Below are 57,671 nucleotides of genomic sequence, written 5' to 3' on the forward strand. Positions count from 1 at the left end.
CGCGCGGCCCCCCCCCCCCATGCCGGGGGCGGGGGGTGGGGGCGTCCTCACCGCGCCCGACCTCGGCGTGCCGTGCGCACCTTTAGAAACGAGGTTTTCATTCATCACCTCAAAGCCTTGTCTGGCAACCCTGCTCCGAGTCCGACCCGTAGTCGTTGCCGGAGAAATATAGGCTTCTGAACTGGCTAAACATGACACTTCTTGTCAGGCGGCCGGGCTACGGGACTTCACTGTATAGAGTCCCTGGAAACCTTGACGAAACAAGAATCCTGTTTCAGGATCGGACGCAACCCGATCGCCGGACCGGCGAGGGCACCTGGTGAATCTCACCCCCTTAGACGTCGTCCCCGTCGACTCAGATGTCCCGACACGTGCCCGATTCGACAAGTGTCATCCAGGAAGGGGCGGTTCCATGATCGCCTACAGTCCACCCACCCCCCAAAGCAGCGGAGGCCGTTCATGAGCCTCCTTGACGTACAGGACCTGACCTTGAGGTTCGGCGGTGTACGCGCCCTGGACGGCGTGTCCTTCGCCGTGCAGGAAGGCGCCCTCGTCGCCCTTGTCGGCCCCAACGGTGCCGGGAAGAGCAGCGTGTTCAACTGTGTCAGTGGCCTGTACCGGCCGAATGACGGCAGCATCGAGTTCGCCGGCGAGAACATCCTCACGCTGCCCTCCCACGCGCTCGCCTCCCGCGGGATCGGACGGACCTTCCAGAACCTCGCCCTGTTCCCGCGCCTGACCGTGCTGGAGAACGTGCTGCTCGGCGGCCATACCGGGCACCGCTCCAACGTCCTGGCGTGCGCCCTGCGCTGGCCGGGGGAGAGGCGCCGAGAGCGGGAGGCGCGAGGACGCGCCCTGGAGGTGCTCACCGAGCTCCGGCTCGCCCATCTGGCGGACCAGCCGGCGGCGGGGCTTCCCTTCGGCACGCTGAAGCGCATCGAGATCGCCCGCGCCGTCATGAGCGGCCCGCGCCTGCTGCTGCTGGACGAGCCCGCCGCGGGCCTGACCCACGGCGAGGTCGAGGAACTGGGCACGACGATCCGCTCGCTCCGGGAGACGCACGGGCTCACGGTGCTCCTGGTGGAACACCACATGGGCCTGGTCATGACCATCTCGGAGAAGGTGATCGTGCTCAACCTCGGACAGGTCATCGCCCAGGGGCCGCCCGGAGAGGTGTCGACGGACCCGGCCGTGGTCGCCGCCTACCTGGGAGCCGCCGCATGACCGCCGCACTGGCCGTCACCGGCCTCACCGCGGGCTACGGATCGCTCATCGTGCTGCGGGACCTGACCTTCCATGTGGAACCCGGCGAGATCGTCGTCATCCTGGGGGCGAACGGCGCGGGCAAGACCACCACGCTGCGCGCGCTCAGCGGCGAGATCCCGGCAGAGGGGGCGATCGAACTCGCCGACCGGCAGGTGGGCGGGCTCCGCGCCGACCAGCGGGCCCGGCTCGGCATCGGGCACGTGCCCGAGGGACGTGGCACCTTCGTGGACCTCACCGTCGAGGAGAACCTGCGGCTCGGCGCCTACCACCGGCCGGCGCGGGAGGTGCCCGGCGCGATGGAGCGCTGGTTCGAGGTCTTCCCCCAGCTGGCGGAGCGACGCGGCCAGCTCGCGGGCAGCATGAGCGGAGGCGAGCAGCAGATGCTCGCGGTGGCGCGGGCCCTGATGGGCGCACCGAAGCTGCTGCTGCTGGACGAGCCCTCGATGGGACTGGCGCCGATGCTGGTCGCGGAGCTGTTCCGGAGCCTGGCCGAGATGAACAGGCAGACCGGCACCGCGATGCTCCTCGTCGAGCAGAACGCCGAACTCGCGCTGTCGATCGCCGACCGCGCGTACGTGCTGGAGCACGGCCGGATCGTCTCGACCGGCACCGCCGAGGAACTGCGCGGCGACGACTCCATCCGCCGGGCCTACCTGGGAGTTTGAGACCGCAATGGAACTGCTGATCCAACGCCTGGTCGACGGAACGTCGAACGGGTTTCTCTACGGGGCCGTCGCACTGGCCCTGGTGCTCATCTATCGCTCCACCGGACTGATGAACTTCGCCCAGGGCGAGATGGCGATGTTCAGCACCTTCGTGGTCTGGAAACTGGCGGACCAGACCCTGGGGCTGGGGCTCGCCCTGGTCGTCGCCATCCCGATCGGCATCCTCTTCGCCTTCCTGCTCGGGGCGGTCATCGAACGCGTCGTGATCCGGCCCTTTGAGGGAGGGACCAACAACCACCTCAGGCTGCTGATCGTCACGCTCGGCCTCTTCCTCGCGATCAACGCCCTGGCCGGATACATCTTCAGCACCGACACCGAACGGCTGGAGTCGCCGTTCCCGGACGGAGGACTGAACCTCGGCGGCGTCAACATCAGCTACCTGGAGATCGGCACGGTCGTCGTCTTCCTGCTCGTGGCGCTGCTCATCCGGCAGCTGTTCATGGGCACGAAGCTCGGCCTCGGCCTGCGCGCCGCCGCCATGAACCCCTCCTCAAGCCGCCTGGTCGGGATCGACGTGAGCCGGATGATGATGATCGGCTGGGGGCTGGCGTCGGCGATCGGAGCCCTCGCGGCGGTCCTGGTGGCACCGGTCGTGTTCGTCAGCACGAACATGATGGCCACCCTCCTGCTGTACGGATTCGCCGCGGCCGTGGTGGGCGGCTTCGAGAGCGCGCCCGGTGCCCTGGTGGGCGGCGTGCTGGTGGGCCTCATCCAGTCCCTGTCGGCCGGTTACCTGCCCTTCATCGGTAACCAGCTCCAGCTCGCGACCGCGTTCGCGGTGATCCTTCTCGTCCTGCTGATCCGCCCGCAGGGGTTGTTCGGCCGAGTTCCGGTGGAGCGGGTATGACCACAATGCGAACGACAGTCAGCACGGCGCCCTGGCTCGCCGGCCTGGTCCTTCTCTTCCTGGCCCCGTTCGTCCTGGGAGTCACCGGTATCCGGGGCCTGCTGGAGGTGCTCTTCCTCGCCGTCGCCGTGATGAGCCTCAACCTGCTGACCGGTTTCAACGGGCAGCCGTCGATCGGCCACAGCGCGCTGATGGGCCTCGGCGCGTACACCACGGCGCTGGCGGTGCAGAACTACGGCTGGTCCTACTGGACGGTGCTGCCGCTCGCGATCCTCATCGCCGCGCTGGTGGGCGCGGTGGCGGGCATTCCGGCCCTGCGGATCCGCGGCATGAACCTGGCGCTCGTCACGATGGCGCTGGCCCTGGTGTTCCCCCAGATACCGGTGCGCTTCACCGACTGGACCGGCGGCACCGCCGGGCTGACCGTCGACCGGAACCTGAGCGCCCCCGCCTCGCTGGGCGTCTCCGACGTCGCGTGGCAGTACTGGGTGCTGTTGACGATCACCGCGCTGGTCTTCCTGCTCATCCGCAACGTCATGCACAGCTCGATCGGCCGCTCTCTCATCGCGATCCGCGACCAGCACGTGGCGGCGCACACGGTGGGCGTCAACGTCAAGGCGACGAAGGTGGCCGTGTTCGCCGCCAGCGCCGCGGTGGCCGGCGTGGCCGGATGGATGTTCACGGTCGCCAACCAGTTCGTCAGCCCCGGCGACTTCACCGTCCTGGTGTCGATCAACCTGCTGCTCGGCATGGCCATCGGCGGATCGGGAACCCTGGTGGGCCCGATCCTCGGCGCGGTGTTCCTGCACTACGTCCCCGAACTGCTGGCCGCGGCCGGCGTCAACCCCCAGCTCACGCCCGCGGTGTACGGCGTGCTGCTGATCCTGCTCACCTTCTTCCTGCCCCAGGGCCTCGCCGGAGGCGCCAGGACCGTGATCCAACGGCTCCGCGGGCCGCGTGGCGGCGCCGTCACACCGGAGAAGGAACCCAACTCCCCCCGTCCCGTCGCCGCCTGACTCCGGCCCTCCGCGCACCACCCGAAGGAGAACCGATGACCCACAGATCTCAGGTACGGCTGCTCGCCGTCATGGCCGTGCTCTCCCTTTCCGTCACGGCCTGCGGCGGCAGCGCCGTCTCGGCCGCGGGCGCCGACCGGTCCGCGCCCGCGTCCAGCGGAGCGGCGGCCGGTTGCCCCGACAACGGCACCGAGGGACTGACCGACACCACGATCAAACTCGGCGTGTCGCAACCGATGTCCGGACCACTCGTCGCCGTCGGCGGGGGCTTCGTGGTCGGGATGAACGCCTACTTCAACTACGTCAACAGCAAGGGCGGCATCCAGGGGCCGGACGGTAAGAGGCGCAAGGTCGAACTGATCGCCAAGGACGACCAGTACGTGGCCACCAAGACCAAGGCCAACGTCTCCGCGCTGATCTCCCAGGACAAGGTCTTCGCGATGCTCGGCCTGTTCGGCACGTCCGGGAACCTGGCGGCGCGGCCGTTGCTCGCCAAGGAGTGTGTGCCCTCCCTGTTCCCCACCTCGGGAGCGCCCGAGCTCGGCAACCCGGACTACCCCTGGGGCGGGCCCGCGGGAAGCATCTCCTATCTGCTGGAGGCCAAGGCGACCGGGGAGTACCTGAAGTCGGTCAACCCGAACGCCAAGGTCGCGATCCTGCACCAGGAGGACGACCTCGGCCGCGCCTACCTGCAGGGTTTCAAGAAGGGCATCGCCGGCTCGAACATCGAGATCGTGAAGACGGAGTCCTTCGAGTCCACCGATCCCGACGTCGCCAACCAGATCACCAGCCTGGCCGCGTCCGGCGCCGACACGTTCTACGACATCGCCATCGGCCTGCAGGCGATGCAGGCGCTGAACCACGTGCACGCCAGCGGGTGGAAGCCGCGCATCCTGCAGGCGGCACAGCTCGGCCTGTCACTGCTCAAGAAGCTGCAGCCGGGGGCGGGTGACGGCCTGATCATCTCCACCACCGCCTACGACCCCGACCTGCCGGAGAACGCCGACCTACCGCAGATCAAGCTCTATCTGGAGTGGTTCGAGAAGACACCCGGGCACGAGAAGCAGGTGCCGTCCACGGCCGTCGGCGGCTGGACAGCCGGGATGCTCGCGACGTGGGCGATCGAGCACGCCAAGACCATGGACCGGGTGGGCGTGATGGAGTCGGCGCACAACATGGAGGTGACCGAACCGACCACCTACCTGCCGGGTGTGAAGGTGCGCACCGGCGACGGCGACGACTACCTGATCGAAGGGGTCCGGCAGCAGCGGCTGGACCGTGCCGCGGGCAGGCTGGTCCCCATCGGAGAGGTGCAGGACTTCGACGGCACCACCAGGTACGAGAAGATCACAGGTTGAGGTCCCCGTCATGTTGCTGACCGGATTCGAGGGCAAGGTCGCGCTCGTCACGGGAGCGGCGCGGATGCGATCCATCGGCCGCTCCATCGCCCTCGGCCTGGCCGGGGCGGGCTGCGACGTCGCCGTGACCGGCACCGACCGGCCACCGGAGGCGTTTCCCGAACACGAGCGGAACGCCGGATGGCAGGGGCTGGCCTCGGTCGCGACGGAGATCGCGGCGCTGGGACGGCGGTGCGTGACCATCACGACGGACAGGGCCGCGAACGAGGAGAACGCCGGCCGTGTCCTCGACGAGGCCGTACGAGGGCTCGGCCGGGTCGACATCCTCGTCAACAACGCGGCCGCGTCCCGGGGCGCCGACCGGGTGAGCGTGACGGGGCTGGATCCGGCGGTGTGGGACACCGTGATCGGCACCAACCTCACCGGCTCCTTTCAGCTGAGCCGGGTGGTCGCGCGGCACCTGCTCGCCAGGAAGGAGGGTGGCAGCATCGTCAACATCTCGTCCATCGGCGGCAAGCTGATGGGGGCCAGGACGGCCGCGTACTCCGCCTCGAAGGCGGGACTGCACGCGCTGACCTCGGCGATGGCCCAGGAGCTGGGGCCGGAGGGGATACGCGTCAACGCCGTGTGTCCCGGGATAGTCCGGACCTCCCGGCTCGACGACCTGCCGGACGAGGCCTGGGATCGCATCATCGAGACCACGGTGCCGCTCCGGAGGGCGGGTGATCCCGGTGACGTGGCGAACCTGGTCGTGTTCCTCTGCAGCGACCAGGGCTCGTGGGTGACCGGGCAGGCGTGGAACATCGATGGAGGCCAGCTGACGATCCACTGACGAAGGGGCGGGTGGCCGGTGGCGGGGCGAGGGCCGGCCACCGGCCACTTTGAACCCGGAGTTCTCCCTCTTTGTGAACCAGGCAACAAAGAATTAACCCTGTTCACTCAGTCTGATCAGATCAACCAGTGAAATAGAGCTGTATTCTAGGTCAGTGTCCAGCGGGTCGAGGGGGAACTGCCGGTGATTACTGACGTTTCGGGTCCGGTCGCGCCCGAGCTGCTTCGCCGAGATCAGCGTGAGCGCCGGGAGCGAATCGTGCGCACCGCGCTGCGAAGCCTCGCGAGTAGTGATTACGAACGGGTCAAGGTGTCCGACGTGGCCCGGGACTCGGGTGTGGCGCTGGGCACGCTCTACAGGTACTTCACCTCCAAGGAGCATCTCTTCGCGGCCGCGTTCCGGGAGTGGCAGGAAGGGCTCAAGCGCAAACTCGACAAGTCCGCCCCTGCTGGAGAAACGGAGCGCGAGCGCATCGGTGATGTGCTTCATCGCACGGTTCGCGCGTTTCAGCTGCAGCCCCAGTTCTATCGGGTTCTCATCGTGCTGGAGACGGCGTCCGACCCTTATGTCGCGGACATCTACCACTCGCTCGACGGGATCTTCGTCGACATCGTGAGATCCGGGTTCGCGAGCGAGGAGGCTCTGGACGAGGACCACCAGGCGATTTTCAGCGTCCTCACGGCCGTCCTCAACGGGGAGCTGCGCGCCTGGATCATGGGACGCCGGACCATCGACAACGTGTACAAGGCCATCGACGACGCGATTCGCCTGATCTACGAGTTTCCGGCGGGACGCTGAGGAATTCCGGGCCGGAGAGGGCGTGTGCGGGATTCGGGTAATGTAATCGCTCTTACGCCGACCGGTCGTTGAGCCGAGAATCCCCGGGGTGTGGTTCACGACGAGACTTCCATCGGGTCGTGAAACGCAATCGGCTCACCCTCCGGGAAGCGTCTGATCGCGTGTTCCCGGGTACGCCGCGTCATGGCCTGCCATCTCTAGATCGACGGACTGAGTGGTCTGTCACTTGTGCGTGGCGATCCGTATGGAGACACGGGCGCGGTCATGCCGGTTAAAGAGAAAACAAGGTGAAAGATCGGGGCGGGTTGAGCCGTCGATCGCACCGCGCGATATGACGGGACGCGAGAGGATCGTCGATATCTCGGTGAACCTGTTCGCGGCCAACGATTATGCCGATACCGGCTGCGCCGAAATAGGTGACGAGATCGACCTGGCCGGTGGTGCGCCGTATCACCACTGCATCACCACTGCGGTTCGAAGGACGTCAGGCCGGCCACCGGGCCGCGGGAGAGGCGAACATGACGCTGGATCGCATCACCGGGATCCTCCCGCCCGCCACCCCGGGCGGCAGCGAGCCGGCACCCGGTCCGGAGGCCGAGCCGAAGCGCGGCCGCGGGTTTCCCGCCACGGCGAACGGCTGAGGGGGCTCACCCCGCAGGCCCTGGCGTTTCCGGAATGACCAGCGGATATCGTGTCTGATGTGTCAGAGTCCCGCTCCCCCCTGCCCGCTGTCGATCTTGCCCGTACGGTCGTCTTCGCCGCCTTCATCGCGGTGCTGGGGATCTTTCCCGGAGTCTACGTCGGCGGTTCGAGCGTCCCCATCGTGATCCAGAACGCCGGGCCGTTGCTGGCCGGCAGCATCCTGGGCGCGCGCCGTGGGACCGCGTCCGTCGTGCTGTTCCTCGGGCTGGTTGCGATCGGCCTGCCGCTGCTCTCCGGCGGGCACGGTGGTATCGCCTCGTTCCTCGTGCCGAGCAGTGGATTCCTGGTCGGCTGGGTCCTGTCGGCGCTGGTCGCAGGTCTGATCGTGTCGCGCGCCAAGCGGGTCGGGCTGCCGGTGCTGCTGCTGGCCAACGCGGCCGGGCTGGCCGCCGACTACCTGATCGGCGTCCCGTTCCTCGGCGTGTACATCGGAGACCTGCCGGCAGCCGCGCTGCAGTCGCTGATCTTCGTGCCGGGTGATCTGCTCAAGGTGGTGGCCGCCTCGCTGATCGCCGCCGTGGTGCATCGCGCCCTGCCGGGCCTGTTGGCGAGACCGGCGACGCGGACCGGATGATGCTCGCGATTCCCCGCTCCCGGACGAGGTGGAAGACGGCTCCGTGATCGAGTTCGAGGATGTCGGGCACAGCTACGGCGAACGGGTCGTGCTGTCCGGGGTGAACCTCCGCCTGTCCGAGCGACGGGTGGCCTTCGTCGGCGCGAACGGTTCGGGAAAGTCCACCCTGGCCCGCATGATCAACGGCCTGGTGCTGCCGAGCACCGGCCGGGTGCTGGTCGACGGGCTGGACCCGAGCCGCAAGGGCCGTGAGGTACGGCGGCGCGTCGGGTTCGTCTTCACCAATCCGGACAGCCAGATCGTGATGCCGACCGCGGGCGAGGACGTCGCCTTCTCCCTGCGGCGCAGCGGGCTCTCCGCCGGGGAGCGTGCCGCGCGGGCGGCCGAGATCCTGGCCGAACACGGGCTCGGCGGCTACGCGGACCATCCCGCGCACCAGCTCTCCGGCGGCCAGAAGCAGCTGCTCGCGCTGTGCGGGATGCTCGTGCTCGACCCCGACGTGCTCGTCTGCGACGAGCCGACGACGCTGCTCGACCTGCGGAACAAGAGGCAGTTCTGCACCCTGCTCGCGGGGTTGAGGCAGCGGGTCGTGCTGGTTACCCATGATCTTGACCTGCTCGGCGACTTCGACCGGGTGATCGTGCTCGACGGGGGCCGCGTGGTGGCCGACGACGAGCCGGACCCCGCGCTGCGCCACTACCGGAAGCTCGTCGGCTGATGGTGGGTGGATGGTACGAGCCGGGATCGAGTCCGCTGCACCGGACGCCGGCCGGCTGGAAGTTCCTCGCCCTGCTCGGGCTCGCGGCGGTGGTGTTCGTCCTGCGCTCTCCGGTGTGGCTCGGCGGGATCTGCGCCGTCATGGTCCTGGGGTACGCGCTGGCACGGGTCTCGCCCGGGCGTTGCCTGCGGGTCGCCCGCACGCTCGGGGTGCTGGTGGCGTTCATGTTCGCGCTGCAGTGGTGGCTGCTCGGCCTGGACGCGGCCGTGCTGGTATGCCTGCGAATCGTGGCCGCGCTGACCGCGGCGAATCTGTTCACGATCACCACCAGGGTCGATGACGTGGTGTCCGCCGTCGAGCGCGGGCTGCGGCCGCTGCGGCGGTTCAGGGTGCGTCCGGACCGGATCGGCCTGCTCGTCGGGCTCACCCTGCAGTCGGTGGCCGCGCTGTCCAAGATCGCCGCTGAGGTGCGCGAGGCGGCGAAGGCCCGCGGGGCGCAGCGCTCGGTCATCGCGTTCGCGGTGCCGTTCCTGATCCGTACCCTGCGGCACGCCGACGAGCTGGGTGAGGCCCTCGCCGCGCGCGGCGAGGGCGACCGCTGAGCCGGCGTCAGCCGCCCGCCGGGTCGTACATCCGGTACGCCAGGTTGCAGATCAGCAGGGTGTCAAGGTGGTCCAGGTCGGCTTCGAGCAGCCTGCCGATCTGGGCGAGCCGGTATCGCAGGGTGTTGCGGTGCACGTGCAGAACCTGGGCCGTCGTGTGCTGCCTGGCATCCAGCCGCAGGTAGGTCCGCAGGGTGTGGAGCAGCTCGCCGTTGGTCTTGGCATCGTGGTCGATCAGCGGCTGCAGGAACTCCCGCGCGGCATGCTGCCCGCCCCGGCCGGCGGCCGCGGCCACGATCGAGGTCAGGTCGAAGGCGCGGGCGCGGATCGGGCTCGACTGGTCCGGGGTGATCACGGCACGCGCGGACGCGAAGACCATGCGAACCTCCCCGGCGTCGTGTGCCGGTCCGGCCACGACGATCCGCCGGCTGGGCATCTCCCGCCGGAGAACCTCCAGGATCTTGCCCGTGGCGTCGGCGACGTCGCCCTGGGCGAGCAGCACCAGGGTCTCGCCGCTGCGCACCGAACGCACCATGGGCAGCACCTGCTCCACGGCCAGGCGCAGCCGGAGGGAGTAGCCGGCGGAGAACGCGGGATTCGGATGGGCGACCAGCACGACGAAGGGCACGTCGCTTTCGAACCCCGCCACCCGCAGCGCTCTGATCAGCGTTGTCGTGGGTGTGGTCCAGTCGGTCAGGCCGGCGAGCACCGCGGCCATCCGCGTCGCGCTCGACGGCTCCTCCTGCAACCTCCGCGTCAGGTCGATCGCGACCAGGGTCGCCGCCGAGCCCATGGCCATCCGGACGCTCTCCATGGCCTCGTCGGATCGGCCGACCAGAACGTGGTCGTGCGCGCCGGCCTGGTCGAGGGGGACGGCGAAGTAACCGGTCGTCCCGTTGGTGGCCAGCCCCTCCAGCACCAGGTCGGTCTGCCACTCCCAGTGCGAGGGCCAACTCGCCATCACCTTTCCGTCGATGTCGACGATGGCCGCCTCACCTTTGATCTCCTCGGCGATCTGTTTCAGCAGGGCCGCCAGGGGAGCCCCGTTGGAGATGAATCTCGCCAGTTCGGCGGCGAGATTGGAGGCCCGCCCCATGTCCTTGAACCGGTCGGCGATGATCGCGTCGGCGACGAACTCGCTGATCCGTACGAAGGGCACGTTGTAGGGGACGATCAGCAGCGGCAGGTCCACCGCCGTGGCGCACTCGACCAGCGCGCGCGGCACCTCCTGGTGCGTCAGACCGCAGCCGAAACCGAGGGCCGTGGCCCGCACCGCCTTGAGCCGCTGGGTGAAGGCCCGCCACCCTTCGTAGTCATCCGCGCCGATGAAGGCACCGGTGGTCAGCACCAGCTCGGCCCCGCGCAGGAAGGGGGCGGGGTCGACCAGTTCGGTGGACGCGACCCATCGAACGGTGCGTTGCAGCAGCTCAGGGCTGCTGGGTGTGACCAGTGTCAGCTCCAGGACCGCTTCGGCGATGAGCTGGTCGAGCGTCAGGGCCATGGGGCGGATTCCTCTCTGTGGCGGAGCCTCACGCTGTGCAACTGCACAATACAAGCTCCGCAGCCTTGGCCCGCACGCACGTAGACGGTGAAACCGGCATCCCTGTTGACTGCTTGGCATCCCACCCCTGTACGCGAAGTTCCCGATGTGGAACGAATAAAGGGAGCATTCGTGCGGTTCAAGCATCCCGCCTTCCTGGCGACCTCCGCTGTGGCCATGCTGTCGCTCGCGGCCTGCGGCTCATCCACCCCCACCGGCTCGGCCGACGGCGCCGCGGCCGCCTCGGCGGCCCCCGCCAAGAACTGGGCGCCGGCGAAGGTCGACGTGTGGGCCGACTTCTCCATGGACAGCGAGCGGACCAAGGCGGAGTACACGCCCGTGGGGAAGGCGGAGAAGGCCTGGAACATCTGCGTGTCGGTGCCCCACATGAAGGACGCCTACTGGCTGGGCCTCAACTACGGGGTGGCCGAGCAGGCGCGCGAAGCCGGCGTCAACATGACGATGGTGGAGGCGGGCGGCTACGAGAACCTCGACAAGCAGACCCAGCAGATCGAGGACTGCGCGCAGAGCGCCGACGCCCTGGTGATCGGCGCCATCTCCTACGACGGGCTCAACAGCACCGTGAACCGCCTGGCGGCGACCGGTAAGCCGATCATCGACGTCGTCAACGGCATGTCCAGCGACAAGATCACCGCCAAGTCGCTCGTCTCGTTCAACGACCTGGCCGCCATCACGGCCGACTGGCTCATCAAGGACTCCAAGGGAGAGCCGGTCAAGGTCGCCTGGTTCCCCGGGCCGAGCGGCGCCGGCTGGGCCGAGGCCGGCGAGGCGGGCTTCAAGAGCGCGCTCAAGGACAGCAAGGTGGAGATCGTCGACACCAAGTGGGGCGACACGGGCAAGGACGCCCAGACCCGGTTGATCGAGGACGTGCTCGCCGCCACCCCGGACATCGACTACATCATCGGCACCGCGGTGACCGCCGAGGCCGCCGGGCCGATCCTGCGGGACCGCGGCCTCAGCGACAAGATCAAGGTCGCCGGCTACTACTTCACCCCGGGCACCCACACCGGAATCCAGCGCGGCACCGTGCAGGGCGCGCCGAGCGACAGCACCGTGCTGCAGGGCCGGATCGCCATCGACCAGGCCGTCCGGGCGCTGGAGAAGAAGGAGTTCATGAAGCACGTCGGGCCGGAGCTCGTCATGGTCACCAAGGACACGCTCGGTGACTTCGACCTGACGACCACGCTGGCGCCCGAGGGATGGTCCCCGACGTTCCAGGTCAAGGCCGGCAGCTGACCCGTCGCGTCGGTTCCGGCTCGGCTGGAACGTTCCACCATCAGAAAGATTGCCTTCTATGACCGAACCTGACCACGGAGCCGTGCTTCGGATCCGCGGGCTCACCAAGAAGTACCCGGGTGTGACCGCGCTGGACCAGGTGGATTTCGAGCTCCGCCGAGGTGAGGTGCACGTACTCTTCGGCGAGAACGGGGCCGGGAAGTCCACCCTCATCTCCATCATCTCCGGAGCACAGCACCCCGATGGCGGGACCATCGAGGTCGGCGGGCGGACCGTCGAGTTCTCCGGCGTCGCGGCCGCACGCGAGCTGGGCATCAGCGCGGTGTTCCAGGAGTTCTCGCTGATGCCCACGATGACCGTGGCCGAGAACCTGGTGATGGGCTCCGAGCCCGGCCGGTACGGATTCGTCAACCGGCGCCAGAGCAGGAAGCTGGCGCAGGCGCGCCTGGACGAGTTCGATTTCCGCATCTCGCCGGATCGGCTGGTGGAGACGCTGAGCCGGGCCGAGCAGCAGATGGTCGAGATCGCCAAGGCGTTCCGGCCTGAGCTCAGTGTGCTCATCCTGGACGAGCCGACCGCCTCGCTGACCGAGGAGGAGTCGGAGCGGCTGTTCGCCCTCGTCGAGGAGGCGCGCGGCCGAGGGGTCGGCATCATCTACATCACGCACAGGATGGCCGAGATCCGGCGCCTCGCGGACCGGGTGACCGTGCTGCGGGACGGGCGGCTGATCACGACGGTTCCCGGTGGCACGCCGGACGACGAGCTGATCGGCCTGATGACGGGCCGGGTGGTGGAGGACCTTTACCCCGAACTGCCCGAACCCGGTACCGGCGTGGTGCTGGCCGCCCGCGGCATCACGACCTTCGACGGCGCGGTGCGCGACGCGAGCTTCGAGCTCCGCGCGGGGGAGATCGTGGGATTCGCCGGCCTCATGGGGTCGGGCAAGTCCACCGCGGCCCGTGCCTGCTTCGGTCTGGAGCGGATCGACTCCGGGACGTTGACGATCGCCGGCAAGGATCTGACCGGCGCCGATCCCGCCCGTGTCATGAAGTCCGGCGTGGTGTACCTGCCCAGTGACAGGAAGACCGAGGGGCTGTTCCTCAACCGTCCGCTCCGCGAGACCGTCACGCTTCCCTGGCTGCGCCGGGCGCCGATGTCCAGCGGGCCGGTGCTGCGGCCGGGACGCGAGCGCGCGGCGGCCGGCGACATGCTGCGCCGGATGAAACTGAACCCGGCCGACCCTGAGCGCCCGGCCGACAGCTACTCCGGCGGCAACCAGCAGAAGGGCCTGCTGGGGCGGGCGCTCCTGGGGGACTGCGACACCTACATGCTGGACGAGCCGACGGTCGGGGTGGACGTCGGCGCCCGGGTGACGATCTACGACCAGATCGTCGAGCTCGCCCGGAAGGGCAACGCCGTGCTGGTCATCTCCTCGGAACTGCCGGAGATCCTTCATCTCTGTCACCGGGTGTACGTGTTCTCGCACGGAACGATCACCGCCGAGATACAGCGGGACGACCTCAGTGAGGAAACGGTCCTGCGCCACATGATGCATTGGGACGAACCAGCGACAAAGGAGATCGCATGACCCTCCCTGGTGAGGTCGGAGTGGCCCTACGACCTCGGAGATCTGTGATCTCGTACGCCGCCCGCACATTCGTCAAGATCGGTGTGCTGCCCATCCTCGTGGTCGTCGCGCTGATCGCCTTCTCCGCGATGTCGGACAACTTCCTGACCGTGGACAACATCCACTCGGCGCTGCGGCAGAACTCGTACATCATCATCGCCACTCTCGGCCAGTTCGCCGTGCTGCTGGTCGGCGGGTTCGACCTGTCGATCGGTGCCATCACCGCCCTGGTCTCGGTGACCACGGCGATGGCGATGACCGCCCAGTCGGAGACCTCCTCCCCCCTGACGGCCGTGCTCGTCGGTGTCGCCGCAGGTGTGCTGGTCGGCATGATCTGCGGGCTCGTCAACGGCCTGGGCGTGGCGAGCCTGAACATCAATCCCTTCATCATGACGCTGGCGACCGCCTCGGTGTTCTCCGGGCTCGCCCTGATGCTCACCTCGGGCGTGCCGGTCTCCGGCCTGCCCCAGGAGTTCAGTGACTGGCTGGGCTTCGGCAGCGTCCTCGGGATCGGCGTCTCCATCTGGCTCGCCGCACTGGCGGCCGGGCTCCTCTGGCTGTTTCTGACCCTGACCCGCCAGGGACGCCACATCTACTCCGTCGGGTCGAGCCCGCGCGCGGCCAGGCTCTCCGGGGTCAGCGAGTTCCGCACCCTGATCCTGACGTACGTGCTGGCCGGAGGCCTGGCGGCGGTCGGGTCCGTGCTGCTCACCGCGCGCATCGAGACCGGAGAGGCGAACATCGGAGCCTCCCTTCCGCTGCAGACGATCGCCGCGGCCGTCATCGGCGGGGTCAGCCTCCGCGGCGGATCCGGCCGGGTGCTCGACGCGGTGCTGGGCGCGGTTTTCATTGGAATCGTCGCCAACGGCATGAATCTGGCGCAAATCAATTCCTACTATCAAATGATAGTCACCGGCATTGTGCTGGCTCTGGCGGTTGTCGCCGACCGTCTCCGTACTCGACTCGCCGCCGCGGTGTACGCAGGAAAGGTGTGATTATGAAGGTCACTCTGAATTCCGATATGGGGGAGTCCTTCGGGATTCATTCCTTCGGGAACGACGGGGCGCTGCTCGCCCTGATCGACACGGCGAACGTGGCGTGCGGGTTCCACGCCGGAGACCCGAGTGGCATGCGCGAGACCGTCGCGGCCGCGGCCGCCGCGGGGGTCTCCGTGGGCGCGCACCCGGGACTGCCCGACCCGGTCGGCTTCGGGCGACGCGAGATGAAGTTGTACCCTGATGAGGTACGTGACATCGTTCAGTACCAGGTGGGAGCGCTGAAGGGCTTCCTCGACTCCGCGGGTGTACCTCTTGATCACATCAAGCCGCACGGCTCGCTGTACGGCATGGTCGCGCGGGACGAGGCACTGATGGACGCGGTGTGCGACGTCGCCGCGACGTACGGGGTGCCGGTCTTCGGAATGGCGGGAACCGCGCACGAGCGGGTTTGCCAGGCTCGGGGAATTCCATTTCTCGCCGAGTTCTACGTCGACCTCGAATACACGGCCGAAGGCGGTTTGATCATCGCCAGGCGGCCGCATGCCACACCTGTCGAGCGAGCGGTTGAGCGAATGACCATTGCTCTCGAAGAGGGAGTCGCCATTGCCGTCACCGGTGAGCGGATCCCCATGAGATTCGACACGGTCTGCGTCCATTCGGACACGCCCAACGCGGTGGAAGTCGCCTCCGCCATCAGAAATGTCATCGATTCGACGGACTCGTCGTCCTGAAAGGACTCTCATGTCTGAGCACGTTGTGCAGTCTCCGCTCCCCGGCGTCTTCTACACCCGGCCCGTGCCCGACCAGCCGCCCTTCGTCGAGGTGGGCAGCGTGGTCACCGCCGGGACGACCGTGGGCCTGGTCGAGGTCATGAAGCAGTTCGCCGAGATCAAGGCCGGGGAGAGCGGGACCGTGACGGCGATTCACGCGGAGAACGAGAGCATCATCGGCCCCGGGGACGGCGTCGTCACCATCGAGAAGGACTGATCCTGTTGCGTAAGTTGCTGGTCGCCAACCGCGGCGAAATCGCGGTGCGGATCATTCGGGCCGCCCGCGAACTCGGGATCAGCACGGTGGCGGTGTACAGCGAGGCCGACCAGGACGCCCTGCACGTCCGGCTGGCCGACGAGCGGGTGCTCATCGGCCCGCCCGCCGCCTCCCGCAGCTACCTGAACATGGACGCCGTCGTCACGGCGGCGGTCGATCTGGGCGCGGACGCGGTGCATCCCGGGTACGGATTCCTCTCCGAGCGGGCCGAGTTCGCCGACAAGGTGACCGGGGCCAAGCTCCTCTTCGTCGGACCGTCGGCGGAGACGATCCGGCTGATGGGGGACAAGGCACGGGCCAGATCCGCCGCCGAGGAGGCCGGAGTGCCGACGGTGCCAGGATCCGACGGGCCCGTCGACGGCCTGTCCGAGGCTCTGGCCGCGGCGGAAAAGGCGGGATACCCGGTGGCGGTCAAGGCCGCCGCGGGCGGCGGTGGCCGCGGTATCCGTATCGTGGCCGACGCGACGGAGCTCGCCGAGGCGCTGCCGGTCGCCCAGGCCGAGGCCCAGGCGGCGTTCGGCAGCGGGCTGGTGTACATCGAGCGGTTCGTGCCCAACGCCAGGCACATCGAGGTCCAGGTGTTCGGTGACGGAGAGAACTTCGTCCACCTGGGGGAACGCGAGTGCTCGATGCAGCGGCGGCGGCAGAAGGTGCTGGAGGAGGCGGGAGCGCCGGGCCTGCCCGATCACGTGCGCACCGCCATGGCCGACGCCGCCGTCGCGCTCGCCAAGGTCTCGGGTTACTCCGGGGCCGGCACCGTCGAGTTCCTCTACGACTCCGCGAGCGAGGGGTTCTACTTCATCGAGATGAACACCCGGATCCAGGTGGAGCATCCGGTGACGGAGATGGTGACGGGCCGGGACCTGGTCCGCGAACAGCTCACGGTGGCCTCGGGCGACCCGCTGTCGTTCTGCCAGGCGGACGTCGAGTTCCGCGGCCACGCCATCGAGGTGCGGCTCAACGCGGAGAACCCGGACTTCGGGTTCATGCCCAGCCCCGGCGTGCTGTCGGCCATGCGGATGCCGGGCGGTCCGTTCGTCCGCATCGACTCGGGATTCGGGCCAGGCAGCGAGGTCAGCCCCTTCTACGACTCCCTGCTCGCCAAGATCATCGTTTGGGGGGACAGCCGCCGGGCGGCGATCGCCCGGATGGCCCGGACCCTGGACGAGGTCGAGATAGCAGGCGTCGTCACCACCGCGGGATTCCTGCGCGAGGTGATCGACATCGAGGAGTTCCGCGACGGCCGGTACCACACCACCTTCCTGGAGGACTGGATGGCCGGCACCAGGACCGGGGGCGGCAAGTGAAGGAGAACACCGTGTGCAGAGCAGGCGAGAGCCGCTACTCCTGGGGTGGCGACGAGCATCTTGTCGTCCAGTTCGCCGAGGCGATGAGCCTTGAGGTCAACTTCACGGCCATGGCGGTGGCGAAGGCGCTCACCGAGAACCGGCTGCCGGGGATCGTGGACATCTGCCCGGCGAACGCGTCCCTGCTGATCAGGTTCGACCCCGACGTCGTGCCGCCCGCCACGGTCGAGGCGGCGGTCAGGGCGGCCGAGGCGCAGGTCGCGGGCTCACCCTCGCGGAGCATCGAGACCAGGATCTTCGAGGTCCCCGTCTGGTACGACGACCCGTTCACCAACGAGACGGGGGCCAGGTTCCGCGACCGGCACCAGCGGCCCGAGGGCAACGACCTGGAGTTCGCGGCCGTCGAGAACGACATGGACTCCGTGCAGGCGTTCATCGACGCCCATTCGGGCTCGCCGTGGATCACCTCGATGGTCGGCTTCGTGGCCGGACTGCCGTTCATGTTCCAGATGGTTCCCCGGGAACGCCAGCTCGAGCTGCCCAAGTATCTGCGGCCGCGCACCGACACGCCCGCCCTCACCATCGGACACGGCGGATGCTTCGCCTGCATCTACTCGGTCCGCGGAGCCGGCGGGTACCAGATGTTCGGCGTCACCCCCGTGCCGATCTTCGACCCGGAGCAGAGGCTCGCCGACTTCAGCGACTTCATGGTGTTCTTCCGGCCCGGCGACATCGTCAAGTTCCGCGGTATCGACAATGCCGAATACGACAGCATCCGAGCGCAGGTCGAGGCCGGCACCTACCGCTACCGCCAGCGCCCGATCACCTTCGACCTCGATCGATTCCTCGCCGATCCCGACGGCTACAACACCGAACTTCTGGGAGCTCTCTATGCCGGTTGAGATTCTGGAGCCCGGGCTGGCCTCAAGCATCCAGGACCGCGGCCGGCCCGGCTACTACAGCGTGGGCATCCCGCCGTCCGGCGCCGCCGATCTGCGCGCCGCGGCCGCGGCCAACCTGCTCGTCGGCAACACCCCGGACGCGGCGGTCATCGAGTCGCCCTACATGGGGCCCGCCCTGCGGTTCGACGAGCCGACGGTGGTGGCCGTCACCGGCGCGACCATGCCGGTGCTGCTCAACGGAGCACCGGTCCCGCAGTGGGAGTCCTTCGCGGTCGCGGCCGGAGACCGGCTGACCTTCGGTTTCCTGCAGGCGGGCGCGCGTGTCTACATCGCCGTCGCTGGCGGGTTCGACGTTCCCGTGGTGCTGGGCAGCCGGTCGACCTACGCGCTGGGCGGATTCGGCGGCTTCGAGGGCCGGAACCTGAGGAAGGGCGACCTGGTCCCGATCGGCGGGGCCGGGGGAACCCCCGGCAGGGTCGTGCCCGAGGAGCTTCGGCCCGTCCACAGCCGTGACGTCGAGCTACGGGTGGTCATGGGGCTGTACGACTACCGGCTGACCGACGCCGGTCGCAGTTGCCTGCTGGAGTCGGAGTGGTCGCTGACCCCGGTCGCGGACCGCACCGGTTTCCGATACTCCGGCCCGGTGCTGGAATGGGAGCAGCGGGTTCAGCCGTTCGGCGCGGGCTCCGACCCCTCCAACATCGTCGACGCCGGATATCCGATCGGTTCCATCCAGGTGCCGGGCGGCGTGGAGCCGATCATCCTGCATCGCGACGCGGTCTCCGGTGGCGGCTACGCCATGCTGGCCACCGTGATCAGCACCGATCTCAACCTGGTCGCCCAGTGCTCTCCGGGGACGCGAACCCGCTTCGTGGCGGTGACCCTGGAGGAGGCGCTGCGGGCGCGTGCCGCCGCGGCGGACTGGGAGTCGCGGGTGCGCCAGGCTCTGGGCGCGGCCGCCTGATGCGACCCCAGCCCGCTTCGGAACGGCTGGCGGCACTGGGACTGGTGCTGCCCGACGTCCCCGCGCTGGCCGGTGCGTACGTCGCGGCGGTCCGGTACGGCGACATCGTGATCACAACGGGCCAGCTGCCCTTCGTCGACGGCCGCCTGCCGCTGACGGGGCTGGTCGGCGTCGACCTCGACATCGCCGCGGCGGCCGGTGCGGCACGTCAGGCCGGCCTGAACGCGATCGCCGCCGCGGCCGGAGTTCTCGGCGGTGTCGACGACATCGTCCGCGTTCTCAGCGTGACCGGGCACATCGCCGGTGGCCCGGACTTCGTCGAACATCCGGCCGTGCTCGACGGCGCGAGCAAGCTCATGGTGGAGATCTTCGGGGAAGCCGGCCGGCACGTCCGTACCAATGTGGGAGCCCCGCGGCTACCGCTGAACAGTCCGGTGGAGGTCGGCATCGTGGTCGCCGTCCGCTGAGCCGGGCCGTGGCCCGTGGCCGGACCCCGGCCGCGGGCCCTTGGACAAGGAGTTCCGTTGACAGCTTTGACGACAGCTTCGGCAACACCGGCGTTGTACCGGCCGGCCTCGCTCGACGACGCCATCGAGCGGCTGGCGACCTCCGACCTGGACGCCGTGCCGATCGCCGGTGCCACCTGGGTCATGCGGAGTCCCGCCCGTGGCGAGCCGTTCCACGGCGAGTACGTGTCACTGGCCCGGATCGAGGAACTGGGACGGATCGACGACGACGGTACGAATCTCACGATCGGCGCGGCCGTCACCCATGCCCGGCTGGCCGAAGCGCTGGCCGGCCACCCCGGGCTGGACGTCCTCCGGCAGGCCGCGGCGAAATCGGCCAACCCGTCCGTCAGGCGTCAGGCCACGGTCGGCGGAAACCTCTGCACCACCGGCTTCGCCGCGGCGGATCTGGTACCCGCGCTGCTGAGCCTGTCGGCCGTCGCCATCGTGAGGGGTCCGGCCGGTGAGACCAGGATGCCGCTCGGCCGGTTCCTCGCCACGCGGGGCGCGGCACTTCCCGCGACGGTGCTGTCGCACGTGTCCGTGCCGCTGGCCCCCGTCGTGTCCGCGCACGCTCGCCTGACCATGCGGCGGGCGGGGGACTACCCGGTCGTCATCGTCAGTGCCACGGCCGCGGTGGACGACGCGGGGGTGGTGGAGTCGGCCACCGTCGCGGTGGGTTCGGTCGAACCCGTGGCCCGCCTGTGGCCGGAGATGGCGGCCGCGCTGGTCGGCCGGCGACTCGACGCGGACGCGGCGGTGCTCGCCGCCCGCGAGCACGCCGGATCCTTCCAGGCGCGGGAGTCGGTGGAGGTGGACGGCTGGTACCGGTCGCAGGTGCTGCCGGCGGTCGTGGGCCGGGCCGTACGCGCACTGGAGCGGTCCAGTCGCGCCGGACGGGAAGAGCGCGGAGAGGCGGGCAGGGCATGAGCACCGAGTTGACGGTCAACGGCGAGGTGAGGCGGGTGCACGCCGGCCCGATGACCCCGCTGGCCAGGGTGCTCCGCGAGGAGTTGCACCTGAGCGGCACGAAGATGGCGTGTGGCGAAGGGTTCTGCGGATCGTGCACGGTGTTCGTGGACGACGACGCGGTGGCGTCCTGCCTGGTTCCGGTGGGGCACGCGGAGGGCAGGTCGGTCCGGACCGTGGAGTCCCTCGCGGACCCGGCCGGCGCGCTCTCCCCTCTTCAGCAGGCGATGAAGGACGCCGACGCGGTGCAGTGCGGGATGTGCTTTCCCGGGATGCTGATATCGCTGAGCGCGCTGCTGGAGTCGGATCCGGACCCCGACCGGGATGACGTACGGGAAGCCCTGGTCGGCAACATCTGCAGGTGCACCGGATACGAGCGCATCGTGGACGCCGCGCTCGCGGCGGCACAGGCGGCCGCGGGACAGGGACGACAGGCGGAGGGGAACGGATCGTGAGCCAGGTCATCGGAGCCAACCTGCCCCGCCGCGACGCCGAGGACAAGCTGCGCGGCCGGACGATGTTCACGGTGGACGCCGCCGCGGGAGGGCTCCTGCACGCGGCGCTGCGCCGGTCGGACGTGGCCGCGGGCCGCATCGTCTCGGTCGACCTGGAGCCCGCCCGGCGCATGCCCGGAGTGCGGGCCGTCGTGTCGGCCGCCGACGCCCCCGGCCGGTACGGGATCACCATCGCCGACCACCCCCTGTTCGCCGTCGACGAGATCCGTTACCTGGGCGAGCCCATCGCGGCGGTCGCGGCGGAGACCCTCGAGCAGGCCCGCGCGGCCGCCGCGGCCATCGTGGTCGAGATCGAGGAGTTCACCCCCCTGATCACCATGGCCCAGGCGCTGGCCGACGACGCCCGCGATCTCCATCCGGGCTGGGAAGACTACGACGTGCTCATCGAGGGCGGCCGGCGGGCGCGGAACATCGGCTGGGAGGCCACGGTGGTGCGCGGGGACACCGACGCGGTGTTCGCCCGGAGCGACGTCAGGATCATCGAGACGGAATTCGTCGCGGGCAGGCAGAACCAGACGCCGCTGGAACCGCGCGCCTGCGTGGCCGGCTACGAGAACGGGCGATTCGTCCTTCAGACGTCCACCCAGGTCCCCTGGGCGGTCCGCAACTCCACGGCACGCCTCCTCGGGGTGCGGGAGTCCGACGTCCGGGTGGTGGTTCCGCCGGTCGGCGGTGGATTCGGGATGAAGTTCGAGGTGAGCATCGAGCCGTTCGCCGCCCTGCTGGCCCGCGCCTCGGGCCGTTCCGTCAAGCTGGTCAACAGCCGGCAGGAGGAGATGCAGACGGCGCTCTGCCGGGAGAACGCGGAGATCCGCATCCGGTCCGCCGTGTCGGAGTCGGGCGAGATCCTCGCCCGGGAGGCGGTGGTCCTGATGGACTGCGGCGCCTACGGCGGTGAACAGCCGTTCCTGACCAGCATGACGGCTCACACGCTGGGCGGGAACTACCGCCTGGGAGCCGTGCGGCTGGTGAGCCGCGCGGTCTACACCAACTCGCCGCCCAACGGGGCGTTCCGCGCCTGCAACGGCACGTACTGCACCGCGGCCCTTGAGCGGCACACCGACGAGATCTGCGCGGCGCTCGGCATGGACAGGGTGGAGTTCCGGCGGCGCAACGTCCTCGGCGACGGCGACATCGGGTCCACCGGGCAGGTGTTCGAGGGCGATGTGCTCGCTCCCATGCTCGATCGGATGATCTCGTTGCGGGACTCGGGCGAGCCCGTGAGGCAGGCCGACGACGGACGTCTGTACGGCACCGCGACGACGGTCGGCACCTGGTTCATCTTCGTGGGGCCCTCCGCGGCGACGGTGAACCTCAACCCGGACGGCGGCGTCACCCTGGTCACCGCCGGGGTCGAGATCGGTTCGGGATCGACCGTGCAGGCGATCCCGCAGATCGTCGCCGATTCGCTGGGCCTGCGGGTGGAGGACGTCACGGTCCGGGCCGCGGACACCGACGCGGCCGGATACGACGGCGGCGTGGGCGGCGGCAGGACCACCGTCTCGCTGGGGGCGGCCGGTGTCGCCGCCTGCGACGAGGTGCGCAGGAAGGTCTTCGAGGTCGCGGCGGAGATGCTAGAGACGTCTCCCGGCGACCTGAGTCTCGCCGACGGCCACGTCGTCGTGAACGGGGTGCCGTCGGCGCGGATCACCCTCAGAGAGGTCGCCGAACACGCGCAGCAGGTGTCGGGACCGATCTCCGGCTCCGGCTCGTTCACCGGCACCGGCGTGCAGCCCATGTCCGGCTGCGCGGCCGGACACCTGATCGGGGCACTGGACCTGCCGGTCTTCGCCGTGCACGAGTGCGACGTGGCGGTGGATCCGGACACCGGCCACGTGGAGGTGCTGGCCTACCGCGTCGTGCAGGACGTCGGCCGGGCGATCAACCCCAGGGCCATCCTGGGCCAGGTGCAGGGCGGTGTGGTCCAGGGACTGGGCTACGCGCTGCACGAGGAGATCACCATCGACCCTCGGGGGAAGGTACGGCAGACGGGTTTCGAGACCTACCGCGTGCCCCTGTCCGGCGATGTCGTCCCGGTCCGGCTCGATCTCTACGAGGGGGCTCCGTCCATCGGGCCCCTGGGCGTCAAGGGCGCGGGTGAGGTGCCGATCCTGAACGTGGCCGCCGTGGTCTCCTGCGCGGTGGCGGACGCCATCGGCAAGTCCGTGTCGCAGATCCCGCTGACCCCGCAGCGGGTTCTCGGGCTCATCCTGGAGCGGGACGGCGAATCCGTGGATCTCCGGCACATACCGCAGGGCTGGCGGGAGAACGTGATCGCCGACCCGGACGAACTGATGGCCGCGGCCGGTGTGGGACGCCCCTGATCGTCCGTCCGGACGACTCCGGTCCAGGCTCCCCCCGTTGGAGCCGGGACCGGGGCGCTCAGCCGGTCACCAGGTGCTCGGCCTCGTGGTGCAGTACCTCGACCAGGATCAGCTCCAGACGGAGGTCCTGGTCCGCGACCATCTCGGATGGTGTCATCGAATAACCTCCAGCCTCGCTGGTGGGGACGCTTCGCGCACCGTACGGGTTATCCGTCATAGCGGGCCGGTATGGACGGTGAGCGCCCGCCGGGAGCGTAGGTCCCGGCGGGCCGGCCAGAAGGCGGATCAGCGGCCGATGGCGAGGGCGGCCGCGTGCATGAGCCGTCCCGGATCGGTGTCGGGGTCGTCGCGGACGACCGCCACGTCCAGGCCGGCGGCGGCCAGGCGGCCGAGTGACGCGGCGGCGTCGGCGGCCGTCCCGGCGGCGGCGAACAGTTCGAGCAGCGCGTCGTCGACGAGATCGGTGCGCGGAGCGTCGGAGAGCCACCCCTCGCGGAACGCGGCGCACAGCCCCGCGTCGAGCCCCGCGGTTCTGGTGATCTCGTGGTCGCCGTGCACGCCGAGGTAGGTCGCCACCATGGGGCGCAGCCGGTCGCGGGCCGCGCGCGCGTCCTCGCCCACCGACAGCCCGACGTAGGCGGCCAGCTCCACCCCGGCCCCGACGCGCTCGCGGACCGAGGCGACGTAGGGCGCGGAGGAGAGGATGGACAGCAGCAGGCCGTCCGCCCGCTCGGCGGCCAGGGCCAGTGCCCGCGGCCCCTTGACCCCCAGCACGATCGGCGGGGTGCGGCGCGGCGGGGTGAAGGACAGCCCGGCCGACACGCGGAAGTGCTCGCCCCGGTGGTCGACGCGCTCGCCGGTCATCATCGCCCTGACGATGTCGACCGCCTCGGTCAGGCGGCCGATCGGCCGGTCGAAGGGGATGCCGAGCCGGTCGGTCATCCAGCGGGAGTTGCTCGCGCCGAGGCCGAGGATCGCGCGCCCGCCGCTGATCTCCTCCAGGGCGGCGAGCTCCATGGCGATCAGCGCCGGGTGGCGGGTCCAGGGGTTGACCACCCCGATGCCCACCCGGATCCGCCCGGTGACCGCGGCGATCGCGCCGGCCAGCGCGAAGGCGCCGCGCTCGCAGTAGTCCTCGGTGATCCACACGGTGTCGAACCCGGCCTCCTCGGCGAGCCTGGCGACCGCGACGGCGGAGGCGGCGTCGCGGTGCCCGGAGATGGAGAACGCGAGTCTCATCGCTCGCCCTCCGGGCCGAGGCCGCCACTTCGCCGGTCGAGTGCGGCGAGCCCCCGGTCGAGCGCGGCGGGCGTGGGTTCCACGACGGGCACCGGCGGCAGGGTGGCGGCGGTGGCCCCGACGTCCTTCAGGCCGGTGGAGGTGCCGACCACGACCACGGTGGCGTCGGCGGGCAGCGCACCCGACCCGGCCAGGTCCTCCACCGCGACCAGCGCGGTGACGGACGAGGCCTCCAGGTACAGGCCGGCCTCCCGGCCGAGCCTGCCCTGCGCGTCGAGGATGCGCGCGTCGTCGGGGACGGGCACCGCCCGGCCGCCGGTCGCCCGCAGCGCGGCCAGGCCCTGGAAGGTCCCGTACGGCGAGGCGATGGAGAACGCGACCGACGGGGCGGTCGGCACCGGTCCCGCGGTGTCCGTGCCGGCGGCCAGGGCGGCGTGGTGCGGGCCGAACGGCTCGGCCGCGACGAGGACCGGCATCCGGTCGGCCAGCCCCGACTCCACGAGGTCGGCGAAGCCGCGCCGGATCCCGGCCAGCCCGTCGGCGTAGGCGACGGGCACGACCACGTGGTCGGGAGTCCGGCCGAGGTCGGCGACGATCTCGTAGGCGATCGTCTTGTAGCCGTCGACGCCGTAGGGGATGGACCCCACCGGCGGGTCGGCGTGCCCGGACATCGCCAGCCAGCCGCGCTCCTCGACGAGCCGCCGCATCAGACGCCACCGATCCGGGGGGTTCTCCAGGGCGACGACGCGAGCACCGTACACCTGCATGAGCGTCTTCATCGTGGCCGGTACCGACGCCACGGTCAGCACCACGCAGGGCAGCCCCGCGCGCGCCGCGTAGGCGGCGACCGCCGCCCCGTGGTTACCGGTGCTCGCCACGACCACCGCCGGGGCGCCCAGTTCCACGGCCTTGGTGACCGCCACGGCGGCCAGCCGGTCCTTGTAGGACCAGGTCGGGTTGCGGGTCTCGTCCTTGACGAGGACCGCGCCGAGCCCGAGGCGTTCGGCGGTGCGGGGGAGCGGTACCAGCGGGGTGCCGCCCTCGCCCAGGCTCACCGCGGGTGTGGCGCCGTCCAGCGGCAGCAGCGCGCGGTGGCGGAACAACCCCGGCTGGGCGGGGTCACAGGGCAGGCCGCGCAGGCCGCCGAGGTCGTAGACCGGGAGCACGTTGGCGGGCGCCCCCTCCTTCTCGCAGGCCGGGCAGCCGCGCCCGGCGAGTTCCAGCGAGGGGTCGGGGTAGGTCGCCGAGCACCGCTGGCAGGCCAGCCGGCCGAGGTAGCGGGAGACCGGGGTCATGCCGGCACCACCGTCAGCTCCCTCGGCGAGCGGGTGAACAGCTCCGCCCCGTCGCCGGTCACCACCAGGGTGTCCTCCACCATCATCCCGCCCCATCCGAGGTTGTAGTACGGCGTCTCGAAGCAGAATGTCATGCCCGGTTCCAGCGCCGTCTCCACGCCGGGGGAGACGATGGGCGGTTCGTAGACGGCGAGGCCGATGCCGTGCCCGCAGTGCTGGCGCCGGTAGGGCGTGACCCCCTCCCGCCGCACCGCCCGCATCGCGACGTCGAAGACCTCCGAGGCGGTCACGCCGGGGCGGGTCAGGGCGACCTGCTCGTCCAGGCCGGCGAGGATCGCCGCGTAGTGACCGGCCTGGCGCGCGTCGGGCGCGCCGAGCACCGCGGTGCGCCCGATGTCGGACCAGTAGCCGGCGTACAGGCAGCCGATGTCGAAGCGGGCCAGCTCGCCGGGGCGCCAGCGCCGGTCGGTCGGGTGGGCGTCGGCCAGGGCGGAGCGCGGGCCGGTGGTCGCCACCACGAAGCGAGGCTCGGCGCCCCCGGCGACCATCGTGGCGGCCACCGCCTGGGCGAGCTCGTGCTCGGACACCCCCTCCGCGGCGATCTCCAGGGCGGCGTGGACTCCGGCCTCGGCGAGCCGGGCGGCGTGGCGCAGCAGCGCCACCTCGCCGGGGAGCTTCACTCCGCGGACCCGGCTCGCCCAGCCGGTGGCATCGGCCGCGGCGGGGTCGCCCGCGGCCTCGCGCAGGGCCACCTCGCCGTCGAGCCCCTCGACGCCGTACCGGAGCCCCGCCCCGGCGGCACGGGTCGCGGTGGCGAGCGCCGCGTACAGGTCGGGGTGCCGGTCGGCGGCACCGGTGAGGGGCGTGGGGCCGGACGACTCGAAGTAGAACCGGCCGAACGGCACCACCCGGTCCTCCGGCACGCCGCCGTCCACCGCGGGGGCGGTGTCGGCGGCCGGGCATACCAGCCAGCAGTCGTCGCCGGTCACCACGGCCGCCATCCGGTGGGCGCGGAACAGTGCCCCGGCCACGCTGCGGTAGCCGGTGGCGTACAGGACGCTCTCCGGAGTGGTGAGGACGACGGCGTCGAACGGAGCCTCGGCCAGGGCCCCGCGCAGCCGGGTGAGCCGCTCCGCCGCCAGCCGGCGCAGGTCGACGTCCGGGGCGGGGGGAACGGCGCTCACGGCCGACCTCCCGCCTGCTTGGCGATGACGGTCTCGCTGAACTCGTGCATGGCGTCGAGCGTCTCCGGCACGGTGTCGGCCGCGAACAGCAGCCCGGCGAGGGTGTCGACGCCGGCCTGCCGGTAGGCGGCGATCTGCTCGGCCACGCTGTCCGGAGTGCCGATGAGGTTGCGGCTCGCCAGGTCGGAGACGCCCTGGTCCTTCAGCGTCGTGCCGGACAGCGAGACCATGTGGTTGTGGAGCTGGGAGGCGCGGAATCTGCGCCAGGCCTCCTCGTGGGTGGGCGCCACGCAGACCGCCACCTGCAGCGCGACCTCGAACCCGCCGGGCAGCTCGCGGCCCGCGGCCGCCGCCTGCGCCCTGATGTCGGCGATGCCCGCGGCCACCTCGCCGGGGGTGAGGCAGGCGGGCAGCCACCCGCCGGCGTACAGCGCCGCGCGGGTGCGGGAGCCCGGCGCGTTGCCGCCGGACAGGATCGGCAGCGCGGGCTGTGCCGGCTTGGGGTAGGACTCCACGTCCTCGAACTCGACCCAGCGCCCCTTGAAGGAGGCGCGCCGCTCGGTGAACAACGCGTTGAGCGCCTGGATGGCCTCGGCCGCGTGCTCGCCCCTGTTGATGCGCCGCCCGGGGTTCATCGCCTCGAACTCCTCGCGGTAGGCGCCGATGCCCACGCCCAGCACGGCCCTGCCTCCGGACAGCCGGTCGAGGGTGGCGACCTGCTTGGCGGCCACCACCGGGTTGCGGAACGGCAGCACCATGATCGCCGTGGCCAGCCGGATCCGGCTGGTGAGCGCCGCGACGTAGCTCAGATAGGCGAACGGGTCGTAGTAGCGGGGCGGGGTGTCGAACTCCTCGCGCACGTAGCCCTGCGTGGTCACGTGGTCGTTGCCCCAGACCGAGTCGAATCCCAGCCGCTCGGCCTGGACGGCCAGCTCGACCGCCTCGGCGGCGTCGGCGTAGGGGACGGGGTACATCAGTCCCTCCGTGCCCGTGGGCACTCCCAGACCGAATCTCATCGAACATCTCCTTCCCGTGCGTCGGCCGTGACCGGAATCGGGGCGTTCCGCCTGAGGGCGGTCACCGCCCAGCCCAGTACGGCATAGCAGACGAACCCGTAGACCAGCCCCTCGATGGCGTCGGTCAGCAGGACGTCGGTGTACTTCGCCAGCAGCGCCGCCACGACCCAGGCCACGAGGGCCTCGGCCCGCACGGCCGGTGCCGACTCCAGCAGCTGGTCGCCCGTGTGGTGGCGGGCCAGGATCCAGAAGTGCGCGATGAGCACGCCGGCGAACGGCGGCGCGATGATCGCGATGACGTTCAGGAAGACGAGGAACTGGGCGGCCAGGCCGGCGAAGGCGACCAGGATCGCGATGACGATCGAGATTATGGTCCAGGTGGGTTTGCCGACACGCAGCCCCAGGGTGTTGGAGGCGTTGGTGAAGGCGAGCGAGGCCGAGTAGAGGTTGTTGTCGGCGGTGTTCCACAGGGCCAGCACCAGCATCACCGCGGCCGGGGCCAGCAGGCCCAGTCCCTGCATGACCAGCACGAAGTTGCTGTTGCCCACGGACATGGCCGAGACGGTGGCGATGATCTCGAAGACACCCGCGCCCACGACGAACCCGGCGAAGCAGGAGATGATCACATCCCGGCCGCGGGAGGCGAAACGCGTCACGTCCCCGACGAGCGCGGCGCCGGTGACCCACGTCGAGATGACGGCGCCGACCGCGACGGCGAACCCGATGGGCACCGCGGGCTGCTGGGCGGCCACCTCGGCGAACCCGCCGTCCCCGCCGCCGATCTTGAAGAGCGCCAGCAGCGCGATCGCGACCTCGATGGGCACCGCGATCGCGGAGAACTTCGCCAGTCCCTTGAACCCGAAGATCGCCGTCGTGGTGATGGCGGCGCCGAACGCCAGAATGAAGGCCCATGGTGGGATCGCCGGAATCAGCTTGTGCACCGCCCCGCTCCAGGTGTCCATCAGCACTCCGATGAACCCCATGGCGATCACACCGAGCAGCAGCGAGACCACGACCGCGCCCTGGCGGCCGAAGACGACCCTGGCGGCGAGGTAGCTGGACAGGCCGGTCCGGTAACCGACCAGCCCGATCAGCGCGGACACGGCCACCAGGACCAGGTTGCCGACGAGGATCGCGGCCATTCCCTCACCGAAGGTGGTCCCGCCGCCCACGACACCGCCGACGAGGAAGCTGCTGACGCTGATGTTCCAGCCGATCTGGACGATGATCATCTGGATCAGGGACTTGCGCCGATGCGCGGGCACAGGCTCCAGCGCGTGGTCGTCGAGGTCGGTGGCGATCGACTCCGACTCCACTTTTGTACTCATAGCGCCCTCCTTGACTGGGACTGTGCCCTGGGATAGTCCATAGTCCATTAAGGGGCGTATGCCCAACTACGTGGCTCTGCCGGAAGATGGGGAGATCGCTTTTGTGGACATGACACAAAAGGCCCGCGGCCTCCTCGCGCAGGTCGAGGAGATCGCGGCCACCCTGGTCGGCACCGTCTGGGAGCGCCTGCCCGGATACGACCAGGCGCGGATGGAGGTCGAGGACCTCACCGAGGTGGTCGCGCCCAACCTCACCGCCGTGCTCTCGGCGGTGGCCGAGCGGCGGGCCCTCACCGAGGCCGAACTGCTGTCCGCGGCGCTGCTCGGCCAGCGGCGGGCCATCCAGGGCGTGCCGATCGAGAGCCTGGTCGCCTCCTGGCACACCGCCGAGCGGGCGCTACTGGAGCGGCTCGCCGCCGCGGCCGGGCCGTCGATCCAGGGCCACGACCTCGCCGGGCTCGTGCAGCGGCTGGCCGCGCTGACCGATTCCATGATCGACGCCTCGACCGACGCCTACCGCCAGACCCGCAGCGAGGCCGCCGCCCATCTCGACCAGATCGCCACCGACCTGGTGTCCCGGCTCGCCGGCGGGGAGCCGCTCGACCCCGCCGACGTCGAGGAACGCGCCCGGCTCGTCGGAGTGCCCGCCCAGGTGCCGCATCGCGCCGCCGCGATCGGCATGGCCGACGTGACCAGCCCGCTCGCGCTCGCCAGGGCGCAGAAGGCGGTGCTCGACTCGCTGCGCCCCCGGCTGCGCAGCCGGATCCTCGCCGGGAGCAAGGGAGCCACCACGCTGCTTCTGCTCGCCGACGCGCCCGGCCTCGACGAGGCGCTGACCCGCGCCGCCCGCCGGCCGGGCATCCCGCCGGGCCTCGTCCTGGGCCTCGGTGAGCCGCGGCCCAGGCTCGGGGAGGCGGGCGGGTCGTGCCGGGAGGCGCTGGCCGCCCTGGAGGCCGGGCTGCGGATGGGGGCCGACCGCGTGGTCGTCCACTTCGAGCGGGTCATCCCCGAGGTGCTTCTCATCGGCAACCCCCTCGACGCCGGCCGCCTGGTGGACACGGTGCTGACCCCGCTGAGACCCAGCCCGGTGCTCATCGAGACCCTGCGGACCTACCTCACCTGCGGCCTGTCGGTACGGCTGACCGCGCAGCACCTGTCGATCCATGAGAACACCGTCAGCTACCGCCTGCGCCGCATCCTCCGGCTGCTGGACCTGGACGCCCCCTCCCGGCTGCTGCGCCCCGACGTCCTCCTCGCGCTGCGGGCCGACGAGCTCGGCCAGGGCCGGCAGGACGCGCGGCTCGACGACCGCGGCCCGGAGTGACCGGCCCCGGCCTGCCCGGGTACGGGATTGCCCGTCGTCACGCGGCCGGGGCGCCGGGGCGGGGACGATGGCGTGCGCCGTGCTTCCCCGGCCCCGGCCTACGGCGGCCGAGACGGTGGGCGGGTCAGTCGAGGCCCGGTTCGGCCCAGAAGATCGTCCCGGAACCGCGCAGGCGGACCGGTCCGGCGGCGGGGACGAAGGCGGACTCACCCGGTCGTAGCACCTGCCCGCCGGCCTCGACCTCGCCCTCGGTGCACACCAGGATGCGCGGTACTCCGCCCTCCAGGGTGAGCCCGGAGCCCGGAACGGCCGTGCCGAGGCGGAACTCCGGGGCGGGCGTGCGGTAGAGGTTGCCGACCGGCTCGACCGGCAGGGGCGAGATCGAGGGGTCGGTGACGCGCAGCAGCTCGTCGACGTCCATCGGCTTGCTGGTCAGCCCCGCGCGGAGCACGTTGTCGGAGCTGCCCATGATCTCCACACCGAAACCGCTCAGGTAGCAGTGCAGGGCTCCCGCGCCCAGGAACAGCGCCTCACCGGGCCGCAGCTCGTGGCGGCGCAGGAAGAGCGGGGCGAGGCAGGCCGGGTCTTCCGGGTGGATGCCGGTCAGGCGTACCACCAGTTCGTCGTCGGGGCCGCCCGCGGCCGACGCGGCCCGCGCGATCGCGGCCACAAGGTCCTCCCGGCCCTCCTTCGGCCACTCCACCAGCGCGCGGAGCGCGGCGGAGGCGTCCCCGGCGGCCAGCGGCGCCACGACGGGCTCCAGTTCCGGGATGCCCAGCCCGCCGATGAGCGCCGCGGCCTCCGCGGGCGGACGGAACCCGGCCAGCGCGGTGAACGGGGTCAGCGCGCAGATCAGCTCGGGCTTGGGGAACGGGTCGACGTAGACGCCCCTGGCGTAGCCCTCCTCCGCCTGCTGTCGCGACGGATGAACCTGCAGTGACAGCGGCAGGTCCACGGCGATCAGCTTCAGCAGGTACGGCAACCGCGAGCCGAACCGCTCAACGGTCCTCTCCCCGAGCTCGGCCACCGGGTCGGCGGCCACCGTCTCGGCGAGGGAGTGCCACGTCCCCCGCCGCAGCACCGACGAGGAGCCGGACGGGTGGGTGCCGAACCACATCTCCGCCTCGGGCCGCTCCGCGGGGGAGGGGCGCCCGGCCAGCGTGGCGATGGCCGTGCGCGAGCCCCAGTCGTAGTTCTTCACGGGATTGCGCAGCAGGCTCGTCACGGCGTCTCCACCGCCTCCGGCAGGAAGGAGCGCCGCGACGCGGGGATCTCGCCCGGCCCGGTCTGGTCGGCCGCCGCGCGGGCGGCGGGGATGAGGGGGCCGTTCATGATCCTCCGTGTCCGTGAGTCCGAGCAGGAAACGAATGAATGCCACAGAACGCCGATGCTACGCGTCTTCGGTGTCTCCCGGCCGCCAATGCACGGCCAAGACCGGGTGAACAAGTCCGTCGACCGCGGGGTCTCACCGCCCGGGGCACCGCACCGCCACGCGACGGTCCTTACCGTGCCGGACCGCGGGCCGAATCCGGCTCCGCGTCCTACGCCGTCCCTTTCTCCCGGCCTTCCACCAGGACGGCGAGACCGTCGAGGAGACGCCGCAGGCCGAACTCGAACCACTCGTCGATGTCGATCACGTCCCCCCGCTCCGCGTGGAGTCTGGACAGTATCGGGAACCGCCCGGACTCCAGGATCTCCAGGAGCGCCGGCGTCCTCGACACACGCCACTGCCCGGCCGTGACCCCGGTGCGACGCTCGGCCTCCACTTCGTTCACCAGCAGCAGGGCCGCGCCCTGCACCTGGGCGCTCACCGTCATGGCCACCCAGTGCGTTGTCGTCGGGTCGAGGCCGAGGCCGTCCATGGCGCGCATCGCCCACTCGACGTCGGTCAGCACGTTCGGCCCGATCGGCGGCCGGGGGGTGGCGATGACCCGCAGCACCCAGGGGTGCCTGGAGTACATGCGCCACTCCCGCCTCGCCGCGGCCTCCAGTCCGGTGCGCCAGCCACCGGGACCGGAGCCCGGATGCGGGTCCTCGCCGAAGACGGCCTCGACCATCAACTCGACGAGCGCGTCCTTGCCCGGCACGTAGCGGTACAGCGACATCGCGCCGGTGCCCAACTCGGTCGCGACGCGGCGCATCGACAGCGCGTCCAGCCCCTCGGCGTCGGCGATCCGGACCGCGGTGCGCACGATTCGCTCGGTGCTCAAGCCGGCTGGGGGCTCGTGCCGTTCCGTCGGATCGCCGGTGCTCGGCGGGGGCGTGGGGAGAACGGTCCGCGGCGCGGGCTCGGTGAGGCGCGCGGCTCGTCCGGCGGCGCGGATCCGGTAGGCCCGTGCCTGACAGGCACGGGAGCAGTACCGCGGGCGTCGACCCCGAGGCGCGGCGTCCAACGGCTTTTCACATTGCGCACACGTCAACATGCGTCCTCGTCCAATTCCGGCACGCCCACTGGTGTGACGAAATTCTAACACGCGTTTTTTGTGACGTAATGAAAGGCGGCGGTGTGACGTTATGGCGAGTGAGATACGCCGTCACCTGGCTGAACCTCCTTGTTTTTGAAGGTGTTTCTGCACGTTAATGCGTGCCGTATTGGCCTGGATATCAACCCTTGCATGCGTCCAAAAATTTTGCGTACGATGTATACGCATATTTTGCGTACAGGGTATCCGAGGAGGTTTCGGCAATGGTGCGAACGGTGGCCACGGCAGGGCGGAGGGAATGGCTCGGACTCGCGGTGCTGGTCCTGCCCGTCCTGCTCGTCTCGGTGACCGTGACGGTGCTCTACTTCGCGCTGCCCTTCCTGAGCGCGGACCTCATGCCGACCGGCTCCCAGCTGCTGTGGATCGTCGACATCTATGCCTTCCTGCTGGCCGGTCTGCTGATCACGATGGGTGCCCTGGGGGACAGGATCGGCCGCCGGAAGCTGCTGCTGATCGGAGCCGCCGCGTTCGGTGTCACGTCGGTCATCGCCGCGTACGCCCCCAGCGCCGAGTCGCTCATCGCGGCCCGCGCCCTGCAGGGCGCCGCGGCGGCGAGCCTGATGCCGCCCACCCTCGCGCTGATCCGGGACATGTTCCGCGATCCGCGGCAGCGCCGGATGGCCGTCGCGGTATGGGCCGCCGGCTTCGCCGGGGGCAGCGTGCTGGGGCCGATCGTGGGAGGCCGGCTGCTGGAGAACCTCTGGTGGGGGTCGGTGTTCCTGATCAACGTGCCGGTCATGGTCCTGCTGCTGGTGCTGGGGCCGATCGTGCTCCCCGAGTACCGTGATCCGCGCCCCTGGAGGTTCGACCTGCTCAGTGCCGCGCTCTCACTGGCGGCCGTGCTGCCGACGGTCTACGGGATCAAGCAGTTCGCCGTCGACGGCCTCGGCCTCCAGGCGCTGCTCGGCGTCGTCGCCGGGTCGCTGTTCTGCGTCGCCTTTCTGCACAGGCAGCGGACGCTGCCCACCCCGATGCTCGACCTGAGGCTGTTCGCCGGCCGGGGCTTCACCGTGTCCCTGATCGCGAGCACGCTCGCGGTCTTCGCCCTGGTGGGGCTGTTCTACTTCGTCGCGCAGTACCTGCAGATGGTGCTCGGGCTACGGCCGTTCGTCGCGGGGCTGCTGACCCTGCCCGCGGCCGGAACCGCCCTCGCCGGCTCGATGCTGGCCGCCGTGATCGCGCAGCGGGTACGCCCGGGACACATCATGGGCGGCGGCATGGCGCTCGTCGCCGGAGGCTTCCTGGTGATGAGCGGGATCGAGGTGGACTCCGAGCGATGGCCCCTCATCGGCGGCCTGCTCCTGCTGGGGACGGGGATCGGAGCGGTGCAGGCGACGGCCTCCGACATGATCGTCGCTGTCGCCCCGCCGGAGCGCGCGGGCTCGGCGTCCGCGATCATGGAGGCCGCCACCGAGCTGGGCGGTGCGCTCGGCGTCGCGATCCTGGGCAGCATCGGCCTGGCCGTCTACGGCGAGAGGCTCACCGCGGCGGGTCCCGCGCTGCCCCCCGAGTACGCCGAGGCGGCGCGCGAGACCCTGGGCGGTGCCGTCGAGGTGGCCGCGCGGATACCGGGAGGGGCGGGAGCGGCCCTGCTCGACGTCGCCCGCTCGGCCTTCACCGACGGCATGCACCTGGCCGCCCTCCTCGGGGCCGCCTGCATGGCGCTGACGGCGCTGCTGACCGTGCTCCTGCTCCGGCCGGTGCGCGTGGACGCCTCGACGGCGGACGGCGGCGCCGAGTGACCGCTCACCGCGGGCGACGGGTGAAGAGAGCGGCCCTTTCCGCGACGAACTCCCGCACCGTCGTCGCGGGCCTTCCCGTGATCGATTCGACGTCCCCGGTCATCCGGTCGTAGCGGTTCTGGCGGTGCAGGCGCGCCATGGTGACGATGTGCTCCTCGGTGTGCGCCGGGAGCCCCGCGGGCGCGAGGTCCCGCTCGACCCAGGCGTCGAGCGGGACGTCCACGTAGCGGATCTCCCTTCCCAGGGCCAGGGAGTATTCCTCGGCGATCCCGTCCATCCCCTGCGACCTGGGGCCCGTCAGCTCGTAGACGTGCCCGACGTGAGGCCGGGGGTCCCGCAGGATCGTGGCGACCACGGCCGCGACGTCGCCGGCCGCGACGGGCGACGTGCGGCCGGTCCCGAAGGGAAGCCGGATGGTCCCGCTGTCGGCGATGGAACGCTCGGCCAGCGTCGTGAACATCGGGTTCTCCAGGAAGACGGTGGGCCGGACGTGCACGACCGGGAGTCCCGACCAGTCGAGCACCTGCTCCGACAGCCAGTGCAGCCGCTGCTGGTGGGACTCCGCGGTGCTCAACGCGTTCATCTGCGACACGGTCAGCTGCGAGATGCCGACCAGGACCTCAAGGGCGCCCACCGCGCGGGCCACCGTCGCGACGGTGGCGGCGGCCTCCAGGTACGACGGCGACACGCTCATACCGAAGAACATCCGGGAACTGCCGTCGAGGGCGTCCGCCACGTCCGTGGGGCTGGTGAGGTCACCGATCACCACCTGCGCGCCGAGGGCGCGCAGCGCGTCCGCGCGCTCGTCGTCGCGATGCGCCATCGCCCGTACGGGCAGGCCGCGTGCGCGCAGCAGCCCCACCACGGTGCGCCCGACGCCCCCGACACCTCCGCCGGCACCGGTGACGAGGACGGGGTCGTCGTCGGCCATCGCGATCTCTCCTCACCTCGGGGTGGTCACGTCGGGGTGGTCACGGCCGGTCACGGATCGCGGCGCGCACCGTCCCCGGCGCTCTGACGTACCGTGATCGGAACACTACTCCGGGCCACGTGCCGGCGCACCGGCCGATTCGACCGCTTACCGGTCACGTGACCATTTCAATCCGCCCGTGTTCCCCCGGCGGCCACGACCTGCCGTTCTCGGACGGTTTCAGGCTGATCGTGTGAACGGCGCGGGAGCGAACCCCCGAGCCTTCAACAAGGGAGCCGCCGTCGAGCTGATGAACTCGGAATCCTGGCATGTCCGGCCTTCGAGCACACCGCTATGTGTGCGGCCTCTCAGGATCAAGCCGCTGCCCCATGCAACGAGGTGACCGGGTATCAACCCAATCTGGGCGGCACCTTCGTCAACGCCCGGGAAACATGGGCTGGATCGCCTCCATCATCACCCGGAGAAGCCGGAAGGCCGCCAAGGCCCCTGAATCGGGATCTTGACGGCCGTCTGCGGTGATCTGCCCATGGCTGCCATGGGCGGTGGTGGACGATACAGGGATTGAACCTGTGACCTCTTCCGTGTCAGGGAAGCGCTCTCCCGCTGAGCTAATCGTCCTCGCTGCGAACCAGAGGTGGAGACGGGATTTGAACCCGTGTACACGGCTTTGCAGGCCGTTGCCTCGCCTCTCGGCCACTCCACCGAGTGGGGGACCGGAGTCCCTTCCGAGCGGAAGACGGGATTCGAACCCGCGACCCTCACCTTGGCAAGGTGATGCTCTACCACTGAGCCACTTCCGCGTGCCTCCGGGGCCTGCCCGGACTCACTGCGAGAACTCTAGCGAATACCCGGCCACTCCCCAAACCGAGCGGTACCGGTATCGTGAGATGTAAGGAGCCAGTAACGGGTTCACCAGTTACCAAGTTCAACCTACGCGAGAGAGTGACAGCATGCGCGACAACGAGGTCGTGAACGTCGGACCGGAGCCGCTGAGCTTCGAGCAGGTCGTCGAGGTCGCCAGGCACGGTGCCCCCGTGCGCCTCACCGACGATGCCGTGGCGGCCATGGCCGCGGCCCGCACGCGCGTGGACGAGCTGGCCGAGAGCCCCACCCCCGCCTACGGCGTCTCGACCGGGTTCGGCGCCCTGGCCACCCGGCACATCGACCCGGCGCTCCGCGCACAGCTGCAGCGATCCCTCGTCCGCTCGCACGCCGCCGGGTCCGGCCCCGAGGTCGAGGTCGAGGTGACCCGCGCGATGATGCTGCTGCGCCTGCACACCCTGGCCACCGGCCACACCGGCGTACGCCCGAAGACGGCCAAGGTGCTGGAGAGCCTGCTCAACGCGCGGATCACCCCCGTCGTGCACGAGTACGGCAGCCTCGGCTGCTCCGGCGACCTCGCGCCGCTCTCCCACGTGGCCCTCACGATCATGGGTGAGGGCGTCGTCCGGGACGCCGCCGGAGAGCGGGCCGACGCCGCGGAGGCGCTCAAGCAGGCGGGCATCGAGCCCGTCGAACTGGTGGCCAAGGAGGGGCTCGCGCTCATCAACGGCACCGACGGCATGCTCGGCATGCTCATCCTGGCCATGGACGACCTCGCCCGCCTGTTCAGGACCGCCGACATCGGCGCGGCCATGAGCGTGGAGGCGCTGCTGGGCACCGACCGCGTCTTCGCCGCCGACCTGCAGGCCCTGCGCCCGCACCCCGGGCAGGCGGCCAGCGCCGCCAACCTCAGGGCGCTGCTCGCGGACTCGCAGATCATGGACTCCCACCGGGACGGCACCTGTACCCGCGTCCAGGACGCCTACTCCCTGCGGTGCGCCCCGCAGGTCGCCGGCGCCGCCCGTGACACCCTGGCGCACGCCGCCTCGGTCGCCGGACGGGAGCTCGCCTCGGCGATCGACAACCCGGTGGTCCTGGCCGACGGCCGGGTGGAGTCCAACGGCAACTTCCACGGCGCCCCCGTCGGCTACGTGCTCGACTTCCTCGCCATCGCGGTCGCGGACATGGCGAGCATCTCCGAACGCCGCACCGACCGCATGCTGGACGTGGCACGCAGCCACGGCCTACCGGCCTTCCTCGCCGACGATCCCGGTGTCGACTCCGGCCACATGATCGCCCAGTACACCCAGGCGGCGGTGGTCTCCGAGCTCAAGCGCCTGGCCGTGCCCGCGAGCGTCGACTCGATCCCGAGCTCCGCCATGCAGGAGGACCACGTCTCCATGGGCTGGTCGGCCGCGCGCAAGCTGCGCCGCTCGGTGGACGGCCTCACCCGGGTGCTCGCGGTGGAGATCCTCACCGCCGCGCGGGCCCTGGACCTGCGCGCCCCGCTGCGTCCCGCCCCGGCGACCGGAGCCGTGGTGGCCGCCCTGCGCCAGGCCGTCCCCGGCCCGGGACCCGACCGCTTCCTCGCACCGGAGATCGAGGCGGTGGTCGGGCTCGTCGCGGGCAACGCGGTCGTCGCCGCCGCCGAGACGGTCACCGGCCCCCTGGCCTAATACCGTCCCGCCGGGACGGCGGCGATCACCTCCACCTCGATGAGCAGCCCCGGCGAGAACAGCCGCGACACCTCCACCGTCGTGCTGGCCGGGGGCGCGCCGGTGATGTGGCGCCCGCGCACGGCCCCGTACTCCGGCAGCAGCGACATGTCGATGAGAAAGGTCCGGATGTGGGTCACGTCGTCGAACGTGCAGCCCTGATCGGCGAGGACGCGTGACAGCTGGTCCATCACGTACTCGGACTGGCGCGTCATGTCCCCCTCGCCGACCACCTTCCCCTCCCCGTCCAGGGCCACCTGCCCGGAGACGAACAGCAGGTTCCCCGCCCTGGTGGCGTGCGAGTAGTGCCCGTTGGTGGCGGGGACCGTGGCCGGGTTTATCCTCTCCACGCCTGTACGGCCCCGCTGGTCGCTCCGCTCCGTGTCCCGGGCCGCCCCCGCGGGGCCGGTCACGGTGAGGTGCGCGAAGATCGCCGTCAGGTCCGCGTCGCCCAGCCCGGCCGCCGTCGCGCCGGCCAGCCGCTTCCCGGCCGCGGCGGCGAGGGTCCGGGTCCCGTGCGCGGCCAGTGCCATGTCCTTGGCGGCCAGGCCGAGGGCGTAGCGCGTCTCGTCCGGGCCGTTCTCGACGGCCGGGCGGACCCGTTCGGTGAGCGCTCCCAGCGGTGTGCCGCCGAGCACGTCCAGCAGCGTCCCGATGTCCACCCCGGTCGCCTCCGCGCAGGCGACGGTCTCGGCGAGCAGCACCTGGGCGGGCACCAGCGCGCTCATCACGGCCAGCTTCATCGCCGCGCCCGCACCCGGGCCGCCGACCTCGCGTACCAGGCCGAACACCTCCAGCGCCTTCCGGCAGCGGGCCAGGTCCTCGGGGAGCCCGCCGGCCAGCACCGTCAGCGTGCCGTCCCCGGCGGGTCCCACGCTGCCCAGGACCGGTGCGTCGACCAGCCCCACCCCGCGGGGAAGCAGGTCGCGGAGCCCGGCCACCGCCTCGGGCCCGATCGTGGACATTTCCGCGACCACGCTGCCCGCCCGCAGCCCCGGCGCCGCGTCCGAGAGCACCCGCCGCACCGCCGCCGGGTCACCGAGCATCGTGATCACCAGTTCCGCGCCCGCCACGGCCCTCGCCGGCGAGGTCGCCACGGTGGCTCCCTCGATCGCGCGGGGGGTGCGGTTCCACACCGTCACCTCGTACCCGGCCGCCACGAGCCGCCGGGCCATCGGGGTGCCCATGCGCCCCAGACCAAGAAAGGAAATCATGCGCCTCACGGTAGGGAACCGGCGAGGCATTCCACCAGCGACTAGATTGCATGTAAGCCATGCAGAGGAGGAATGTGTTCGACATCGAAGGGCTCCGCCTGCTGGACACCGTGGCCCGCACCGGTTCTTTCACCGCGGCGGCCGCCAGGCTCAGCTACACCCAGTCGGCGGTCTCCCGGCGCATCGCCGCGCTCGAACACCGCGCGGGCGGCCCGTTGTTCGAGCGGCTGCCGCGCGGTGTGCGGCTGACGCCCGCCGGTGAGGCGCTGCACCACCACGCCCAGGTCGTGCTGAACCGGCTGACCAGGGCGGAGGAGGAGCTGGCCGGCATCCACGGCGGCTACCGGGGGCGGCTGCGGGTGGGCGCGTTCGCCACCGCCAACGTCGTGCTCGTGCCGGGTGCCCTGCGCGAGTTCCGCGAGGAGTTCCCCGAGGTCGAACTCGTCCCGATCGAGGGGCCCAGCCGGAGCCTGCTGCGCCGCATGCGAGAAGGCGGCCTGGACGTCGCGGTGGTCAGTGACTACCCCTCCGAGCTGCCCCGCGAGGAGGAGGTGGAGATGGTCGAGCTGGCCGACGACGAGCTGTTCGTCGCGCTCCGCCGTGACCACCGGCTGGCCGGGGAGGAGGTCGTCGACCTGCGCGAGCTGCGGGAGGAGACCTGGATCGAGGCGCCTCCGCCGGGCCGGGCCACCGCCCTCGCCGCGGCCTGTGCCAGGGCCGGGTTCACCCCCCGCGCCTCGGTCAGGATCAGCGAGTGGACGGGCAAGTTCGGGTTCGTCGCGGCCGGGCTCGGCATCACGCTGGTGCCCGCCATCGCCGCGCACGCCGTACCGCCCGATCTGGTGCTCCGCTCTCTCGGCGAGCTCGCCCCCCGCAGGACCGTTTACGCGGCCCTGCCGCCCGTCCCGCTGCCCGCGGCCCGCACCCTGGTGCGCCTGCTGGCCGTACAGGCGAGACAATAGGGAAGTGCATGACTCTTTTGCGCATGTCACCGGATATCTGGCCACGGGGCTCCGAGACATCACCACCGACCTGACCGCCTTGGACGGCGAGGGATGGTGGGCCGTCGTGGTCGACTACGAGGGCAAGGTGACGTGTGCCAGGTTCGACGACGTCCGTCAGGCCCCGCTGCCCGTGCCGCGCGGTCCCTGGCGCGGGCCGCACCCGTCGTCGTGGCGCAGTTCCCTGGACCGGGCCGCGTACGAGGACGGCGTGCGGCGCATCCGCTCGTACATCGAGCGTGGCGAGGTCTACCAGGCCAATCTGTGCCGGGTGCTGAACGCGCCGCTGCCCGCGGGAGAGGAACCGGACCCGCTGGCACTGGCCGTACGGCTGGCGGAGGGCAACCCCGCCCCCTACGCCGCGACGGTGAGCCTGCCGGGACTGAGCGTCGTGTCGGCCTCTCCCGAGCTCTACCTGTCCAGGGACGGCGACGTGGTCGAGTCCAGACCGATCAAGGGGACCGGAGTCACCGAGGAGGACCTGCAGGAGAAGGACTACGCGGAGAACGTGATGATCGTCGATCTCGTCCGCAACGACCTGGGCAGGGTCGCCGAGGTCGGCTCGGTGAGCGTGCCCGCCCTGTGTGAGGTGGAGGAGCATCCCGGTCTCGTGCACCTGGTCTCCACGGTCAGGGCGCGGCTCGCGCCGGGGTGCGGGTGGCCCGAGCTGTTCGGCGCGACCTTCCCGCCGGGGTCGGTGACGGGGGCCCCGAAATCTTCCGCCCTGCGTATCATCGATGAGCTCGAACCCGAGCCGCGCGGGCCGTACTGTGGGACCGTGGGCTGGGTCGACGCCGGCCGGCGGCGGGCGTCGCTGGCCGTGGGGATCCGCACGTTCTGGCTGTCGTCCGGCGAGATCCGTTTCGGCACGGGCGCGGGCATAACCTGGGGGAGCGACCCGCGCCGCGAATGGGACGAGACCGAGTTGAAGGCCTCCCGGCTCGTCGCTCTGGCATCAACATAAGGTTCAGAAGGAGTCGCATGAAGGTACCTATATGGCTCAACGGGGCACTCGTCTCTCCGGATCAGGCCACCGTTTCAGTTTTCGATCATGGTTTGATGGTCGGGGACGGGGTGTTCGAGACCATCAAGTGCGTGAACGGCACCACGTTCGCGCTTACCCGCCACCTTGACCGGCTCACGCTCTCGGCGCGGCGCATGGAACTGCCCGACCCCGACACCGACGCGATCGCCGACGGGATCCGTGCCTGCCTGGCCGAGGCCCCGCCGTGGCGGCTCGGCCGCGTCCGGGTCACCTACACCAGCGGCCCGGGGCCGCTCGGCTCGGACCGGGGCGAGGCGGGCTGCACGACCGTGGTGATCGTCGACGAGCAGAAGCCGTTCCCGGCCACCGCCGACGTCACGGTCGTGCCCTGGCCGCGCAACGAGCGCGGCGCACTCGCCGGGGTGAAGAGCACCTCCTACGGTGACAACGCCAGGGCGCTGTTCTACGCCAAGGCCGCCGGCGGCGGCGAGGCGATCTTCGAGAACCTCGCGGGCGACCTCTGCGAGGGCACCGGCAGCAACGTCTTCATCGTGCGTGACGGCCGGCTGGTCACCCCCACGCTCGCCTCGGGCTGCCTGGCCGGGGTCACCCGCGCGCTCGCGCTGGAGTGGTGCGGGGGAGCCGAGGAGGACGTCCCGCTCTCGGCCCTGTACGAGGCGGAAGAGGCGTTCCTGACCTCCACCACCCGTGACATCCAGCCGATCCGCGCGGTCGACCAGACCGTGCTGCCCGCCGCACCCGGCCCGATCACCGCCAAGGCCATGCAGGTCTTCGCCGAGCGCTCCGCCGCCGACCTCGACCCCTGAGGTTCCGGGTCTCCGGTTCCGGCGAGGGCACATCCCCCGCCGGAAGGCCGGTCGGCTAGTAGGACACCTGGGTCTGCGCGTTCAGCTCCTTGAGCCTGACCTTGGCCGCCGGATCGGTCAGCGGGTCGTCGATGCGGAGCACGTCCAGGCCCCTGGTGATGTCACTGGAGTAGATGTGGCCGTTGTAGTAGTACGCCGACCACGAGCCGCCGACTCCCGAAACCGGGCCCCGCTCGAAGAAGCCGATCTCCCGGGGGCTGGCCGAGTCGGTGAAGTCCCAGACGGACACCCCGCCCTGGTACCACGCCTGGACCATGATGTCCTTTCCCGGCACGGGTAGCAGCGACCCGTTGTGCGCGACGCAGTTCTCGTCGGACGTCTGTTCCCTCGGGATCTTGAAGTAGCCGCGGAGCGTGAGCCTGCGGTCCTTGCCGAGGTCGTACACGGCGCTGGCGCCCTTGGTCTTCGGGGTGCCGGAGTCGCAGGTCGCGCTCACGCCGCCGCCCAGCTCGTCCCCGAAGACGATCTTGGTGGCGTCGTTGTTGAACGTCGCCGAGTGCCAGATGGCGAAGTTCTCCCGGTCGCTCACGTGCTGGAGCACCTTGGGGTTGGCCCGGTCGGTGATGTCCAGCAGGACTCCGTCGCCGAAGCAGGCCGCGGCGGCCAGGTTCTTCTCGGGGTAGGCCGTGATGTCGTGGCAGCCGCCGAGGCCGCCCTCGCCGGGCTTGTCGGAGAGCACCGGTTGCGAGATCACCTTGGCGGTCTCGGGGGCCTCGACGGGTACCTCGACCACGGAGATCTTGTTGTGCGGCGCCGGGCAGGTCGTCGACTGCGGCTCGGGGCCCGGGGAGGAGATGTAGAGGTAGACGCGGCCCGCGTCGTTGCCGGGGACGAGGGTGTGGGTGTGCGAGCCGCAGTCGGTGCGGACCGCCGAGACGAACCTGGGGTGGGACTTGTCCGCGATGTCGAAGATCCGGATGCCCTCCCAGCCGTCCGACTCCGGCTCGCCGCGCTGGGCGTCGCACTCCGGGCCGACCCGGGCGGAGTCGATCGACAGGAACAGCAGGTTCCCGCTCACCGAGACGTCGTTCTGCTCGCCGGGGCAGAGCACCCGGCTGACCACCGAGGGGTGGGAGGGATCGGAGATGTCGAAGACGCTGAAGCCGTCGAAGTTGCCGACGAACGCGTAGTCGCCCTGGAAGGCCAGGTCGGTGCCCCAGGCCTGGGGCCCGTCGAGCGGGGCGCCGAGCGGCACGTTGGCCAGGTGCGTGACGTTGTCGCTGTGGGTGCCGTCCCCGGAGATCCCGGGGGAGGGGGATTCCACCGGTTTCTCAGTGGCGCTCGTGCTCTTCTCCGAGGCGGCCGCGGGTGGTGGGGCCTGGGGCGTTGGATCCGCCCCGCATCCGGCCACAAGAAGTAGCGCGGCCAGGCCGAACGCCATGGTCGATCGCACGGTGCCCCCATTACGTCGGTCCACTTGCCCCATTATTGAAGCTATGCGGAGGATTCGTATGCCGAGTCAGGTTATCGCGGTGATCATGGCGACAGCGGTCCTTGGCGGATGCACAGAGGCGGCACAGCGAGAATCGGCACCGCTCGTCGCGGAGACCGGTGCGCCGGTGATAATCCCGGGCGGCCCCGGCGAGGCGGGCCGTACGGCGCGGCCGGGCGAGAAACTCGGGGAGTCCGAGGCCAGGGTCACGGCGGCCGACGTGAGGTTCGCCGAGGGCATGATCCCGCATCACCGGCAGGCACTGGAGATGGCGGAGCTGGTCCCGGCCAGGTCGTCCTCGCCGGTCCTGCGGAAACTCGCCGAGCGGATCACCGCGGCGCAGCGGCCGGAGATCGCGGCCATGACGTCATGGCTGGAGGCGATCGGCCGGGCGCCGCAGGGGCACGAGGGGCATGACGAGCATGCTGTCACGCTGGAGGAGATGAACCGGCTCAGGGGGGCCAGGGGAACGGCCTTCGACACGCTCTTCCTGACCCTCATGATCACTCACCACGAGGCGGCGGTCACGATGGCCGGGCTCCAGCTCCGCGAGGGCGCCGACCGGGCCATGCTGGCCGTCGCCAAGGACGTCGTCTCGGGCCAGGGCATCGAGATCGCCCGGATGCGGCGCCTGCTCAAGCCCGCGGCGTAGGCCGGCGGTCCCGTCGAGGGGCGCGGTGAGAGCCGGGTCAGGAGCTCCAGAGCATGTTGCTGAGCTCGGCGTCCAGATCCATGAAGTCGGTCTCGCGACCCGCGGGCACCAGCTCGTACGTCCGGTGCAGGAACTCCGTGAGCGGAGTCAGCGGCACCTCGAACAGCGCCTGTCCGAACGGCGAGGTGAGGCTGATGTGCAGCGTGCGCTCGCCGTCGGCACGCGCCGGCCACACCTGCACGTCGCCGTCGCCCACCCGCCGCACGATGCCGACGGTCAGCAACTCGCGGGCGAAGATCCACTCGACCGGCTCGTCGTTCCCCACGTGGAAGGCCATTCTGATCGCGTAAGGATCATCGGCCGTGTAGCTGAGTCCGGCAAGCAGGGGGACGGTGGTACGGTCGGGGACCACAAGCCGAAGGCCTAGCTCGGCAGAGACGGTGGCGCTGTTCATCGTCAGCCAAACCTTTTCGTCGTCGGTCCCCTCTTCGGGGCTTTCACTGCTTTCAAGCGGGCTTCGCTCCGCATGAGCCATCACGCGGAACAAAGAAACCTGTAGGAAAGATTCCGCCTCTACGCCCTTCTGTAACGCACATCACAGCGCGACATTTGGGCATCTACCGGGCTAAACATCACCAACAGGGCCGTATTTGCAAGGGTTTTGCGTCTCGTTTTGGTCACCGTCGACTCCCTGGCGGGGCGTCTCGGGTGATTCGGGTCGAGCCCGGGTCGTTCGGTGCTTCTATGGATCAGGATGATGCTATGACACCGTAGCCCCCCGTCGGATGCATCCTCAGAGCTTTGCCTCCCGAGTGCGTCATCTCTCAAGATCAAATTTAGTGGCGGACACCGCTTCGCGGGCACTCCCGGATTGCTGTATGGTTTTCCACGTCGGCACCGCGAGGGGCCGGACAGGGCGGGCGATTAGCTCAGCGGGAGAGCGCTTCGTTCACACCGAAGAGGTCACTGGTTCGATCCCAGTATCGCCCACACTAGCAAGACGCAGGTCAGAGCCCGGCGGTTGACATCAACCGCCGGGCTCTTTCGTTGTTCCGCGATCTTCCGGACGGCCGGGCGCCCCGGGCGAGTTCCCGGCTCCGCTCGCCGGATGAGACGGGTTTCCGGCAGGGCGGGCCACGTCCGGCATCCACGCATCGGAACCCGGTCCTGGGGGCGGCTCCGCCTTCCCTGCCGCGCCTGCCCGATGTGTCTTCCACGCCAAGCTCGCCGCCCGGTTTCGCGGCGCCGGCTTCTCCCGGCGCCGAGGCCCGTGGACGTTGCCTCGCACCGGCTTGAGGGGGCCTGCGGGCCCGGAGGCAAGGGATCGCACTCGGGGCTGCAAGGCGAAGCAAGCCGTCCTTCTCGACCCGTTGACGCGGCCGTAGCACGTATGTAACCTTTGGCCAACGCAATGCAAGAATATTGCAAAGTCCTGTTAAATTTTCTCTCTTCTCCGCAACTTCCGGCAGTGATGTGCCGCGCCACACATCCGTCGTATCCCTCCGGAAGAGCTCCCAGGTGACGTCGTTCTCGGCGTCGCATGGGCGCACCCGGCGACCAGCACCCCCCAGCGACGAACGAGACGAGTTTCGCGGACCGACCCCATCGCAGGTCACACCGGTCGGCCCGCCCGCCGGATGTCACGACTCCGAGTCCGCGTCTCGTGAGCGAGGCGCCCGCGCGCGTCTCGCGCTGCACGGCGGAGGCCCCGGCCTCCCACCCGACCCTGTCGTTCCAGCCGAGAGATAGAGGAACGCGATGAGAAAGCAGTATCGGGCGTTAAAACTGGTGGCGGCGATGGCCGCGACCAGTCTGCTCGTCCTGGCCGGGGCGGTCTCACCCGCCGCGGCGGCCGGCCCCAACCTCGCGGTGGGCAAGGCGGCCTCGTCAAGCAGCACCACCGCCCCCTACGGCCCGGCCAATGTCACCGACGGTGATGCCAACACCTACTGGGAGAGCAGCAACAACACCTTCCCGCAGTGGCTCCAGGTGGACCTCGGAGCCGTCACCAACGTGGACCAGATCGTCCTGAAGCTGCCCCCGGCGGCGGCCTGGGCCACCAGGACGCAGACCCTGTCGGTGCTGGCGGGCACGACTGCCTCGCCCACCGCCACCATCGTCGGCTCGGCCGGCTACACCTTCAATCCGGCGACCGGCAACACGGTGACGATCAACTTCGCCGCGACCACCGCCCGCTACCTCCGGCTGAACATCACCGCCAACACGGGCTGGCCGGCCGGCCAGGTCTCCGAGTTCGAGGTGTACGGCCCCACCGGCTCCGGCGGTGACACGTCGCCGCCGACCACGCCGTCGAACCTGGCCTACACCGAGCCCGGCTCCGGCCAGATCAGGCTGACCTGGGGCGCCTCGTCCGACAACGTGGGCGTGACCGGGTACGACATCTACGCCAACAACGTCCTGCGCGCCAGCGTGGCGGGCAACGTGCTGACCTACACCGACACCCAGCCGGCCACCGCGACGGTGTCCTACTACGTCAAGGCCAAGGACGCCGCGGGCAACCAGTCCGGCAACAGCAACACCGTCACCCGCACGGGTAGCACGCCACCGGGCTCCAACCTGGCTCTCGGCAAGGCGATCACCGCCTCCTCCTCGGTCTTCACCTTCGTGGCCGCCAACGCCAACGACAACAACACGGCGACCTACTGGGAGGGCAACGGCGGCAGCTACCCCAACACGCTGACCGTCAGCCTGGGCGCGAACGCCACCCTCAACTCGGTCGTGCTGAAGCTGAACCCCGACAACGTCTGGGCGACGCGTACCCAGAACATCCAGGTTCTCGGGCGTGAGCAGAGCTCGACCTCCTTCACCAGCCTGGCGGCGGCGGCGAACTACACCTTCAACCCCGCCTCCGGCAACACGGTGACGATCCCGGTCAGCGGCTCCTACGCCGACGTCCAGCTCAGGATCACTTCCAACACCGGCGCCCCCGCCGGTCAGGTCGCCGAGTTCCAGGTCATCGGCACCCCGGCGCCGAACCCGGACCTGACGATCACCGGCCTGACGGCGTCCCCCGCCTCCCCGATCGAGACCGACGCGATCACGCTGTCGGCCACGGTCAAGAACAACGGCAACGCGGCCGCCGGCGCGACGGACGTCAACTTCTACCTGGGCACCACCAAGGTCGGCACCGCCCCGGTCGCCGCGCTGGCCGCGGGGGCCTCCGCCACCGTCTCGGCCGGCATCGGTACCCGCGACGCCGGCAGCTACCCGCTGAGCGCCAAGGTCGACGAGGCCAACAGCGTCATCGAGCAGAACGAGTCGAACAACGACTTCTCCAGCGCCTCCCCGCTCGTGGTCAGGCCCGTCGACACCTCCGACCTGGTCGCGACGACCAGCTGGACCCCGAGCAACCCGGCGAACGGCAACCTCGTCACCTTCTCCGTGGCGATCAAGAACCAGGGCACCGTGGCCTCCGCGGGCGGCGCCCACGGCATCACGCTGACCGTCGCCAACGAGGCGGGGACCGTGGTCCGCACGCTGACCGGCTCGCACACCGGTGTGATCGCCGCGGGCGCCACCACCGGCCCGGTGAACCTGGGCACCTGGACGGCGGCCAACGGTAAGTTCACCGTCAAGACGGTCCTCGCCGACGACGCCAACGAACTGCCGGTCAAGCGGGCCAACAACACCGTCACCCAGCCGTTCTTCGTCGGCCGCGGCGCCAACATGCCGTACGACATGTACGAGGCCGAGGACGCCGTCGTCGGCGGCGGGGCGGCCGTGGTCGGCCCGAGCCGCGACATCGGCACCCTGGCGGGTGAGGCGTCCGGCCGCAGGGCGGTGACGCTGAACACGACGGGCAGCTACGTCGAGTTCACCACCAAGGCCAGCACCAACACCCTCGTCACCCGCTTCTCCATCCCCGACTCGGCGGGCGGCGGCGGCATCGACTCGACGCTCAACGTCTACGTCGACGGCACCTTCCTCAAGGCCATCAACCTGACGTCCAAGTACGCCTGGCTGTACGGCGCTGAGGCGAGCCCGGGCAACTCGCCGGGTGCCGGCACGCCGCGTCACATCTACGACGAGGCCAGCATGATGCTCGGGACCACCGTCCCGGCCGGCAGCAAGATCAAGCTGCAGAAGGACCCCGCCAACACCACGACGTACGCGATCGACTTCATCAACACCGAACAGGTGTCGCCGATCGCCAACCCCGACCCCGCCAAATACACGGTTCCGGCCGGATTCACCCACCAGGACGTGCAGAACGCGCTCGACAAGGTGCGGATGGACAACACCGGCACCCTCGTCGGCGTCTACCTGCCGCCGGGCACCTACCAGACGGCGAGCAAGTTCCAGGTCTACGGCAAGGCGGTCAAGGTGGTCGGCGCCGGCCCCTGGTACACCCAGTTCCGTGCGCCGTCGAACCAGGACAACACCGACATCGGGTTCCGCGCCGAGGGGACCGCGAACGGCTCGTCCTTCGCCAACTTCGCCTACTTCGGCAACTACACCTCGCGCATCGACGGCCCGGGCAAGGTGTTCGACTTCGCCAACGTCGCGGACGTGGTGATCGACAACATCTGGAACGAGCACATGGTCTGCCTCTACTGGGGCGCCAACACCGACCGCGTGACGATCAAGAACTCCCGCATCCGCAACATGTTCGCCGACGGCATCAACATGACCAACGGCAGCACCGACAACCTCGTCAGCAACAACGAGGCCCGCGCCACCGGTGACGACAGCTTCGCGCTCTTCTCGGCCATCGACGCCGGCGGCGCCGACATGAAGGGCAACGTCTACGAGAACCTGACGTCCATCCTGACCTGGCGGGCGGCCGGCGTCGCGGTCTACGGCGGGTACGACAACGTCTTCAGGAACATCTACATCGCCGACACGCTGGTCTACTCCGGCATCACGATCAGCTCGCTGGACTTCGGTTACCCGATGAACGGCTTCGGCGCCAGCCCGCCCACCCGGTTCGAGAACATCTCGATCGTCCGCGCCGGCGGTCACTTCTGGGGACAGCAGGTCTTCCCGGCGATCTGGGTCTTCTCCGCCTCCAAGGTCTTCCAGGGCATCCGCGTCAGCGACGTGGACATCGTGGACCCGACCTACGGCGGCATCATGTTCCAGACGAACTACGTCGGGGGCCAGCCGCAGTTCCCGGTCAAGGACACCGTGTTCACGAACGTCTCGATCACGGGCGCCAAGAAGAGCGGCGACGCCTTCGACGCCAAGTCCGGCTGGGCCATCTGGGCCAACGAGATGCCCGAGCCCGGCCAGGGCCCGGCGGTCGGCTCGGCCACGTTCAACAACCTCCAGATGAGCAACAACTTCCAGAACATCAAGAACACGACGTCGACCTTCACGATCAACGTCAACCCGTAAACCCGTAGCAGGAGCGGGAAGGCAGCGCCGGTGCCGCCGGGAGGGACGCCCCTCCCGGCGGCACCTTCGCCGTCCTCCGGCCCTGTGGCCGGTTCGCCCCCGGCTGTCGGGGGTGCCTCGTACAATGACCCGATGTCCTTCCCCGAGAACGACCCCGAGGTGAGCGACGCGTCGCGGGTCCTGCAGCGCGTCTTCGGCTACGACTCGTTCCGGGAGGGCCAGCAGGAGATCATCGATCACGTGGTGGCCGGCGGCGACGCCCTGGTGCTCATGCCGACGGGGGGCGGTAAGTCGCTGTGCTACCAGATCCCCGCGCTCGTGCGGAAGGGCACGGGGGTGGTGATCTCGCCGCTCATCGCGCTCATGCAGGACCAGGTCGACGCCCTGACGGCGCTCGGCGTGCGGGCCGGGTTCCTCAACTCCACCCAGGAGTTCGAGGAGCGCCGCCAGGTCGAGTCGGCCTTCCTCTCCGGTGAGCTGGACCTGCTCTACCTGGCGCCGGAGCGGCTGCGGGTCGACGCGACGCTGCGCCTGCTCGACAGCGGGACGATCTCGCTGTTCGCCATCGACGAGGCGCACTGCGTGGCCCAGTGGGGGCACGACTTCCGGCCCGACTACCTCGCCCTGTCCGCGCTGCACGAGCGCTGGCCCGACGTGCCGCGCGTCGCGCTGACCGCCACGGCCACCAGGGCCACCCACGCCGAGATCGCCTCCAGGCTCAGCCTGGAGGGGGCCCGCCACTTCGTGGCGAGCTTCGACCGGCCCAACATCCAGTACCGCATCGCTCCCAAGAACGAGCCGAAGCGGCAGCTGCTCGACCTGCTCCGCACCGAGCACGCCGGGGACGCGGGCATCGTCTACTGCCTGTCGCGCAACTCGGTCGAGAAGATCGCCGAGTTCCTGGTGGAGAACGGTATCCAGGCGCTGCCCTACCACGCGGGCCTCGACGCCCGTACCCGCGCCGCCAACCAGGCACGCTTCCTGCGCGAGGACGGCCTCGTCATGGTCGCCACGATCGCGTTCGGCATGGGCATCGACAAGCCCGACGTGCGGTTCGTCGCCCACCTCGACCTGCCCAAGTCCATCGAGGGTTACTACCAGGAGACCGGCAGGGCGGGGCGCGACGGCCTGCCCTCCACCGCCTGGCTCGCCTACGGCCTCCAGGACGTCGTGCAGCAGCGCAAGATGATCGACACCTCGGAGGGTGACGACGCCCACCGTCGCCGCCTGGCCACCCACCTGGACGCCATGCTCGCCCTGTGCGAGGCGGTCGAGTGCCGCCGCGTGCTGCTGCTCGCCTACTTCGGCCAGCAGGCCGCCGCCTGCGGTAACTGTGACACCTGCCTGTCGCCGCCCGAGTCCTGGGACGGCACGGTCGCCGCGCAGAAGGTCCTGTCGACGGTGTTCCGGCTGATGCGCGAGCGCCGCCAGAAGTTCGGCGCGGGCCAGATCATCGACATCCTGCTCGGGAAGAAGACGGCCAAGGTCATCCAGCACGACCACGACGGCCTGACGGTGTTCGGCATCGGCACGGAGCTGGGCGAGGCCGAGTGGCGTGGCGTGGTGCGCCAGCTGCTGGCGCAGGGGCTGCTGGCCGTCGAGGGGGACTACGGCACGCTGGTGCTGACCGAGGCGAGCGCGGAGGTGCTGGGGCGCCGGCGCCAGGTCCCGCTGCGGCGCGAGCCTACGATGGCGGCCCGGCCCGCCAAGGCCGCGAAGACCTCCTCCTCGCGCCGGGCCGAGCCCGTCGAGCTGCCCGAGGAGGCGGTGCCGGTGTTCGAGCTGCTCCGCGCCTGGCGCGGAGCCACCGCGAAGGAGCAGGGGGTGCCCGCGTACGTGATCTTCCACGACGCGACCCTGCGCGAGATCGCGACCCGGTCCCCCTCGTCCCTGGCCGAGCTGGGCGCGGTGAGCGGGGTCGGGGAGAACAAGCTGGCCAAGTACGGCCAGCAGGTCCTCGACACCCTCGCCGGCACCGGCTCCGGCCCCGATTCCACGGGAAGCGAGGAAGGTCTCCTGGCCTTCCCCTGAGGTAGAATCGGGCAGAATCCGGGCCTCAGCGCCCCAATGGCATGCAGGTAGGGGCCTGGAGGCTGTCGTCCACCTCCGGGCTCCTCGCGTTGACGGCCCCCCGCGGCTGCGGACTCCCGAAAGAGGACGATCGGTGCCTGACAGAAGGAACGACCCCGTGGTGGTCGTCGGGCTCGGCCGCTTCGGCGGTTCCCTCGCACTCGAGCTCTCCCGGCGGGGAACCGAGGTGCTGGCCATCGACAGCCGCCCCAAGGTGGTGCAGAGCCTGGCGGGGAAGCTCACCCATGTCGTCGTCGCCGACTCCACGGACATCGAGGCGCTGCGCCAGATCGGAGTGCCCGACTTCTACCGGGCGGTGGTCGCCATCGGCACCGACCTGGAGTCCAGCATCCTCACCACCTCCCTGCTCGTCGAACTGGAGATCGAGGACGTCTGGGCCAAGGCGATCAGCCGCGAGCACGGCCGCATCCTGGAGCGGGTCGGCGCCCACCACGTGATCCTCCCCGAGCACGACATGGGGGAGCGGCTGGCCCACCTGCTCAACGGGCGGATGCTCGACTACATGGAGGTGGACGGCGACTACGCGGTGGTCAAGACCCGGCCGCCCCGCGAGTACGTCGGCGTGCCCCTGGGCGAGTCCAACCTGCGGCGCAAGTACGGCGTGACGGTGGTCTGCGTCAAGGGCCAGTACGACGAGTTCACCTACGCCGACTCCGGAACGGTGCTGAGCTACGGCGACGTGATCGTCATCGCGGGCAAGATAGAGCAGGTGGAGCGGTTCACCGAACTCCCGTGACCGCCCCCGCCACGTGGTCCGCGTGCCGGTACATCCGTGTGTGGTCGCCGTCGTCGATCTACACTGGGCGGAACCACTAGAACGGAGTTCGGTAGCGATGCGATTCGGACTGTTGCTCAACGAACCCAAAGAGCCGGACGTGCTCGGCAAGCTGCGGGAGCGCATCGCCCGCGCGGCCGACGACGGCTTCTCCTCCGCCTGGATGTCCCACGTCTTCGGCCTCGACGCGCTGACCGCGCTCGCCGTGGCCGGAAACCAGGTGCCCGGGATCGAACTCGGCACCGCCGTCGTCCCGACCTACCCGCGCCACCCGGCGGCCCTCGCCCAGCAGGCGCTCACGGTCAACGCCGCCCTCGACGGGCGGCTCACGCTCGGCATCGGGCTCTCGCACCAGCTGGTGATCGAGAGCATGTACGGCATCGGCTTCGAGCGGCCCGCCCGGCACATGCGCGAGTACCTGTCGATCCTGATGCCGCTGGTACGCGGGGAGAACGCGTCCTTCCAGGGGGAGACCCTCACCGGACAGCTCGGGCTGAGCACACCGGGACCGAGGGACATGCCCGTGCTCATCGCCGCGCTGGCCCCCAGGATGCTTAGGCTGGCCGGGGAGATGGCCGACGGCACCGTGCTGTGGATGACCGGTCCCAGGACCGTGGCCGAGCATGTGGCGCCCGCCGTCACCGAGGCCGCGCGGGCCGCGGGGCGCCCCGAGCCGAGGATCGTGTGCGCGCTGCCCATCTGCGTCACCGACGACGCCGAGGCGGCCAGGGCGCTGGCCGCGGAGCGGTTCGAGATCTACGGCCAGCTGCCGTCCTACCGGGCGATGCTGGATCGGGAGGGGGCCGCGGGCCCAGCCGACGTGGCGATCGTCGGAGACGAGGACGAGGTGTCGGCGCGGATCGAGGCGCTCGCCAAGGCGGGGGTCACCGACTTCGTCGCCGCCGAGTACTCTCCCGGCACCCGGACGAGGGAGTTCCTCAAGAGCCTTCTCTGACGCGTCGCCCCCGCACCCGCCCCGCTCAGACGCCGAAGGCGCTCAGGGCCGCCCAGGCCGTGCCGGCACCGGTCACGGCACCGGCGGCGACCTGGGCGGGGGTGTGGTGGCTGAGCCGGACCCGCGCCCAGCACACCGTCGCCACCACCAGCGCGCCCACGACCAGGGTGGGCGCCGCGGGCAGCACGTGGGCCAGCACCACCACGGTGCCCGCGGACACGGCCGCGTGGAAGGAGATCTTCCACTTGAGAGTGATCGGGACCGTCACCGCGAGCGCGGCCAGCATCGCGGTGACCGTGGCCACCAGCAGACGCGGCGCGCCGAGGGAGATCAGCAGCACCAGCGCGACGACCACCGCCGCGACCGCCACCAGCAACGGCCTGGTCCGGCTCGCCCGGTCGACCAGATGGTGGGAGTCCAGGCGTCCGGAACGGACCCCGGCCAGGATCACCAGGGCGGGAATGCCGCCGCACAGGGCCGAGGCCACCAGGCCCCATGCCCCGCCCCGCCACCCGTCGGCCACCAGGCCGACGACCGGGGGCAGCCCGATGACCAGCACCTGCGGCGCGAACAGCCCCGTCACCCACCGGGCCGCCGCCGTCGCGCCGCTCCCGTCGTCCGCCATCTCCTGACCGGTCATCTGCATCCTTCCAGCGCCAGACCCTCGGCCCCGAGATCCGGGCAGGAGGCCGGAGGCGCCCGCATCGGGGTGAGGTCCGTGAAGGCCACCCTGCCAGCCGGGAGACCCGGGGACGAGCATCCGCGGGCCCCACGGCCTCCGGCACGCCCCCGCGAGCGCGGCGGCGTGCCGGTGATCAGTCGTTGGCGTGCAGGATGCTGTTGAGCTCCACGCCCGTCCCCTGGCGGGGCACGACCTCGACGGCTCCCGAGGTGGAGTTGCGGCGGAACAGCAGGCCGGAGGCGCCGGAGAGCTCGGCCGCCTTGACCACCTGCCCCTCGGGCAGGGCCACCTTGGTCCCGGCGGTGACGTAGAGGCCCGCCTCCACGACGCAGTCGTCACCGAGGGAGATGCCGATGCCGCTGTTGGCGCCCAGCAGGCAGCGCTGCCCGATGGAGATGACCTGCTTGCCGCCGCCGGACAGGGTGCCCATGATCGAGGCGCCGCCGCCGACGTCGGAGCCGTCGCCCACGACGACGCCCGCCGAGATACGGCCCTCGACCATGGAGCCGCCGAGCGTCCCGGCGTTGAAGTTGACGAAACCCTCGTGCATCACGGTCGTGCCGCTCGCCAGGTGCGCGCCGAGACGGACCCGGTCGGCCTCGGCGATCCGGACGCCGCCGGGCACCACGTAGTCGACCATCCTGGGGAACTTGTCCACGCCGTAGACGGTCACCTGGCCGCGGGCGCGCAGGCGGAGCCGTACCCGCTCGAAGCCCTCGACGGCGCACGGGCCGTGGTTGGTCCACACCACGTTGGCGAGCAGGCCGAATACCCCGTCCAGGTTCAGGCCGTGCGGCTGGACGAGGCGTGCCGACAGCAGGTGCAGGCGCAGGTAGACGTCGTAGGTGTCGGCCGGGGCCTCTGACAGCTTGGTGATCTGAGTCCGCACCGCGACCACCTCCACGCCGCGGTCCTCGTCCACGCCGAGCAGCGCGGCGACCTCGGAGCCGAGCTCCTGGGCGGCCTCCTGCGCGCTCAGCCGCCTGGTGCCCGGAGCGGAGGGCTCGCCCAGCTGCGGGGACGGGAACCACGTGTCGAGCACGGTCCCGCCGGAAGTTATGGTCGCGATGCCGGTCGCGTACGCGCCGGAGATCTGAGCTGCTGCGTTCACACCGACCAAGCCTAGCCAAAGCGGTCGCAACGGCAGTATGCCGAGGGAGCGTCGGGCGTGTGCCCGCGGTGCCCACCGGTTAGCGTGGCCGCCATGCTGCGGGGGATCGACGTGTCGAACTGGCAGGGCGCCGTCAACTGGGGCGCGCAGGCGAAGGGCGGGGTCTCCTTCGCCTTCGCCAAGGCGAGCGAGGGGAGCACCTTCACCGACAAGTGGTTCGGCACCAACTGGAACGGCATGCGCGAGAGCTGGATCGTCTGCGGCGCCTATCACTTCGCCCGCCCCGCGGGCGACCCCGAGGTGCAGGCGGTGCACTTCCTGAAGATCGTGCAGCGGGCCGGAGGGCTGCGCAGGGGCGATCTGCTCGCCCTCGACCTGGAGACCAACGACCACCTGCCCGCAGCCAGGGTGGCGCGGTTCGCCCGCAGCTGGTGTCAGGCGATCATCGCGCTGGCCGGGGTGAAGCCGGTGGTCTACACGTTCCAGGCGTTCGCGCAGAGCGGCAACTGCGCCGGGCTGGAGACCTACCCGCTGTGGATCGCCGCGCCCGACGCGCCCCGGGGCAGGCCGCAGGTGCCCAGTCCGTGGCGGAGGTGGACCATTCACCAGCACTCGCACAAGCCGCTGGATCGCAACGTCTTTCGCGGGACCCGGGCCGAGCTGACCTCGCTGGGCTACCGCCGGAGCCGCGACGCCTGAGAAATCGCGTCGCCGACACCGGTAGCATCGATTTCAGACCATCCATCGACGTCTCCCAGGGAGCAACCGTGTCGGCCGTGCCAGAACTTCGTATCACCCTCGCCGGAGCCGCGCGTGTGGTGGCGGGAGGCACGACGTACGGGGAGGCGCTGGAGGCGGACGGCCGCTCCGTGGTCGCCGCCCGCGTGGGCGGCGAGCTGAAGGACCTCGCGGCCCCGGTGGCCGAGGGCGACGTGATCGAGCCGGTCGAGGCGGCCAGCCCCGACGGGCGCGCCATCGTCCGCCACTCCACCGCGCACGTCATGGCCCAGGCCGTTCAGGAGATCTTCCCCGAGGCCAGGCTGGGCATCGGCCCGCCGGTCGAGAACGGTTTCTACTACGACTTCGACGTCAAGAACCCCTTCACCCCCGACGACCTCAAGCGCATCGAGAAGCGCATGCGCGAGATCGTCAAGCAGGGCCAGCTCTTCTCCCGCAGGCCCGTCTCCGACGACCAGGCGGCCGAGGAACTCGCCGCCGAGCCGTACAAGCTGGAGCTGATCGGCCTCAAGGGCGGGGCCGCCGACGAGGAGAGCGTCGAGGTGGGCGGTGCCGAGCTCACCATCTACGACAACCTCGACCCCAAGACCGGCGAGCTGTGCTGGAAGGACCTGTGCCGCGGCCCCCACGTGCCGACCACCCGGTCCATCCCGGCGTTCAAGCTGATGCGCACCGGCGGCGCCTACTGGCGGGGCAGCGAGAAGAACCCGCAGCTCCAGCGGATCTACGGCACCGCCTGGGAGTCGCGCGAGAAGCAGGACGAGTACCTCCACCTGCTGGAGGAGGCCGAGAAGCGGGATCACCGCAGGCTGGGCGCCGAGCTCGACCTGTTCTCCTTCCCCGACGAGCTGGGCTCCGGCCTGCCGGTCTTCCACCCCAAGGGCGGCGTGATCCGCCGCGTCATGGAGGACTACTCACGCAAGCGGCACGAGGAGGCGGGCTACTCCTTCGTCAACACCCCGCACATCACCAAGAGCAAGCTCTACGAGATCTCCGGCCACCTCGACTGGTACAAGGACGGGATGTTCCCGGCCATGGAGCTGGAGGGGGCGGAGTACTACCTCAAGCCGATGAACTGCCCGATGCACAACCTGATCTTCAGGTCTCGCGGGCGTTCCTACCGGGAGCTGCCGCTGCGGCTGTTCGAGTTCGGCACGGTCTACCGCTACGAGAAGTCCGGCGTCATCCACGGCCTGACCCGCGTGCGCGGCATGACGCAGGACGACGCGCACATCTACTGCACTCACGAGCAGATGCGCGACGAGCTCAAGTCGCTGCTGCGCTTCGTGCTCGACCTGCTCCGCGACTACGGGCTCG

50 protein-coding genes and 4 tRNA genes (1 of these 54 only partly in view) are annotated in these 57,671 nt (G+C 70.4%); 37 read left to right on the top strand and 17 right to left on the bottom strand.

The features are described 5' to 3' along the window. Positions 1-459 precede the first annotated feature (459 nt). The 11 genes from ABT061_RS37620 (at position 460) to ABT061_RS37670 (ending at position 9,438) form a co-directional block, all read left to right on the top strand. Positions 460-1,224, top strand: coding sequence for an ABC transporter ATP-binding protein (locus ABT061_RS37620; RefSeq protein WP_350927149.1), 765 nt, complete (start codon positions 460-462; stop codon positions 1,222-1,224). Beyond that, the gene (locus ABT061_RS37625) at positions 1,221-1,931 is read left to right on the top strand and encodes an ABC transporter ATP-binding protein (protein ID WP_350927151.1); all 711 of its coding nucleotides are present in this window, start codon (positions 1,221-1,223) and stop codon (positions 1,929-1,931) included. Before ABT061_RS37620 ends, ABT061_RS37625 begins: the two co-directional genes overlap by 4 nt. A 7-nt stretch (positions 1,932-1,938) precedes the next feature. Continuing rightward, on the top strand, positions 1,939-2,838 hold the full coding sequence (locus ABT061_RS37630) for a branched-chain amino acid ABC transporter permease (protein ID WP_350927153.1): 900 nt from the start codon (positions 1,939-1,941) through the stop codon (positions 2,836-2,838). Next, entirely contained in the window at positions 2,835-3,854 is a 1,020-nt protein-coding gene (locus ABT061_RS37635; protein ID WP_350927155.1) for a branched-chain amino acid ABC transporter permease, read from the top strand. The genes ABT061_RS37630 and ABT061_RS37635 overlap by 4 nt, the downstream gene beginning before the upstream one ends. A 35-nt stretch (positions 3,855-3,889) precedes the next feature. Then, the gene (locus ABT061_RS37640) at positions 3,890-5,212 is read left to right on the top strand and encodes an ABC transporter substrate-binding protein (RefSeq protein WP_350927157.1); all 1,323 of its coding nucleotides are present in this window, start codon (positions 3,890-3,892) and stop codon (positions 5,210-5,212) included. Between the two features lie 10 nt (positions 5,213-5,222). After that, complete coding sequence (locus tag ABT061_RS37645) at positions 5,223-6,044, top strand: SDR family NAD(P)-dependent oxidoreductase (RefSeq protein WP_350927159.1); 822 nt, start codon at positions 5,223-5,225, stop codon at positions 6,042-6,044. A gap of 258 nt (positions 6,045-6,302) precedes the next feature. Next, positions 6,303-6,842, top strand: a complete 540-nt coding sequence (locus ABT061_RS37650) for a TetR/AcrR family transcriptional regulator (RefSeq protein ID WP_350927161.1) — start codon at positions 6,303-6,305, stop codon at positions 6,840-6,842. Positions 6,843-7,360: 518 nt separating this feature from the next. Further along, positions 7,361-7,483, top strand: coding sequence for a hypothetical protein (locus ABT061_RS37655; protein ID WP_350927163.1), 123 nt, complete (start codon positions 7,361-7,363; stop codon positions 7,481-7,483). A 59-nt stretch (positions 7,484-7,542) separates the two neighbouring features. Next, positions 7,543-8,118 (top strand): biotin transporter BioY, encoded by a 576-nt coding sequence (locus ABT061_RS37660; protein ID WP_350927165.1) that lies wholly within the window; start codon positions 7,543-7,545, stop codon positions 8,116-8,118. Between the two features lie 43 nt (positions 8,119-8,161). Next, positions 8,162-8,836, top strand: a complete 675-nt coding sequence (locus tag ABT061_RS37665) for an energy-coupling factor ABC transporter ATP-binding protein (RefSeq protein ID WP_350927167.1) — start codon at positions 8,162-8,164, stop codon at positions 8,834-8,836. Then, on the top strand, positions 8,836-9,438 hold the full coding sequence (locus tag ABT061_RS37670) for an energy-coupling factor transporter transmembrane component T family protein (protein ID WP_350927169.1): 603 nt from the start codon (positions 8,836-8,838) through the stop codon (positions 9,436-9,438). The genes ABT061_RS37665 and ABT061_RS37670 overlap by 1 nt, the downstream gene beginning before the upstream one ends. A 7-nt stretch (positions 9,439-9,445) precedes the next feature. Here the strand turns inward: ABT061_RS37670 and ABT061_RS37675 are convergent, their stop codons facing one another. Then, positions 9,446-10,939 (bottom strand): PucR family transcriptional regulator, encoded by a 1,494-nt coding sequence (locus ABT061_RS37675; protein ID WP_350927171.1) that lies wholly within the window; start codon positions 10,937-10,939, stop codon positions 9,446-9,448. A 171-nt stretch (positions 10,940-11,110) separates the two neighbouring features. Here ABT061_RS37675 and torT point away from each other — a divergent pair, with 171 nt between their 5' ends. The 12 genes from torT (at position 11,111) to ABT061_RS37735 (ending at position 23,394) form a co-directional block, all read left to right on the top strand. Beyond that, positions 11,111-12,235 carry a TMAO reductase system periplasmic protein TorT gene (torT, locus tag ABT061_RS37680; RefSeq protein ID WP_350927173.1) on the top strand — a complete coding sequence of 375 codons (1,125 nt, stop codon included), beginning with the start codon at positions 11,111-11,113 and terminating at the stop codon, positions 12,233-12,235. Positions 12,236-12,293: 58 nt separating this feature from the next. Next, positions 12,294-13,823, top strand: coding sequence for a sugar ABC transporter ATP-binding protein (locus ABT061_RS37685; RefSeq protein ID WP_350927175.1), 1,530 nt, complete (start codon positions 12,294-12,296; stop codon positions 13,821-13,823). Then, positions 13,820-14,857, top strand: a complete 1,038-nt coding sequence (locus tag ABT061_RS37690) for an ABC transporter permease (protein ID WP_350927177.1) — start codon at positions 13,820-13,822, stop codon at positions 14,855-14,857. Before ABT061_RS37685 ends, ABT061_RS37690 begins: the two co-directional genes overlap by 4 nt. Before the next feature lie 2 nt (positions 14,858-14,859). Next, positions 14,860-15,591 (top strand): 5-oxoprolinase subunit PxpA, encoded by a 732-nt coding sequence (gene pxpA, locus ABT061_RS37695; RefSeq protein ID WP_350927179.1) that lies wholly within the window; start codon positions 14,860-14,862, stop codon positions 15,589-15,591. Between the two features lie 10 nt (positions 15,592-15,601). Next, positions 15,602-15,847 carry an acetyl-CoA carboxylase gene (locus tag ABT061_RS37700; RefSeq protein ID WP_350927181.1) on the top strand — a complete coding sequence of 82 codons (246 nt, stop codon included), beginning with the start codon at positions 15,602-15,604 and terminating at the stop codon, positions 15,845-15,847. A gap of 5 nt (positions 15,848-15,852) precedes the next feature. Next, positions 15,853-17,214 (top strand): acetyl-CoA carboxylase biotin carboxylase subunit, encoded by a 1,362-nt coding sequence (locus ABT061_RS37705; protein WP_350927183.1) that lies wholly within the window; start codon positions 15,853-15,855, stop codon positions 17,212-17,214. Between the two features lie 11 nt (positions 17,215-17,225). Next, on the top strand, positions 17,226-18,116 hold the full coding sequence (locus tag ABT061_RS37710) for a 5-oxoprolinase subunit B family protein (RefSeq protein WP_350927185.1): 891 nt from the start codon (positions 17,226-17,228) through the stop codon (positions 18,114-18,116). Further along, on the top strand, positions 18,106-19,080 hold the full coding sequence (locus tag ABT061_RS37715) for a 5-oxoprolinase subunit C family protein (protein WP_350927187.1): 975 nt from the start codon (positions 18,106-18,108) through the stop codon (positions 19,078-19,080). Before ABT061_RS37710 ends, ABT061_RS37715 begins: the two co-directional genes overlap by 11 nt. Beyond that, positions 19,080-19,547 (top strand): RidA family protein, encoded by a 468-nt coding sequence (locus ABT061_RS37720; protein ID WP_350927189.1) that lies wholly within the window; start codon positions 19,080-19,082, stop codon positions 19,545-19,547. The genes ABT061_RS37715 and ABT061_RS37720 overlap by 1 nt, the downstream gene beginning before the upstream one ends. Positions 19,548-19,613: 66 nt before the next feature. Then, the gene (locus ABT061_RS37725; protein WP_350927191.1) at positions 19,614-20,516 is read left to right on the top strand and encodes an FAD binding domain-containing protein; all 903 of its coding nucleotides are present in this window, start codon (positions 19,614-19,616) and stop codon (positions 20,514-20,516) included. Next, entirely contained in the window at positions 20,513-21,010 is a 498-nt protein-coding gene (locus tag ABT061_RS37730; RefSeq protein ID WP_350927193.1) for a (2Fe-2S)-binding protein, read from the top strand. Before ABT061_RS37725 ends, ABT061_RS37730 begins: the two co-directional genes overlap by 4 nt. Then, positions 21,007-23,394: a xanthine dehydrogenase family protein molybdopterin-binding subunit gene (locus ABT061_RS37735; protein WP_350927195.1), complete on the top strand. Its 2,388-nt coding sequence runs from the start codon at positions 21,007-21,009 to the stop codon at positions 23,392-23,394. The genes ABT061_RS37730 and ABT061_RS37735 overlap by 4 nt, the downstream gene beginning before the upstream one ends. Positions 23,395-23,679: 285 nt before the next feature. On the opposite strand, the gene ABT061_RS37740 is transcribed toward ABT061_RS37735, so the two are convergent. From ABT061_RS37740 to ABT061_RS37760, 5 genes are read right to left on the bottom strand one after another with little or no spacing between them, the layout of a single operon-like run. Then, complete coding sequence (locus ABT061_RS37740; protein WP_350927197.1) at positions 23,680-24,633, bottom strand: LLM class flavin-dependent oxidoreductase; 954 nt, start codon at positions 24,631-24,633, stop codon at positions 23,680-23,682. Continuing rightward, complete coding sequence (locus ABT061_RS37745; RefSeq protein ID WP_350927199.1) at positions 24,630-25,928, bottom strand: threonine synthase; 1,299 nt, start codon at positions 25,926-25,928, stop codon at positions 24,630-24,632. The genes ABT061_RS37740 and ABT061_RS37745 overlap by 4 nt, the downstream gene beginning before the upstream one ends. Next, the gene (locus tag ABT061_RS37750; RefSeq protein WP_350927201.1) at positions 25,925-27,112 is read right to left on the bottom strand and encodes a M24 family metallopeptidase; all 1,188 of its coding nucleotides are present in this window, start codon (positions 27,110-27,112) and stop codon (positions 25,925-25,927) included. The genes ABT061_RS37745 and ABT061_RS37750 overlap by 4 nt, the downstream gene beginning before the upstream one ends. Beyond that, positions 27,109-28,128, bottom strand: coding sequence for an LLM class flavin-dependent oxidoreductase (locus tag ABT061_RS37755; RefSeq protein ID WP_350927203.1), 1,020 nt, complete (start codon positions 28,126-28,128; stop codon positions 27,109-27,111). Before ABT061_RS37755 ends, ABT061_RS37750 begins: the two co-directional genes overlap by 4 nt. Next, a complete protein-coding gene (locus ABT061_RS37760) occupies positions 28,125-29,456 on the bottom strand; it encodes a cytosine permease (RefSeq protein WP_350927205.1) in 1,332 nt (443 codons plus the stop codon). Before ABT061_RS37760 ends, ABT061_RS37755 begins: the two co-directional genes overlap by 4 nt. Positions 29,457-29,565: 109 nt before the next feature. On the opposite strand from ABT061_RS37760, the gene ABT061_RS37765 reads away from it, so the two are divergent. Further along, positions 29,566-30,780, top strand: a complete 1,215-nt coding sequence (locus ABT061_RS37765; RefSeq protein WP_350927207.1) for a PucR family transcriptional regulator — start codon at positions 29,566-29,568, stop codon at positions 30,778-30,780. Positions 30,781-30,904: 124 nt separating this feature from the next. Here ABT061_RS37765 and manA read toward each other — a convergent pair whose 3' ends face one another. After that, on the bottom strand, positions 30,905-32,005 hold the full coding sequence (gene manA, locus ABT061_RS37770; protein WP_350927209.1) for a mannose-6-phosphate isomerase, class I: 1,101 nt from the start codon (positions 32,003-32,005) through the stop codon (positions 30,905-30,907). A gap of 316 nt (positions 32,006-32,321) precedes the next feature. Continuing rightward, complete coding sequence (locus tag ABT061_RS37775; RefSeq protein ID WP_350927211.1) at positions 32,322-32,990, bottom strand: TetR/AcrR family transcriptional regulator; 669 nt, start codon at positions 32,988-32,990, stop codon at positions 32,322-32,324. A 476-nt stretch (positions 32,991-33,466) separates the two neighbouring features. Between ABT061_RS37775 and ABT061_RS37780 the strand changes: the two genes are divergently transcribed. Beyond that, positions 33,467-35,005, top strand: coding sequence for an MFS transporter (locus ABT061_RS37780; protein ID WP_350927213.1), 1,539 nt, complete (start codon positions 33,467-33,469; stop codon positions 35,003-35,005). A gap of 4 nt (positions 35,006-35,009) precedes the next feature. Here the strand turns inward: ABT061_RS37780 and ABT061_RS37785 are convergent, their stop codons facing one another. The 4 genes from ABT061_RS37785 to ABT061_RS37800 all read right to left on the bottom strand — a co-directional run bounded on the left by ABT061_RS37785 (position 35,010) and on the right by ABT061_RS37800 (position 36,736). Next, on the bottom strand, positions 35,010-35,936 hold the full coding sequence (locus ABT061_RS37785) for an NAD(P)H-binding protein (RefSeq protein ID WP_350927215.1): 927 nt from the start codon (positions 35,934-35,936) through the stop codon (positions 35,010-35,012). 543 nt (positions 35,937-36,479) lie between these two features. After that, positions 36,480-36,554, bottom strand: a tRNA-Val gene (locus tag ABT061_RS37790). Between the two features lie 14 nt (positions 36,555-36,568). Next, positions 36,569-36,639, bottom strand: a tRNA-Cys gene (locus ABT061_RS37795). Between the two features lie 25 nt (positions 36,640-36,664). After that, a tRNA-Gly gene (locus ABT061_RS37800) sits at positions 36,665-36,736 on the bottom strand. 150 nt (positions 36,737-36,886) lie between these two features. Between ABT061_RS37800 and hutH the strand changes: the two genes are divergently transcribed. Next, positions 36,887-38,434 (top strand): histidine ammonia-lyase, encoded by a 1,548-nt coding sequence (hutH, locus tag ABT061_RS37805; RefSeq protein ID WP_350927217.1) that lies wholly within the window; start codon positions 36,887-36,889, stop codon positions 38,432-38,434. On the opposite strand, the gene ABT061_RS37810 is transcribed toward hutH, so the two are convergent. Beyond that, a complete protein-coding gene (locus ABT061_RS37810) occupies positions 38,431-39,687 on the bottom strand; it encodes an NAD(P)-binding domain-containing protein (protein ID WP_350927219.1) in 1,257 nt (418 codons plus the stop codon). The two genes, hutH and ABT061_RS37810, sit on opposite strands and share 4 nt — an antisense overlap. 74 nt (positions 39,688-39,761) lie before the next feature. On the opposite strand from ABT061_RS37810, the gene ABT061_RS37815 reads away from it, so the two are divergent. From ABT061_RS37815 to ABT061_RS37825, 3 genes are read left to right on the top strand one after another with little or no spacing between them, the layout of a single operon-like run. Next, complete coding sequence (locus ABT061_RS37815; RefSeq protein WP_350927221.1) at positions 39,762-40,649, top strand: LysR family transcriptional regulator; 888 nt, start codon at positions 39,762-39,764, stop codon at positions 40,647-40,649. 4 nt (positions 40,650-40,653) lie between these two features. Next, a complete protein-coding gene (locus ABT061_RS37820; protein ID WP_350927223.1) occupies positions 40,654-41,652 on the top strand; it encodes a chorismate-binding protein in 999 nt (332 codons plus the stop codon). A 17-nt stretch (positions 41,653-41,669) separates the two neighbouring features. After that, positions 41,670-42,500, top strand: coding sequence for an aminotransferase class IV (locus tag ABT061_RS37825; RefSeq protein ID WP_350927225.1), 831 nt, complete (start codon positions 41,670-41,672; stop codon positions 42,498-42,500). Between the two features lie 55 nt (positions 42,501-42,555). On the opposite strand, the gene ABT061_RS37830 is transcribed toward ABT061_RS37825, so the two are convergent. Further along, positions 42,556-43,953 carry an LVIVD repeat-containing protein gene (locus ABT061_RS37830; RefSeq protein ID WP_350927227.1) on the bottom strand — a complete coding sequence of 466 codons (1,398 nt, stop codon included), beginning with the start codon at positions 43,951-43,953 and terminating at the stop codon, positions 42,556-42,558. Positions 43,954-44,011: 58 nt separating this feature from the next. Between ABT061_RS37830 and ABT061_RS37835 the strand changes: the two genes are divergently transcribed. Continuing rightward, positions 44,012-44,644: a DUF305 domain-containing protein gene (locus ABT061_RS37835; protein WP_350927229.1), complete on the top strand. Its 633-nt coding sequence runs from the start codon at positions 44,012-44,014 to the stop codon at positions 44,642-44,644. A gap of 37 nt (positions 44,645-44,681) precedes the next feature. On the opposite strand, the gene ABT061_RS37840 is transcribed toward ABT061_RS37835, so the two are convergent. Further along, entirely contained in the window at positions 44,682-45,098 is a 417-nt protein-coding gene (locus ABT061_RS37840) for an SsgA family sporulation/cell division regulator (RefSeq protein WP_350927231.1), read from the bottom strand. 464 nt (positions 45,099-45,562) lie between these two features. Between ABT061_RS37840 and ABT061_RS37845 the strand changes: the two genes are divergently transcribed. The 5 genes from ABT061_RS37845 (at position 45,563) to ABT061_RS37865 (ending at position 53,823) form a co-directional block, all read left to right on the top strand. Beyond that, positions 45,563-45,634, top strand: a tRNA-Val gene (locus tag ABT061_RS37845). A 768-nt stretch (positions 45,635-46,402) separates the two neighbouring features. Further along, a complete protein-coding gene (locus ABT061_RS37850) occupies positions 46,403-50,002 on the top strand; it encodes a discoidin domain-containing protein (RefSeq protein ID WP_350927233.1) in 3,600 nt (1,199 codons plus the stop codon). A 132-nt stretch (positions 50,003-50,134) separates the two neighbouring features. Next, the gene (gene recQ / locus ABT061_RS37855; RefSeq protein ID WP_350927235.1) at positions 50,135-52,033 is read left to right on the top strand and encodes a DNA helicase RecQ; all 1,899 of its coding nucleotides are present in this window, start codon (positions 50,135-50,137) and stop codon (positions 52,031-52,033) included. A gap of 133 nt (positions 52,034-52,166) precedes the next feature. After that, positions 52,167-52,829: a potassium channel family protein gene (locus ABT061_RS37860; protein ID WP_350927237.1), complete on the top strand. Its 663-nt coding sequence runs from the start codon at positions 52,167-52,169 to the stop codon at positions 52,827-52,829. Between the two features lie 97 nt (positions 52,830-52,926). Next, positions 52,927-53,823 carry an LLM class F420-dependent oxidoreductase gene (locus ABT061_RS37865; RefSeq protein ID WP_350927239.1) on the top strand — a complete coding sequence of 299 codons (897 nt, stop codon included), beginning with the start codon at positions 52,927-52,929 and terminating at the stop codon, positions 53,821-53,823. A gap of 25 nt (positions 53,824-53,848) precedes the next feature. On the opposite strand, the gene ABT061_RS37870 is transcribed toward ABT061_RS37865, so the two are convergent. After that, the gene (locus tag ABT061_RS37870; RefSeq protein ID WP_350927241.1) at positions 53,849-54,463 is read right to left on the bottom strand and encodes a phosphatase PAP2 family protein; all 615 of its coding nucleotides are present in this window, start codon (positions 54,461-54,463) and stop codon (positions 53,849-53,851) included. 175 nt (positions 54,464-54,638) lie between these two features. Then, positions 54,639-55,616, bottom strand: coding sequence for a 2,3,4,5-tetrahydropyridine-2,6-dicarboxylate N-succinyltransferase (gene dapD / locus ABT061_RS37875; RefSeq protein WP_350927243.1), 978 nt, complete (start codon positions 55,614-55,616; stop codon positions 54,639-54,641). A 93-nt stretch (positions 55,617-55,709) separates the two neighbouring features. Between dapD and ABT061_RS37880 the strand changes: the two genes are divergently transcribed. Then, a complete protein-coding gene (locus ABT061_RS37880) occupies positions 55,710-56,315 on the top strand; it encodes a glycoside hydrolase family 25 protein (protein WP_350927245.1) in 606 nt (201 codons plus the stop codon). Positions 56,316-56,383: 68 nt separating this feature from the next. Next, a protein-coding gene (gene thrS / locus ABT061_RS37885; protein ID WP_350927247.1) for a threonine--tRNA ligase crosses the window boundary here: on the top strand, positions 56,384-57,671 show its 5' portion. Its footprint extends 680 nt past the window's final position; only the first 1,288 of its 1,968 coding nucleotides appear in the window; its start codon is at positions 56,384-56,386; its stop codon lies beyond the right edge, outside the window.

The organism is Streptosporangium sp. NPDC002544 (assembly GCF_040295965.1).
In the GTDB taxonomy this organism is placed as follows: Bacteria; Actinomycetota; Actinomycetes; order Streptosporangiales; family Streptosporangiaceae; genus Streptosporangium.

Coding starts and splice junctions, on each gene's coding strand:
- ABT061_RS37745 (WP_350927199.1), bottom strand. CDS start 25,928: ATGACCCCGGTCTCCCGCTACCTCGGCCGGCTGGCCTGCCAGCGGTGC.
- ABT061_RS37645 (WP_350927159.1), top strand. CDS start 5,223: ATGTTGCTGACCGGATTCGAGGGCAAGGTCGCGCTCGTCACGGGAGCG.
- pxpA (WP_350927179.1), top strand. CDS start 14,860: ATGAAGGTCACTCTGAATTCCGATATGGGGGAGTCCTTCGGGATTCAT.
- ABT061_RS37700 (WP_350927181.1), top strand. CDS start 15,602: ATGTCTGAGCACGTTGTGCAGTCTCCGCTCCCCGGCGTCTTCTACACC.
- ABT061_RS37640 (WP_350927157.1), top strand. CDS start 3,890: ATGACCCACAGATCTCAGGTACGGCTGCTCGCCGTCATGGCCGTGCTC.
- ABT061_RS37715 (WP_350927187.1), top strand. CDS start 18,106: ATGCCGGTTGAGATTCTGGAGCCCGGGCTGGCCTCAAGCATCCAGGAC.
- ABT061_RS37870 (WP_350927241.1), bottom strand. CDS start 54,463: ATGACCGGTCAGGAGATGGCGGACGACGGGAGCGGCGCGACGGCGGCG.
- ABT061_RS37810 (WP_350927219.1), bottom strand. CDS start 39,687: ATGATTTCCTTTCTTGGTCTGGGGCGCATGGGCACCCCGATGGCCCGG.
- ABT061_RS37780 (WP_350927213.1), top strand. CDS start 33,467: ATGGTGCGAACGGTGGCCACGGCAGGGCGGAGGGAATGGCTCGGACTC.
- ABT061_RS37630 (WP_350927153.1), top strand. CDS start 1,939: ATGGAACTGCTGATCCAACGCCTGGTCGACGGAACGTCGAACGGGTTT.
- ABT061_RS37740 (WP_350927197.1), bottom strand. CDS start 24,633: ATGAGACTCGCGTTCTCCATCTCCGGGCACCGCGACGCCGCCTCCGCC.
- ABT061_RS37690 (WP_350927177.1), top strand. CDS start 13,820: ATGACCCTCCCTGGTGAGGTCGGAGTGGCCCTACGACCTCGGAGATCT.
- ABT061_RS37880 (WP_350927245.1), top strand. CDS start 55,710: ATGCTGCGGGGGATCGACGTGTCGAACTGGCAGGGCGCCGTCAACTGG.
- ABT061_RS37840 (WP_350927231.1), bottom strand. CDS start 45,098: ATGAACAGCGCCACCGTCTCTGCCGAGCTAGGCCTTCGGCTTGTGGTC.
- hutH (WP_350927217.1), top strand. CDS start 36,887: ATGCGCGACAACGAGGTCGTGAACGTCGGACCGGAGCCGCTGAGCTTC.
- ABT061_RS37765 (WP_350927207.1), top strand. CDS start 29,566: ATGACACAAAAGGCCCGCGGCCTCCTCGCGCAGGTCGAGGAGATCGCG.
- recQ (WP_350927235.1), top strand. CDS start 50,135: ATGTCCTTCCCCGAGAACGACCCCGAGGTGAGCGACGCGTCGCGGGTC.
- ABT061_RS37685 (WP_350927175.1), top strand. CDS start 12,294: ATGACCGAACCTGACCACGGAGCCGTGCTTCGGATCCGCGGGCTCACC.
- ABT061_RS37730 (WP_350927193.1), top strand. CDS start 20,513: ATGAGCACCGAGTTGACGGTCAACGGCGAGGTGAGGCGGGTGCACGCC.
- ABT061_RS37625 (WP_350927151.1), top strand. CDS start 1,221: ATGACCGCCGCACTGGCCGTCACCGGCCTCACCGCGGGCTACGGATCG.
- ABT061_RS37755 (WP_350927203.1), bottom strand. CDS start 28,128: ATGAGATTCGGTCTGGGAGTGCCCACGGGCACGGAGGGACTGATGTAC.
- ABT061_RS37620 (WP_350927149.1), top strand. CDS start 460: ATGAGCCTCCTTGACGTACAGGACCTGACCTTGAGGTTCGGCGGTGTA.
- ABT061_RS37720 (WP_350927189.1), top strand. CDS start 19,080: ATGCGACCCCAGCCCGCTTCGGAACGGCTGGCGGCACTGGGACTGGTG.
- ABT061_RS37835 (WP_350927229.1), top strand. CDS start 44,012: ATGCCGAGTCAGGTTATCGCGGTGATCATGGCGACAGCGGTCCTTGGC.
- ABT061_RS37785 (WP_350927215.1), bottom strand. CDS start 35,936: ATGGCCGACGACGACCCCGTCCTCGTCACCGGTGCCGGCGGAGGTGTC.
- ABT061_RS37865 (WP_350927239.1), top strand. CDS start 52,927: ATGCGATTCGGACTGTTGCTCAACGAACCCAAAGAGCCGGACGTGCTC.
- ABT061_RS37670 (WP_350927169.1), top strand. CDS start 8,836: ATGGTGGGTGGATGGTACGAGCCGGGATCGAGTCCGCTGCACCGGACG.
- ABT061_RS37655 (WP_350927163.1), top strand. CDS start 7,361: ATGACGCTGGATCGCATCACCGGGATCCTCCCGCCCGCCACCCCGGGC.
- ABT061_RS37675 (WP_350927171.1), bottom strand. CDS start 10,939: ATGGCCCTGACGCTCGACCAGCTCATCGCCGAAGCGGTCCTGGAGCTG.
- ABT061_RS37760 (WP_350927205.1), bottom strand. CDS start 29,456: ATGAGTACAAAAGTGGAGTCGGAGTCGATCGCCACCGACCTCGACGAC.
- ABT061_RS37825 (WP_350927225.1), top strand. CDS start 41,670: ATGAAGGTACCTATATGGCTCAACGGGGCACTCGTCTCTCCGGATCAG.
- ABT061_RS37635 (WP_350927155.1), top strand. CDS start 2,835: ATGACCACAATGCGAACGACAGTCAGCACGGCGCCCTGGCTCGCCGGC.
- ABT061_RS37850 (WP_350927233.1), top strand. CDS start 46,403: ATGAGAAAGCAGTATCGGGCGTTAAAACTGGTGGCGGCGATGGCCGCG.